The organism is Hymenobacter coccineus, assembly GCF_001816125.1.
GTDB lineage: Bacteria > Bacteroidota > Bacteroidia > Cytophagales > Hymenobacteraceae > Hymenobacter > Hymenobacter coccineus.
In genome coordinates, this window is the sequence record NZ_MDZA01000459.1 from 1 (window position 1) to 57,671 (window position 57,671).

At 63.8% G+C, this 57,671-nt stretch carries 42 protein-coding genes, 4 pseudogenes and 2 riboswitches (1 of these 48 running past the window's edge); of the genes and pseudogenes, 19 read left to right on the forward strand and 27 right to left on the reverse strand.

Annotation, left to right across the window (positions count from 1 at the left end):
* Positions 1-367: 367 nt before the first annotated feature.
* The 8 genes and pseudogenes from BEN49_RS24890 (at position 368) to moeB (ending at position 8,260) form a co-directional block, all read left to right on the forward strand.
* Positions 368-1,309, forward strand: coding sequence for an acetamidase/formamidase family protein (locus BEN49_RS24890; protein WP_070747766.1), 942 nt, complete (start codon positions 368-370; stop codon positions 1,307-1,309).
* Between the two features lie 146 nt (positions 1,310-1,455).
* A riboswitch (TPP riboswitch) is annotated at positions 1,456-1,552 on the forward strand.
* A gap of 80 nt (positions 1,553-1,632) precedes the next feature.
* Positions 1,633-1,836: a sulfur carrier protein ThiS gene (thiS, locus tag BEN49_RS24895; RefSeq protein WP_070747769.1), complete on the forward strand. Its 204-nt coding sequence runs from the start codon at positions 1,633-1,635 to the stop codon at positions 1,834-1,836.
* A gap of 33 nt (positions 1,837-1,869) precedes the next feature.
* Entirely contained in the window at positions 1,870-3,747 is a 1,878-nt protein-coding gene (thiC, locus tag BEN49_RS24900) for a phosphomethylpyrimidine synthase ThiC (protein ID WP_070747772.1), read from the forward strand.
* Positions 3,748-3,862: 115 nt separating this feature from the next.
* Positions 3,863-4,618, forward strand: a complete 756-nt coding sequence (locus tag BEN49_RS24905) for a hydroxymethylpyrimidine/phosphomethylpyrimidine kinase (RefSeq protein ID WP_070747775.1) — start codon at positions 3,863-3,865, stop codon at positions 4,616-4,618.
* A 6-nt stretch (positions 4,619-4,624) separates the two neighbouring features.
* On the forward strand, positions 4,625-5,257 hold the full coding sequence (locus BEN49_RS24910) for a thiamine phosphate synthase (RefSeq protein ID WP_083326471.1): 633 nt from the start codon (positions 4,625-4,627) through the stop codon (positions 5,255-5,257).
* Positions 5,254-6,026: pseudogene (locus BEN49_RS24915) on the forward strand (thiazole synthase). Before BEN49_RS24910 ends, BEN49_RS24915 begins: the two are co-directional and overlap by 4 nt.
* Positions 6,027-6,038: 12 nt before the next feature.
* Entirely contained in the window at positions 6,039-7,160 is a 1,122-nt protein-coding gene (gene thiH / locus BEN49_RS24920) for a 2-iminoacetate synthase ThiH (RefSeq protein ID WP_070747778.1), read from the forward strand.
* Entirely contained in the window at positions 7,157-8,260 is a 1,104-nt protein-coding gene (gene moeB, locus BEN49_RS24925; protein ID WP_070747781.1) for a molybdopterin-synthase adenylyltransferase MoeB, read from the forward strand. Before thiH ends, moeB begins: the two co-directional genes overlap by 4 nt.
* Here the strand turns inward: moeB and BEN49_RS24930 are convergent.
* The 7 genes and pseudogenes from BEN49_RS24930 to BEN49_RS29985 all read right to left on the reverse strand — a co-directional run.
* Positions 8,234-8,854, reverse strand: a complete 621-nt coding sequence (locus tag BEN49_RS24930; protein ID WP_070747784.1) for a thiamine phosphate synthase — start codon at positions 8,852-8,854, stop codon at positions 8,234-8,236. The genes moeB and BEN49_RS24930 overlap by 27 nt on opposite strands.
* A gap of 10 nt (positions 8,855-8,864) precedes the next feature.
* Entirely contained in the window at positions 8,865-11,408 is a 2,544-nt protein-coding gene (locus BEN49_RS24935; protein ID WP_070747787.1) for a DUF5686 and carboxypeptidase-like regulatory domain-containing protein, read from the reverse strand.
* A 143-nt stretch (positions 11,409-11,551) separates the two neighbouring features.
* Positions 11,552-12,799, reverse strand: a complete 1,248-nt coding sequence (locus BEN49_RS24940) for a WcaI family glycosyltransferase (RefSeq protein WP_070747790.1) — start codon at positions 12,797-12,799, stop codon at positions 11,552-11,554.
* A 40-nt stretch (positions 12,800-12,839) separates the two neighbouring features.
* On the reverse strand, positions 12,840-13,391 hold the full coding sequence (locus BEN49_RS24945) for a WcaF family extracellular polysaccharide biosynthesis acetyltransferase (RefSeq protein ID WP_070747793.1): 552 nt from the start codon (positions 13,389-13,391) through the stop codon (positions 12,840-12,842).
* 30 nt (positions 13,392-13,421) lie between these two features.
* On the reverse strand, positions 13,422-13,892 hold the full coding sequence (locus BEN49_RS24950) for a VanZ family protein (protein ID WP_125917242.1): 471 nt from the start codon (positions 13,890-13,892) through the stop codon (positions 13,422-13,424).
* Positions 13,893-13,937: 45 nt separating this feature from the next.
* Positions 13,938-14,279 carry a glycosyltransferase gene (locus tag BEN49_RS29980; protein ID WP_239692104.1) on the reverse strand — a complete coding sequence of 114 codons (342 nt, stop codon included), beginning with the start codon at positions 14,277-14,279 and terminating at the stop codon, positions 13,938-13,940.
* 370 nt (positions 14,280-14,649) lie between these two features.
* Positions 14,650-15,099: pseudogene (locus BEN49_RS29985) on the reverse strand (glycosyltransferase); the annotation flags it as partial.
* A 935-nt stretch (positions 15,100-16,034) separates the two neighbouring features.
* On the opposite strand from BEN49_RS29985, the pseudogene BEN49_RS31245 reads away from it, so the two are divergent.
* A pseudogene (locus BEN49_RS31245) lies at positions 16,035-16,871 on the forward strand (transposase family protein).
* Positions 16,872-17,125: 254 nt separating this feature from the next.
* Here the strand turns inward: BEN49_RS31245 and BEN49_RS24965 are convergent.
* The 3 genes from BEN49_RS24965 to BEN49_RS31115 form a co-directional block, all read right to left on the reverse strand.
* Positions 17,126-17,800 (reverse strand): exopolysaccharide biosynthesis polyprenyl glycosylphosphotransferase, encoded by a 675-nt coding sequence (locus BEN49_RS24965; RefSeq protein WP_083326473.1) that lies wholly within the window; start codon positions 17,798-17,800, stop codon positions 17,126-17,128.
* A 1,381-nt stretch (positions 17,801-19,181) separates the two neighbouring features.
* The gene (locus BEN49_RS24970; RefSeq protein WP_070747804.1) at positions 19,182-19,472 is read right to left on the reverse strand and encodes a hypothetical protein; all 291 of its coding nucleotides are present in this window, start codon (positions 19,470-19,472) and stop codon (positions 19,182-19,184) included.
* 206 nt (positions 19,473-19,678) lie between these two features.
* Positions 19,679-19,879, reverse strand: a complete 201-nt coding sequence (locus BEN49_RS31115; protein ID WP_083326474.1) for a transposase — start codon at positions 19,877-19,879, stop codon at positions 19,679-19,681.
* A 1,203-nt stretch (positions 19,880-21,082) separates the two neighbouring features.
* Between BEN49_RS31115 and BEN49_RS24975 the strand changes: the two genes are divergently transcribed.
* A complete protein-coding gene (locus BEN49_RS24975; RefSeq protein WP_070747807.1) occupies positions 21,083-24,400 on the forward strand; it encodes an Ig-like domain-containing protein in 3,318 nt (1,105 codons plus the stop codon).
* A gap of 143 nt (positions 24,401-24,543) precedes the next feature.
* Here the strand turns inward: BEN49_RS24975 and BEN49_RS24980 are convergent, their stop codons facing one another.
* The 12 genes from BEN49_RS24980 to BEN49_RS25030 form a co-directional block, all read right to left on the reverse strand.
* Positions 24,544-25,878 carry a family 1 glycosylhydrolase gene (locus BEN49_RS24980; protein WP_070747810.1) on the reverse strand — a complete coding sequence of 445 codons (1,335 nt, stop codon included), beginning with the start codon at positions 25,876-25,878 and terminating at the stop codon, positions 24,544-24,546.
* Between the two features lie 95 nt (positions 25,879-25,973).
* Entirely contained in the window at positions 25,974-27,665 is a 1,692-nt protein-coding gene (locus BEN49_RS24985) for a GMC family oxidoreductase (RefSeq protein ID WP_083326475.1), read from the reverse strand.
* A gap of 95 nt (positions 27,666-27,760) precedes the next feature.
* Positions 27,761-28,366 (reverse strand): gluconate 2-dehydrogenase subunit 3 family protein, encoded by a 606-nt coding sequence (locus BEN49_RS24990; RefSeq protein ID WP_070747813.1) that lies wholly within the window; start codon positions 28,364-28,366, stop codon positions 27,761-27,763.
* Between the two features lie 190 nt (positions 28,367-28,556).
* Positions 28,557-28,703 carry an MFS transporter small subunit gene (locus tag BEN49_RS27400; RefSeq protein WP_125917243.1) on the reverse strand — a complete coding sequence of 49 codons (147 nt, stop codon included), beginning with the start codon at positions 28,701-28,703 and terminating at the stop codon, positions 28,557-28,559.
* A gap of 34 nt (positions 28,704-28,737) precedes the next feature.
* Positions 28,738-30,147 (reverse strand): L-lactate MFS transporter, encoded by a 1,410-nt coding sequence (locus BEN49_RS24995; RefSeq protein WP_083326476.1) that lies wholly within the window; start codon positions 30,145-30,147, stop codon positions 28,738-28,740.
* A gap of 215 nt (positions 30,148-30,362) precedes the next feature.
* On the reverse strand, positions 30,363-31,208 hold the full coding sequence (locus tag BEN49_RS25000; RefSeq protein WP_070747888.1) for an SDR family oxidoreductase: 846 nt from the start codon (positions 31,206-31,208) through the stop codon (positions 30,363-30,365).
* A gap of 183 nt (positions 31,209-31,391) precedes the next feature.
* Positions 31,392-32,174 carry an MIP/aquaporin family protein gene (locus tag BEN49_RS25005; protein ID WP_125917245.1) on the reverse strand — a complete coding sequence of 261 codons (783 nt, stop codon included), beginning with the start codon at positions 32,172-32,174 and terminating at the stop codon, positions 31,392-31,394.
* Positions 32,175-32,232: 58 nt separating this feature from the next.
* Positions 32,233-32,796, reverse strand: coding sequence for a hypothetical protein (locus tag BEN49_RS25010; protein ID WP_070747820.1), 564 nt, complete (start codon positions 32,794-32,796; stop codon positions 32,233-32,235).
* A gap of 87 nt (positions 32,797-32,883) precedes the next feature.
* Positions 32,884-33,357, reverse strand: coding sequence for a tetratricopeptide repeat protein (locus tag BEN49_RS25015; protein ID WP_070747823.1), 474 nt, complete (start codon positions 33,355-33,357; stop codon positions 32,884-32,886).
* Between the two features lie 143 nt (positions 33,358-33,500).
* Positions 33,501-34,457: a methylenetetrahydrofolate reductase [NAD(P)H] gene (gene metF / locus BEN49_RS25020; protein WP_070747826.1), complete on the reverse strand. Its 957-nt coding sequence runs from the start codon at positions 34,455-34,457 to the stop codon at positions 33,501-33,503.
* Between the two features lie 172 nt (positions 34,458-34,629).
* On the reverse strand, positions 34,630-38,241 hold the full coding sequence (metH, locus tag BEN49_RS25025) for a methionine synthase (protein WP_070747891.1): 3,612 nt from the start codon (positions 38,239-38,241) through the stop codon (positions 34,630-34,632).
* Between the two features lie 193 nt (positions 38,242-38,434).
* Positions 38,435-38,543, reverse strand: a riboswitch (SAM riboswitch).
* 184 nt (positions 38,544-38,727) lie between these two features.
* Positions 38,728-39,936 (reverse strand): molybdopterin molybdotransferase MoeA, encoded by a 1,209-nt coding sequence (locus BEN49_RS25030; RefSeq protein WP_070747829.1) that lies wholly within the window; start codon positions 39,934-39,936, stop codon positions 38,728-38,730.
* A gap of 190 nt (positions 39,937-40,126) precedes the next feature.
* Between BEN49_RS25030 and moaC the strand changes: the two genes are divergently transcribed.
* Together moaC and BEN49_RS29055 are read left to right on the forward strand one after the other, a co-directional pair.
* Complete coding sequence (moaC, locus tag BEN49_RS25035) at positions 40,127-40,618, forward strand: cyclic pyranopterin monophosphate synthase MoaC (protein WP_070747832.1); 492 nt, start codon at positions 40,127-40,129, stop codon at positions 40,616-40,618.
* 5 nt (positions 40,619-40,623) lie between these two features.
* Positions 40,624-41,817: an NTP transferase domain-containing protein gene (locus BEN49_RS29055; protein ID WP_204376202.1), complete on the forward strand. Its 1,194-nt coding sequence runs from the start codon at positions 40,624-40,626 to the stop codon at positions 41,815-41,817.
* Between the two features lie 74 nt (positions 41,818-41,891).
* On the opposite strand, the gene BEN49_RS25045 is transcribed toward BEN49_RS29055, so the two are convergent.
* Positions 41,892-42,314, reverse strand: a complete 423-nt coding sequence (locus BEN49_RS25045) for a molybdenum cofactor biosynthesis protein MoaE (protein ID WP_070747836.1) — start codon at positions 42,312-42,314, stop codon at positions 41,892-41,894.
* A 94-nt stretch (positions 42,315-42,408) separates the two neighbouring features.
* The gene (locus tag BEN49_RS25050; RefSeq protein ID WP_070747839.1) at positions 42,409-42,651 is read right to left on the reverse strand and encodes a MoaD/ThiS family protein; all 243 of its coding nucleotides are present in this window, start codon (positions 42,649-42,651) and stop codon (positions 42,409-42,411) included.
* A 136-nt stretch (positions 42,652-42,787) separates the two neighbouring features.
* Between BEN49_RS25050 and moaA the strand changes: the two genes are divergently transcribed.
* Entirely contained in the window at positions 42,788-43,828 is a 1,041-nt protein-coding gene (moaA, locus tag BEN49_RS25055; RefSeq protein ID WP_070747842.1) for a GTP 3',8-cyclase MoaA, read from the forward strand.
* A gap of 157 nt (positions 43,829-43,985) precedes the next feature.
* On the opposite strand, the gene BEN49_RS25060 is transcribed toward moaA, so the two are convergent.
* Positions 43,986-44,369 (reverse strand): DUF3037 domain-containing protein, encoded by a 384-nt coding sequence (locus BEN49_RS25060; RefSeq protein ID WP_070747845.1) that lies wholly within the window; start codon positions 44,367-44,369, stop codon positions 43,986-43,988.
* Positions 44,347-45,141, reverse strand: coding sequence for a HipA family kinase (locus BEN49_RS25065; protein WP_070747848.1), 795 nt, complete (start codon positions 45,139-45,141; stop codon positions 44,347-44,349). Before BEN49_RS25065 ends, BEN49_RS25060 begins: the two co-directional genes overlap by 23 nt.
* A 342-nt stretch (positions 45,142-45,483) precedes the next feature.
* On the opposite strand from BEN49_RS25065, the gene BEN49_RS25070 reads away from it, so the two are divergent.
* Together BEN49_RS25070 and BEN49_RS25075 are read left to right on the forward strand one after the other, a co-directional pair.
* Positions 45,484-46,662, forward strand: a complete 1,179-nt coding sequence (locus tag BEN49_RS25070) for an MFS transporter (protein ID WP_083326480.1) — start codon at positions 45,484-45,486, stop codon at positions 46,660-46,662.
* Between the two features lie 174 nt (positions 46,663-46,836).
* Positions 46,837-52,575 (forward strand): FG-GAP-like repeat-containing protein, encoded by a 5,739-nt coding sequence (locus BEN49_RS25075; RefSeq protein WP_070747854.1) that lies wholly within the window; start codon positions 46,837-46,839, stop codon positions 52,573-52,575.
* Between the two features lie 215 nt (positions 52,576-52,790).
* Here BEN49_RS25075 and BEN49_RS25080 read toward each other — a convergent pair whose 3' ends face one another.
* A complete protein-coding gene (locus tag BEN49_RS25080; RefSeq protein WP_070747857.1) occupies positions 52,791-54,065 on the reverse strand; it encodes a tetratricopeptide repeat protein in 1,275 nt (424 codons plus the stop codon).
* A 236-nt stretch (positions 54,066-54,301) separates the two neighbouring features.
* On the opposite strand from BEN49_RS25080, the gene BEN49_RS25085 reads away from it, so the two are divergent.
* From BEN49_RS25085 to BEN49_RS25100, 4 genes and pseudogenes are all read left to right on the forward strand, one after another.
* Positions 54,302-55,876, forward strand: coding sequence for an MDR family MFS transporter (locus BEN49_RS25085; RefSeq protein WP_239692105.1), 1,575 nt, complete (start codon positions 54,302-54,304; stop codon positions 55,874-55,876).
* A gap of 337 nt (positions 55,877-56,213) precedes the next feature.
* Positions 56,214-56,905, forward strand: a pseudogene (gene fdhD / locus BEN49_RS25090) (formate dehydrogenase accessory sulfurtransferase FdhD).
* 189 nt (positions 56,906-57,094) lie between these two features.
* Complete coding sequence (locus tag BEN49_RS25095; protein WP_070747864.1) at positions 57,095-57,433, forward strand: DUF7009 family protein; 339 nt, start codon at positions 57,095-57,097, stop codon at positions 57,431-57,433.
* A 51-nt stretch (positions 57,434-57,484) separates the two neighbouring features.
* On the forward strand, positions 57,485-57,671 hold the 5' portion of the coding sequence (locus BEN49_RS25100) for an FdhF/YdeP family oxidoreductase (protein ID WP_070747867.1). It continues 2,375 nt past the right edge of the window; the window shows 187 of its 2,562 coding nt (coding positions 1-187); its start codon is at positions 57,485-57,487; its stop codon lies off the right edge, out of view.

Consider the following 57,671-nt stretch of genomic DNA (forward strand, 5'->3'; position numbering starts at 1 on the left):
ACGCCGCGGCGCAGGGGCAGGCGGGCTGGGCCGGGCTGCTGGCGCTCACCAACGTGGGCTACAACCTCTACCCGATGTGGCTCCAGCAATACATTCGGGCGCGGCTGGCCGCGAGCGCGCCGCGGCGGGGGCCCCGGTAGGAGCTGCTAATTTCGAAAAGCGTTGGAAAGCACCTGATGAAATGATGTTGATCATCAGAAGAATTTCCGCTGCAGATACCACTCAACTGAATCAGTGAGTTGAGAAAAGCTTCCGCTGCGTACTTTCCAGCCATGAAAACACTTTTCCTCGGATTACTGCTAACGGCCGGCCTGCTGGGGCCCCGGCGGCGCGAGCCCAGCGTGGTGGCGACAAGTTCCAGCACGAATTGCAAATCACGCCGGCTACGGCCGCTTGGGGCTACTACGACGCGGCCGCGCCGCCGGTGCTGCGCATCAAGTCGGGCGATGCCGTGCGGGTGCATACGCTCATCACCTCCACCCCGGCGCGGCTGGAAGGGGCAGGCGTGGCCCTGGCGCAGGTCGAGCAGTCGCTGCGCGACATCACCACGCAAGTAACCAATAAGGGGCCCGGGGGGCACATCCTCACGGGGCCCATTTTTGTGGAAGGCGCTGAGCCCGGCGACGTGCTGGAGGTGCGCATCCAGCGCATCAACCTGGCCATTCCGTACGCCTACAACGCGTTTGGGGCCAAGAGCGGCTTCATCCCGGAGGATTTCCCGTATTCGAAAATGAAGATAATTCCGCTTGATGCGAAGCAGGGCGTGGCCCACTTCGCGCCGGGCATCGACGTGCCGCTGCGGCCGTTTTTTGGCAGCATGGGCGTGGCGCCGCCGGTGGCCGCGGGCCGCATCAACAGCGCGCCGCCCGGCATTCACGGCGGCAACCTCGACAACCGGGAGTTGGTGGCGGGCACCACGCTGTACCTGCCGGTGCACGTGCCCGGGGCCCTGTTTTTCGTGGGCGACGGCCACGCTGGCCAAGGCAACGGCGAGGTCGACATCACGGCCCTGGAAACCTCGCTCACTGGCACGCTCCAGTTCATTGTGCGCAAAGACCTGCACCTCAAGCTGCCCCGTGCCGAAACGCCCACCGCCTACATCAGCATGGGCTTGAACGAGGACCTGACGCTGGCCGCCAAAGACGCGGTGCGCGAGATGATTGACTTCCTGGTGGCCACCCGCGGCCTGAGCCGCGACGACGCCTACATGCTGGTGAGCGTGGCCGGTGACCTCGACGTGACGCAGGTGGTGGACGGCACCCGCGGGGCCCACGTGGTGCTGCCCAAAAGCATTTTTGGGAAGAAATAGGGGCTCCGGGCCGGTGCGGTACCGCGTTGCCTCCCCCACGTTCGGAACGCTGGGAGGGCAGTGCCGCCGCCGGTGGGGTGTAGTTGGATAAGTGAAAAGTGCAGCAGCTTCACCGGCCGTTTACTTGCTGGTGCGTATGTTTGAGGCGTAAACTTTAGGGGTGCCCCGCCACGCGGGGCTGAGACAATACCCTTGGAACCTGATGCGGATAATGCCGCCGAAGGGAAAAGTACTGGTCCGCACGCGGCCGCCTCATGGGCGCGCCGTGGCCGGCACCCACTATTGTTTGCGGCTTGCATTGTCCCAACTAATCAACTAGTTGCATGGTCTGCTACGTAAACAATTTGCCCCACGAAGCCGCCGAGCAGCAGCCGCTGCAGGAGCTGCTGGCGGCCCTGGGGCTGGCCCAGCCGCGCGGCCTCGCCGTGGCCCTGAACGATGCCGTGGTGCCCCGCGCCGAGTGGGCCACCCGCGCCGTGCAGCCCCACGACCGCCTTACCATCATCCGCGCCACCCAAGGGGGCTAGGCGGGTGCCGGCTCCTTCCTTCCCATTTTTCTGATGAAGCAAAAAGACCAGGCCCCCCAGCAGACGCTGGTGGCGCGCCAGCCCCTCACGGGCTCGCGCAAGATTTACGTGCCGGGGAAAATTCACCCCAGCATCCGGGTGGCGATGCGCGAAATCGCGCTGGCCGACACCGAGCGCCAGTTCGATTTCGGCTTCCCGTCGGAGCACAACGCGCCCGTGACGGTGTACGACACCAGCGGGCCCTACACCGACCCGAACGTCGAAATTGACCTGAAAAAAGGCTTGCCCCGCCTGCGCGAAAGCTGGATTCTGGACCGTGGCGACGTGGAGCAACTAGCCGGCACTACCTCCGACTACGGCCAGCAGCGCGCCGCCGATAACCGCCTGGACCACTTGCGCTTCGAGCACATCGCGGCCCCGCTGCGCGCTAAGGCCGGGGCCAACGTGAGCCAGATGCACTACGCCAAGCAGGGCCTCATCACGCCCGAGATGGAGTACATCGCCATCCGCGAAAACCAGCGGTTTGACGAGCTGCCGGCTGATGACCCGCTGCGGGTGCAGCACCGCGGCCACAGCTTCGGGGCCAACACGCCGGAGGGCCACATTACGGCCGAGTTTGTGCGCCAGGAAGTGGCTGCCGGGCGGGCCGTAATCCCCAGCAACATCAACCACCCGGAGAGCGAGCCGATGATCATCGGGCGCAACTTCCTAGTGAAAATCAACACCAATATCGGCAACTCGGCCGTTACCTCCTCCATTGAGGAAGAAGTAGATAAGGCCGTGTGGAGCTGCCGCTGGGGCGGCGACACGCTGATGGACCTGAGCACGGGCAAGAACATCCACGAAACCCGGGAGTGGATCATCCGCAACTGCCCGGTGCCGGTAGGTACCGTCCCCATTTACCAGGCCCTGGAGAAGGTGAACGGCAAGGCCGAGGACCTCACCTGGGAGCTGTTCCGCGACACGCTCATCGAGCAGGCCGAGCAGGGCGTGGACTACTTCACGATTCACGCGGGCGTGCTGCTGCGCTACGTGCCGATGACGGCCAAGCGCGTGACGGGCATCGTGTCGCGCGGGGGCTCCATCATGGCCAAGTGGTGTCTGGCGCACCATCAGGAAAGCTTTCTGTACACGCACTTCGAGGAAATCTGCGAGATCATGAAGGCCTACGACGTGGCCTTTTCGCTGGGCGACGGCCTGCGCCCCGGCTCCATTGCCGACGCCAACGACGAGGCGCAATTCGCGGAGCTGGAAACGCTGGGCGAGCTCACCAAAATTGCCTGGGCGCACGACGTGCAGGTGATGATTGAGGGCCCCGGCCACGTGCCCATGCACCTTATCAAAGAGAACATGGACAAGCAGTTGCGCGAGTGCCACGAGGCACCGTTCTACACCCTGGGGCCCCTAACCACGGACATTGCCCCGGGCTACGACCACATCACGTCGGCCATCGGCGCGGCCATGATTGGCTGGTTTGGCACGGCCATGCTTTGCTACGTGACGCCCAAGGAGCACCTGGGCCTGCCCAACAAGCAGGACGTGAAGGACGGCGTAATTGCTTACAAGATTGCCGCCCACGCCGCCGACCTCGCCAAGGGCCACCCGGGGGCCCAGTACCGCGACAACGCCCTGAGCAAAGCCCGCTTCGAGTTCCGCTGGGAAGACCAGTTCAACCTGAGCCTCGACCCCGACACGGCCCGCGAATACCACGACGAAACCCTGCCCGCCGAAGGCGCCAAAGTCGCGCACTTCTGCTCGATGTGCGGCCCCCACTTCTGCTCGATGAAAATCACCCAGGAAGTGCGCGACTACGCTGCCAAGCAAGACCTCACGGCCAGCGAAGTGCTGGCGAAAGGGCTGGTGGAGAAGTCGCGAGAGTTCGTGGCGAAAGGCAGCGAGCTATACCTGTAACCATCTGTCATGCTGAGCGTGCGAAGCATCTTATCACCGCTGAACGACTTATTCTAGCCTGATAAGATGCTTCGCACGCTCAGCATGACAGACGAGAGCCAAAGCGTTAAGTCTTATGCCTACCCTTCGCCCCTACGCCCTCACCATTGCCGGTTTCGACCCCAGTGCCGGCGCCGGCGTGCTGGCCGACGTGAAAACGCTGGAAGCCAGCGGCGTGTACGGGCTAGCCGCCTGCACCGCCCTCACGGTGCAAACCGACGTGGCGTTTGAGCGGGTGAATTGGGTGCCGCTGGTCGACATCCAGGCGCAAGTGCAGCCGCTGCTGGCGCGGTTTGAGGTCGGCTTCGTAAAGGTTGGCCTCATAGAAAGCCTGCCGCTGCTGCTGGAATTGTTGCAGTGGCTGAGGGCCCAAAATCCGCTGATTCAAGTCGTTTGGGACCCGGTGCTGAAGGCTACGGCAGGCTACGAGTTTCACCCACAACCCGATTCGCAGCTGCTAAAAGCCATTTGCCAGAACCTGGCGCTCATCACCCCCAACCGGCCCGAGGCCCTGCGCCTGTACCCCGCCGCCACGGCCGAAGCGGCCGCCGAAACGCTGGCTGCCCAGTGTCCGGTGCTGCTGAAGGGCGGGCACGCCGCCGGGGCCCTGGCCACCGACGTACTGCTGGCCGCCGGCCAACAGCACGTGTTTGGGGCCCCACGCCTGCCGCACGGCGCCAAGCACGGCAGCGGCTGCGTGCTGTCAGCGGCCGTGCTTGCCCGGCTGGCGCTGGGCGACGACCTGGCCGAAGCCTGTTGGGCCGGCAAGACCTACACCACCGCCTTCCTGGCCAGTACCGAAACGCTGCTGGGCTACCATTCGCTAAGTTAACAAGGTATGGAAATCAGCTATTTGCACTACATCACGACCAACGCGGAAGCGGCCGAGCTGGCTTGCCAGGGCGGAGTGCGCTGGGTGCAGCTGCGCATGAAGAATACGCCCGATGCCGAGTGGAAAGCCCGGGCGCTGGCCACTCAAGCCGTGTGCCGCCGCCACGGCGCCACGTTCATCGTCAACGACAACCCGCGGCTGGCCCAGGAAATCGGGGCCGACGGCGTGCACCTGGGCAAGCAGGACATGCCGCCCGCCGAGGCCCGGGCCCTGCTGGGGCCCCGGTTCATCATCGGCGGCACCGCCAACATGTTTGCGGATATCGAGCGGCTGGTGGCGGCCGGCGTCGATTACGTTGGGTTGGGGCCCTTCCGCTTCACCACCACCAAGGAAAAGCTGAGCCCAATTTTGGGCCTGGCGGGCTACGCCGATGTCCTGGCGCGGTGCCGGGCGGCTGGCTTCACGGTGCCGGTAATCGGCATTGGTGGCATTGCGCTGGCCGATGTGGGGGCCCTGCGGGCGACTGGCCTGCACGGGGTGGCCGTGTCGAGCGCCATCGGCGGGGCGGCCGCTCCGGCCGCGACGGCGGCGCTTTTTGTAGAAGAATTGACCAAGCCTTTGGCAGTAGAAACAGCATGAAAACCCAACCCCTCGTTATTGCTGGCCGCACGTTCGCATCGCGGCTCTTCACGGGCACCGGCAAGTTCAGTTCGTCGGCGCTGATGGAAGAGGCCCTGCTGGCTTCCGGCTCGGAGCTGGTGACGGTGGCCCTAAAGCGCGTGAACGTGGCCGATGCCGACGACGACATCCTGCGCCACCTTGGCCACCCGCAGTTCAGCCTGCTGCCCAACACTTCGGGCGTACGCACTGCCAAGGAAGCCGTGTTTGCCGCCCAGCTGGCGCGCGAGGCCCTGGAAACGAACTGGCTCAAGCTCGAAATTCATCCCGACCCCAAGTACCTGCTGCCCGACCCCGTCGAAACCCTGCGCGCCGCCGAGGAGCTGGTGAAGCTGGGCTTCGTGGTGCTGCCCTACGTGCACGCCGACCCGGTGCTGTGCAAGCGTCTGGAGGAAGCGGGCGTGGCCGCCGTGATGCCGCTGGGGGCCCCCATCGGCTCCAACAAAGGCTTGCTGACCCGAGAATTCTTAGAAATCATCATCGGCCAAAGCCGCGTGCCGGTGGTGGTGGACGCCGGCCTGGGGGCCCCTCGCACGCCGCCGCCGCCCTCGAAATGGGCGCCGACGCGGTGCTGGTGAACACGGCCATTGCCGTGGCCGGGCAACCCGTGGCCATGGCGCAGGCCTTCCGGCTGGCCGTGGAAGCCGGGCGCCTGGCCTACGAAGCGCGGCTCGCGGCGCCGGCGGCCCAGGCTGTGGCCAGTTCGCCGCTCACCGCATTTTTAGATTAAAGCCCCGCAACCATGAGCTTCCGCCCCATTTTTGAATCCCATCCGTGGGACGATGTGAAGGCCAGCATCTACGCCAAAACCGGGGCCGACGTGGAGCGGGCCCTGGCCGCGCCGCGCCGCACGCTGGACGATTTCAGGGCCCTGATTTCGCCCGCGGCGGCGCCTTATCTGGAGCAGATGGCGCAGCTCAGCCAGCAGCGCACGCGCCAGCGGTTCGGCCACACCGTGCAGCTATACGTGCCGCTGTACCTGAGCAACGAGTGCCAGAACATCTGCACGTACTGCGGCTTTAGCCTGGACAATAAAATAGCTCGGCGTACCCTCAGCAGCGTGGAAATGCTGGCCGAAGCCGCCGTGCTCAAGGGCTGGGGCTACGAGCACGTGCTGCTGGTGACCGGCGAAGCCAACCAGACGGTGGGCGTCGATTACCTCGAAAAAGCGCTGCGCACGCTGCGCCCGCACTTCGCCCATTTATCTATGGAAGTGCAGCCGCTGGACCAGGAGGACTACGAGCGGCTCATTCCCGAAGGGCTGAACACGGTGCTGGTGTACCAGGAAACCTACCACCAGGACGACTACAAAAAGCACCACCCAAAGGGCAAAAAATCGAACTTCCATTACCGACTCGACACGCCCGACCGGCTGGGGCGGGCCGGTATCCACAAGATGGGGTTGGGCGTATTGATTGGGCTGGAAGACTGGCGCACCGACTGCTTCTACGCTGCACTGCACCTTGATTACCTGGAGCGTACGTATTGGCAAACCAAGTACAGCCTGTCGTTTCCGCGGCTGCGGCCGGCCGAAGGCATGCTGCAACCCAAGGTGGAAATGAGCGACCGGGAATTGGTGCAGCTCATCTGCGCCTACCGGCTGCTGAGCGACGAAGTGGAGCTCTCGCTTTCGACGCGCGAAAACCCAACCTTCCGCGACCATGTTGTGCAGCTAGGCATCACCAGCCTCAGTGCCGGCTCCAAAACCAACCCCGGCGGCTACGCCGTGGCCCCGGAGTCGCTGGAGCAGTTCGAGATTTCCGACGAGCGCAGCCCGGCCGCCATTGCGGCCATGCTGCGCCGCCAGGGCCTCGAACCCGTCTGGAAAGACTGGGATGCCACCCTCACCGCCCTCGCCCGATGACCTCTTCTGCCCCCACCGAAACGCTCTCCGCCGCCGAAACCCACCGCTACAGCCGCCACCTGCTGCTGCCCGAAATCGGCACGGCCGGCCAGCTCAAGCTAAAGGCTGCCAAGGTGTTGGTGGTGGGCTGCGGGGGTCTGGGCTGCCCGGTGCTGCAATACCTGGCCGCCGCCGGCGTGGGCACCCTGGGCCTGCTTGACTTCGACACCGTGGACGAGAGCAACCTCCAGCGCCAGGTGCTGTACGCCACCGCCGACGTGGGCCAGCCCAAGGCCCTGGCCGCCGCCGCCCGCCTGGGGGCCCAAAACCCGTTCATCCACTTGGTGCCGCACCAGTTTGCCCTCACCACCGCCAACGCGCTGGACCTGCTGGCCGGCTACGACTTGGTGGTGGACTGCTCGGATAATTTCGCCACCCGCTACCTCGTGAATGACGCCTGCGTGGTGCTGGGCAAGCCGCTGGTGTACGGGGCCATCTTCAAGTTTGACGGCCAGGTGTCGGTGTTCAACCACCAACAGGGGCCCACCTACCGCTGCCTCTACCCCGAACCACCGGCCCCCGGCGAGGCCCCCAGCTGTGCCGAAATAGGGGTGCTGGGCGTGCTGCCCGGCTTGGTAGGTACCTTGCAGGCCACCGAAGTGCTAAAGCTATTGACCGGCGTGGGCGAAGTGCTCAGCGGCCGGCTGCTGGTGATTGACGCCCTCGGGATGCGCTTCCAAACGCTACGCTTCCGCGCCGTGCCGGCCGAGCAGCAGCGCACGACGCTGGAAACTGACTACGCCGCCTTCTGTGGGGAGGCCCCGCCCACCGCGCCGCCCGCGCCCGAAATCAGCGCCGCCGAGCTGCGCGCCTGGCAGGCCAGCGGCCGGCCCCTGCAACTGCTCGACGTGCGCGAGCCCCACGAGCACGCCCAGCGCCACATCGGCGGCCGGCTGGTGCCGTTGGGCCAACTCGCCGGGGCCCTGGCCGAGCTGCCCGCCGACATGCCCACCGTGGTGCACTGCGCCAGCGGGGTGCGTAGCCAGCGCGCCGCCCGGCTGCTGCTGGAACACGGCTTCCACGAAGTGTATTCGCTACGCAATGGCCTGGCCGATTGCTGATTGTAGTATCCGAAAGGCAGCTACCGGGTCGGAATCTTGCCACACCGCGCCCAACACAGCCACGCCGGCAAAACCCATGTCGCGCACGGCGCTGAGGTTGGTTGCTTCGACGCCGCCCAAGGCCATTACCTGTGGCCGGTAGCTGCGCCGGGCCGCCCAGCGGGCCAGGGCCCCCGGTAAGGTGTCCAAGTCAAACGCCGCCCCGTAGCCGGGCTTGCTGAAGCTGGCGAAGACGGGGCTCAGGAATACGTAGTCGTAACGGCGGCGGTGCCGGGCTACCTCGGCCAGGCTGTGGAACGACGTGGACAACGTGAAGCCGCTGCCCGGCCGCCAGGGTGGGGGCCCCGCCGCCCGCCGCCCGGCCGTAAGGTGGGCCCCGCGCAAGCCGTAGCGCGGCACCAGCTCGTGGTGGCTGTGCAGCACGAGCTGGGAATGAAATGCTTGCGGAATGGCCTCGATGTAAGCCGCTAGCTCCTGGGCGGGGGCCCCCGGCTTGCGCAAGTGCAGCGTGGCTAGGCCCGCCGCCAGCAGGGCCCCCGCCACGCGGGGCTCGGCGGCCGCGATAGAAGGCGGCGTGATGACGAACAACTGCACAGCCGGTGGCTCAGAGGCGGAACTGGGCTCCCACGCGGATGCCGAAGTTGCGGGGCGCGGGCTCGCCGGGAACCGTACCCAGGGCGTCGCGGTAAGTGACGCGGTGAATGAAATCGATGCGCACGAACTTAAAAATGTTCTCGATGCCGTAGCCCACCTCCACGTAGGGCAGCCGGCCTAGGGTGGGCGGGGTTTGGGGCTGGCCCTGGGCGTCGAGCGGCTGCCGCTGGTTCACGGCGCTGAGGCCGCCGTACAGGGCGTTGGCAGTGGCCACCAGGCGCCAGTTCAGGCTCCGGATGCCGGGGATGGCGTTGAGGAAAATGCCTTCGAAGTGGTGGTCGAGCCGCAAGGACACCGAGCGGTCGGTGACGAACTCGAAGTAGTTCATTAGGTTGAAGGCGTTGGCGTTGTAGAACGGCGTTTGGTTGCCGAGCGGAATCTTGAGGAACAGCGCCGGCAGGCGGTCGGGGGTGTAGCTGCCCTCGAGGCGGTAGTTGAGGCGGCCCAAGTGCCCCGCCGACACGCTGTGGTTCACGAGCAGGTTGAACTTCTGGTACGCGTTGCCGCCGGTGCCGGCAAACAGGTCGCGGGCCCCCATTGTGTAGCGAAACGTGAACACCGGCCACCGCTTGAGGCCGATGGCGCGGCGGTGGTTTTCCGACTGCACCAGGTTCTCGTCGGGTGCGTAGCGCGACTCAAACACGATTTCCGAGAGCGTGATGTCGGGCACCACCCGGTCGTCGCGTCGCAGCACGAAGTCGTTGAGCAGCTTAATGTTCTGCTCGCGCACCGTCACCGTTTGGGTGAAGCCGTGAAACAAGTCGCGCTGCACCGACCCCGAAAACAGGTCGCGCAAAACGGGCTTGCCCTCGCTGAACCGGCCCCAGCGCGAGGCCGCCACAAACAGGTTGTTGTCGGGCAAAAAGTCGTTGTCGAGCAGGGCGGCCTGCTCCACGTCGTGCCGAAACTCGCCGCTTAACACCGTCCAGTGGCGGCGCTCGGCGATGTAGGCGCTCTTCAGGCCGTACTTCACCCGGCCGTCGCGCGTGCCGTAAGCCACGTAGGCCTGCGTCACGGTGTTGCGGCTGATGGCCGGCGTGGTGCGGAAGCCCAGCCGGAAGCGGTTGCCTTCGTAGTCGTTGTGGGCGTAGGTGTTGATGATGGGGCCCAGCTCGAAGTTACCCACGCGCTTGTAGCCGTTCACCACCAAGTCGATGAGGTCCAGGGTGCTGCGCACCGACGGCAGCTCGCGGGCCGAATCGAGCACGGCAAAGGTTTGCCGCTCGCTCAGGTTCAGTGTATCGGGCCGGTGCTGGTCGAAGTAGCCATCACCGGCCTTGGCCTGCCCGCTGATGAGGCCCAGGCCCGCGCGCCCTTCGGTCGGCTCCATGATGGTGGACACAATGGGCACGTCGTAAAAATTGCCCTCGTGCAGCTGGTTGCGCACCACATTACTGGCCACCGTGGTGAAGCGCACGCGCATGGCGGCCTGCTTGTCGTAGGGCCGCAGGCCCACCACCAGCTTGGTGCGGGCGGGCAGCCCGGGCCCGTCGGCGGGCGGCGTCAACTCCTGAAAAATGCGCAAGTCGCTCACGAAGTTGATGTTGGCGTCCTTGTTGGCCGTCAGGTCCACGCGCCGCAGGGCATAGCCGGTTTTGGTAACCCAGATGGTGCCTTGAAAGGCCAGGTCGTGGCTGCGCTTGGGGCTTACCGCCAGCTTGTAGCACTCGTCCTGCCCCACCAGCACCGAGTCTACCAACTCGTAGTTGTACGTAACGCGGCCGCCCTCGGCAATGGGCGAGATAAAGTCCTTGCCCAGAATATTTTGCCAGTTCGGATAGAAGTCAAAGTTCTGAAAGTTTGAGCCCAGCATCTGCGACAGGATGGAGCCCTCGCGGGGCCCCGCGCCGCGCATCTGCTTGTGCTGGATGTCCTCGCGGCGGCGCAGGGGCCCGTAGCGCTGGTACACGCGCGAGCCCACCTCGGAGGCAAACAGCGGCAGGGGCGCATCAGGGTCGGAGGCGGCGGCGGCGCCCTGGCGCACGGCCAGCGCCCGAATGTCGCGCACCACCTTGCGCTTGGCCAGCGCGGGCGGCAAGTCGGTCAGGCTCACCTCAATGCGGTTGTAGGCGTCGTACTCGGCGGCGCTCAAGGCCCCGCGCTCGTTTTGGGGCTTGTGCTTCTGCACCTCGCGCAGGATGCGGAAGGCCGGGTTCTCGCCGGGCCGCACCACCACTTCGGTCAGGGCCACGCCGCCGCCTTTTTTCAGGCGCAGCAGCACAGCCTGCTCGGCCTCGTCGGTGAGCTTGCGCCGGGCCGTGAGGAAACCCAGGGCCGAAGCCGCCAACGAATCGGCGGGGCTGTCCAGTACCAGTTTAAACTTGCCGTCCACATCGGCCGTGGCCCCGATGCTCGTGCGCGGCACAAACACGGACGCAAACGGCACGGGTTCGCCCGTGGCGGCCTCCACCACCTGCCCACGCAATATAATTCGCTGGGCCGCCGCTGGCAGCGCCAGCAGGCACCCCAGCAGCAGCGAAGCTAAAAACTTCATAGAAAGGACAGTTGGCCCCAGCGAAGTGTGCCGGCGGGTACGCAAGTTACGCAAAGTCCCTGCCGGCCCAAGTGGTTCCGCCGCCGCCCGAATATATTTTTCCGGGCCCCGGCCCGGGGCCCCCAGCAGTGCGCCGCCCGGCCCTAGCTGGCCTGGAGCTGGCCGGCAAAATCGGCCATCACGCCATCGATGGACAGGTGCTCCTCGGCGTAGCGGCGGGCATTGCGGGCGGTGGCGGTGTGGTCGTGGGCAAAGGCGTCGGCCAAGCCGGCGTTCAGGGCGGCCTGGTTTTCGGCTTCTACCAGAATGCCCATCTCGTGCTGCTGCACCAGCGCGTGCATGCCCGAGCCGGGGTTGGAGGTAATGAGCGCCACGCCGCCCACGGCCAGCACCGTGGTCAGCTTGGAGGGCATCACCAAATCGCCGGCGTTGGCCTTTTGGATGACCAAGTGCACATCGGCGATGTTGAGGAAATCGTTGAATTTCTCGAACGGCTGCAACGGCAGGAACACCACGTTGGGCACGGCCAGTTCCTGGGCCAGGGCCATCAGCTTTTCCTTGTAGGGCCCCGAGCCGCAGATGACGAACTTCACGCGGGGCTGGTCGCGGAAGGCCACGGCGGCGTGCAAAATGGCCTCCAGGCCCTGCTTTTCGCCAATGGCGCCCGAGTACAAAGCGATGCAATCGGTGGGCTCGAAGCCGAATTCGGTCTTCAGCCGGCCGCGGTCGGCCACGGGGTAAAACTTGGCTGTGTCGGTCCAGTTCGGGAACATGGCCACGGGCCGCGTCGTCTTTTCCTGGATTTTGGCCACCATGCCCTCGCCCACGCTGGTCACCAGGTCGCTGCGGCTAAAAATGAAGCGCTCCAGGCCAAACAGCAAGCCGATGGCCTTTTTCGACTTGATCATACCCAGGTCGCGGGCCGCCTCAATTTGCAGGTCCTGAATGTGGTAGGCCAGCCGCCCGCCGCGAATGGTTTTGTAGAGCACGCCCAGCAGCCCGAACTGAAACGACGGCGCCACGGCCACCACGTAATCGAACCGGGGCCCCACCGCCAGCCGCAGCACCTGAAAAAAAGCGGAGAGCGAAAACGAAAAGTCAAGCAGCATGCGCTTGAGGCCGGTGGGCTTGGCCGGCACGTACATCGGGCAGCGGTACACCGTCACGGCGGCGCCGGGGCCCAGTTGCTCGGTTTCTTTCTGGTACCAGAAGCGGCGCTTGCGGTAGGGGGCCTGCACCGCCCAATACGGGTAGTACGGGTAGGCCGTCACCACGGTGCAGTCGTAGCCGTTCCGGGCCAGCCAGGCCATCATCTCGCCGCTGTACTTGCCGATGCCCGTGGGCTCGGGGGCGTAGTTATAGCCAATCAACAGCACACGTTTCCTCGTCATAATATTAACTATCGCTCACAAATAGAAAGGCAAAATTACCTCAGGCCGGCTGCATCCGCCGCTCGCGCACAAAAACGGCGGGGTTGCCGGCGTAGATGCCCCAGGCCTCCAGCGGCTTGGTGGCCACCGAGCCCACCGTGAGGATGGCGTGCGCGCCGCACACCACGCCGGGGCACACCACCGATTGGGCCCCCACCCACACGCCGTCCTCCAGCCGGATTTCCCCCAGCCGGTACGGGAAGCTGGGCACCGTGTAGTCGTGGTTGCCGGTGAGCAGCAGGGCCCCCTGCGACACGCTCACGTGGCTGCCGATGGCCACGTCGGCCAGGTTATCGATCCACACCGACTCGCCCAGCCAGCAGTGGTCGCCGATGGTGAGCCGCCAGGGGTTTTTGATGCGCACCTTGGGCTTGATGACCAGCCCCACGCCCACCCGGGCCCCAAACAGGCGCAACAGCCAGGTTTTGAAGCCGTAGGGCCACGGAAAGGCACTGGCAAACACGTAGTAGTTCACGAAGTACCACACCAGCACCTTGAGCCGGGGCCCCGCGCGGTAGTCGCCCGGGTCAAATTTGGAAAGGTCAGTTGTCATATTAATAAATTGCCAAGGCAAGTCCGGACGCTATTTCTGCAACAGCAGGCGGTAAATTTTGCGAAATAATACTTCCCAGAGAATAATGCCCACCAGGGCCCCCGTGCTGTTCAGAATAACGTCGTCGATGTCGGGAATCCCAATCTCCAGCACGTACTGCGCGCACTCGATGAGCACGCTCGCCCCCACGCCAATGGCCAGCAGCCAGCGCCACCGCCGAAAGCCCGTGGCAGCGGCTACCAGGGGCCCCAGGGGTACAAACAGGGCAATGTTGCCAAAAATATTGCTCCAGTAATTCCACTGGCCGATTTGCGAAACATACCGGTAGTCGCGCATGGTGTTTGCCAGCGGCATCAAGTTCACCAAATGCGGCGACCATACGATGTTTTGGCGGCGGCGTGCGAAGAACACGATGTACACGGCGGCGCTGATGTAAATGACCAGGGCCAGCCAGGTGAGCAATTTAATTAGGGGCCTGGTGGTGCGCGAAGTGGCTTGCATGAAAACGGGTTGGTGCAGTGAAATGAGCAGCAAAATGGCGCTGCTCTAAGCCTGCAATGCAGCCAATAACCGGTCGGTGGCGGGGCCAACGGCAAAATAACGCTCGAAGCTGGCGCGGGCCCGCTGGCTCATGGCCTCCTGCTCTTCGGGCGGCAGCTGCGCCCAGCGCGCCAGCAGGCTGCGGGTCCCAGCGGGCGTGTCGTCTGCTACAAACCCGGCCCCCGCGGCCTCAATTTCACGCCAGATATTAATCTGGTTGGAAATAAGCACGGGTTTGCCGCAGGCCAAGGCTTCCACCACGGCAATGCCGAAGTTTTCCTGGTGGCTGGGCAGCACGAAGGCCGCCGCTCCGTAAAACGCGCCCCACTTGGCCGCGCCGGTCAGCATGCCCGGAAACGCCACCGCGCCGCCGGGGCCCCGCGGCCAGGCTGCGCACGGCCTGGCCGTAGGCGGTGTCGAGGCCGGGGCCCGCCACTACGAGCGGCGGCCCGCCGGGGCCCGCCGCGCCTTCCACGTAGGCATTCACGAGCAAGTCAATCCCCTTTTTCTCATGTATACGACTGATAAACAGCAGATAAGGTTGTTCAGCCGCGGCCGGCAAGGCTTCGGCTAGGGCAGTGCGCATGGCGGGAGCAAAGGCCGGCGGCTCTTCCACTCCCAGGCCCACCACCAGCTCGCGCTGGGGCCGGTAGGGCCGGAACGGCTCGCGGGCCAGCCGGCATTCTTCCTCGCACGTAAAAAGCACGCCCGTGGCCTCGTTAATTACGGCGCCCTCCAATAGCTTCCAGTACAGCCAGTTGCGCGCGGCCTTGAGCCGTCGCCCCGGGGCCCGTTGGAAGTACGGGTCGAGCATGCCATGCGGCATCACATACAAACGCGTCTTGCTATTGCCCCGGCGGAGCCAGGCTTTGCAGGCCGCGTAGCTGGTGGATAGCCACAAACCATGCACAATGATGGCGTCAAACCGGCTGATGTTGGCGTCCAGCCAAGGCATAAGGCGCGGGCTGTAGGCCCAGGGCCCCTTCCCCGGCCCCAGCGCGTGCAGGGTAAAGGACGCTGCGGCTACGTAGGCCGCTGCGGGGTCATCAAGGCTCGCTACTTCGCTGTGTACCCCGCGGCTGTCCAAGCCCACAATCATGGTGCGTACAGCCTGGCACACCCCGCCCGCTTGCGGGTCCATGCTGGCGGTAACGTGTAATATATTCATGAGTAATAAAATAGGGCAGGTTTAGGTCAAATCATGAATAATGATGCCCAAATAATAGTATTAATTAAATGCGTTTGCCTCTCAAATCTATTAATTAAAATAGTAATTATTTAAAGCAAATAATTAGGCAGCAATGCCTTTCCAAGTCTCAAAATGGCTTCGCAAAAAGCCATTCAAGTAAGAAGCTAGGAAGGCCGGTTGAGCAAAAAAGCTGTTTGGAAAGACAAAATAACGCCATATCGGGCACAAACGAAGCGCATGGCCTGGGCCCCCACACAACTCGCCCCCGGCAGAGCCTCCCGCGGTGTGCAACCAAAACAGGCCATCCCGGGGCATTCCAAGGGGTTCTTGGGCCTGTTCAATGTCAGTTAGCGTTTTAGAATTAATCGCTAAAATGAGGCATCAAAATGTGACTACTGCTGCAATTGAGCCAAAAGTGAACGGTAGAGAATAAAAAATCAGGCTTCGCATCTTTTTAACTCCCCGAATTAATTTAAATAATCTCTGTTCAACGGGCACCAGGCCCCTGGCGCTGCATCGCTACCCGTTGGAGGAGGAGCTTCCCTAGCCACCGGTTGCCGGCGCAACAGGCGGCTTGTCAACATCAACAGCAGCAGAATTGCAGATCGCAGCGCGGCCCTTTTTTAAGACCTAGGTGCCGGCTGCGGCAGGGCCCCCATCCACCGCAAAGGCACAGGGGTAACCCGTGTTAGTGATTAGAGCGAGGCATTCCGGCCACTGGGCGCGGCGTGTGTCGGTGGCCTGCGTGGTGTACTGTACCCGAATGAAGTGCTCGGCCCGGCTCGGCAAAGTGCGCGCCATTGATGCATCGCGGGTAGCAAACCCAAGTTGCGGACTACAGCGGGCATGAAAAAGTCTGTTCGGCAAGAACAGGCTATGTTTGAAGTATTCGGCCCCTTCAACTCCTGCCACCCATGCGTCAACAGACCATTGCAATGTACTGCTTCCTCGATGGTTTGCTTACCCTGACCCGCCCAAGGTGGGCGCGTCCGGCCGACCCGTGCTGCCGGCTGAGCGACGCGCAGGTGCTGACCACAGCGCTGGTAGCCGCCCGCTTTTTCGGCGGTAACCTGGTGGTAGCCAAGCACTACATGGAGCAACACTGGGGCCAGAACCGGCTGGATAAGAGCGGCTTTACCCGTCGCTTGCATGCGCTTACCGACACGCTCCTTTCCCTTTTCGCCACCTTCGGCGCCTTGCTCAAGGACGTGCACCTGGAAGCCCGCTACGTGCTCGACTCCTTTCCCGGTGGCCGCCTGTCATAACACGCGTATCCCGCGCTGCAAGCTGCTGACCGGCAAGGCCTACCATGGCCGCTGCGCCCGTAAGCGCAGCGGGTTGTACGGCCGGAAGGCCCAGGTCGTGGCCACCAGTGACGGGACGCCCGTCGAGTTTCCCCCCCCATGCCGGAGCGAAGTCGGAGCAAACCGGTCAGCGTGGCCTGCCGCTGGACCTCCCCCCGGGCAGTGTGCGCTATACGGATGCCGGCGACACGGACTACGTGGCGGAAGACTTGTTTAACGAGGCCAGCGGTGGCCAGCAGCAAACGGCCCGCCGCAAAAACAGTAAACGACCGCATCAGCCAACGCAAGTCTTTTTGCTTCAGTATTTCCGCAAAGGCATTGAAACGTGCTTTAGTCAGCTCAGGGGCCCGTTTTCCCAAGCGGATTCATGCCGTAACGGCCGCGGGGGTTGCCCTGAAAATCGCCCTCTTCATTTTTGCCCACACTTTACACCAAGCCGGCTTATAGCCCGCAACTTGGGTTTGCTAGATAAAACGAGGCGCTGGCCTCGCCCCAGCCGTCGCGTTGCCGGGGTGAGGCCAGCGCCAACTGGGGCGAGGCCTTGCATTAGATACGCTGCGGCCTTCCGTGAGCCTCTGTGATAGGCAATTGCAACCGCAACCAGTGTTTATAAAAGTATTGCTCCGTGCCCTGCACAGCAGCTGTATACACTAACTCTTGCTTCTGCTCAACAGACGCAGGATAAAGAGCAGTGCAGTGTATTAGAAAGCGTTGTCGTGGCCCTTAACAGCTTGCAAAACGGTCATTACCACAATTTTCAAATCGAGCAAAAGTGACCAGTTTTTGATGTACCAGATATCTACTTTTACCCGTTTGGCCATCGCAATTACTTCCTTTGTTTCCCCGCGGAAACCACGCACCTGTGCCAAGCCCGTGATGCCCGGTGTGACAGTGTGGCGTTGCATGAAGTTGTTGACTACCTGTGCGTACTCTTCCGTGTGCTTGAGCATGTGAGGCCGGGGCCCCACGATAGACATTTCGCCCAGCAAAACATTCAGGAATTGAGGCAGTTCATCAATGTTCGTTTTGCGAATGATGGCTCCCACGCGGGTAATGCGGGCATCGCCCCGGCTGGCTTGCTTCTGGTTTGCCTCGGCATTCACGTGCATGCTCCTGAACTTGAAGCAGTAGAAAGGCTTGTTGTCCTTGCCGGTGCGCAGCTGCTTGAAGAACACGGGCCCTTTCGACTCCATCCGGATGATTAGCGCCACCAAAGGAATGAGCCAGCTAAGCAACAGCAATGCTACTAGTGAGGCAAATAAGATATCGAATACTCTTTTAGCCGAGAAGGGACTCGCCTGTTGGAAGGTGCTGCGTTGCACATTCTGGGCTCCAGCAGCATAATCATTTGCGGTAATTGGAAAATTGTATTCCATGGGTTAATTTATTTGTGTAAACCTATGATTGTTAAATTGTTGTCTATAGCTATTGGTCGGAAGCGTATTTGTAAATAGTGCGTGTGCTTAAAAAAGCGGTAGGTAGTGTTTGTCGAATTGCCATGTGAAGCCGTGCTACAAGTTTGGCTGTAACTTCTTATGTTATTATATTTTTCTTATTCAAACTATGATTAATGCAATTGTTCTTCTGCGCCGAGACATATCCGATGCCTTAGCGCCTATAACAAATATAGTGTATGCTAGTCTTATGCCAAGTAAATAATGTATTATCCCTGTTTGTTGATAAAATGGTTGTTAGAATAGCCATACTGAAAATAGGACTTCAGTAGGTAGGGATAGACAACGGACGAGCTGTGCCTGCACTTGATTTCGATGGATATGAAGGATTGGAGCAGATTGCTAAAATTGATAAATAACTGATTACAAAATATATAGATTGAATCATCGGTTCGGGTATTGCTTCATGCTAACGATTGCGATAATCGTTAGCATGTTTTTATCAATGAATGATTTTGGCAAGGAATATTTGCTGTTATCCAATGCATGTTGTCCAAATCCAGGATTTGATAAATAAGACATTTTAATTTTTACTTTATAAAGTGATACATCATAATCTGGTAATTTTACAGAACTAATACGATTTATCATATCACTTTAGAAAGGAGGCCCGATTTGGGCTTCTTCTATCCGGTGCTGTGCTGTTGTTGCGGAGCATGAATTAATCCAGCTTTTTACGAATCGTTAGCCGTTCATAAATCAGAATTATTACTAATTATAATTATTGCAAAACCAGAAATGTAAGCTAGCACGCATGCATATACACATACCTGTAGAGATGGTAAATGCTAGGCTTTGTCGCTAACATCAGGGTCAAAAGCGGCACTAATACAGTCTGGTTGCTATCTGTGCTGTTTTTGGCCAAGGTGCATTAGTCACCATGCTTGCGAACACACAATGCTGCGCGCATATCTGGTAGCAACCAGGTTGGGAGGGAGGTATTTCCGTTTGCACCAGCGGTTCCTGCTGTGTATTGTAGTGTTAGCCGCCCCAATCTGAGTAACCGGGATCTGCTCCGCACGGCCGCGCTATCTCGCAATTGAATGATGCGCCCCGTGAGAGTGCTGCTTACCCCCTGGCTGGACGGTTTACTGGTTTTGAGAGCACAGCTGGTGCTTTCTAAAACGCCACGAACTAAGAAGCTACGCACTAAGAGGGAGTAGGATAAATTAATTGCTGTGTTTAGGCGGCGGCCCATTGGCCAGTCGTCGGAGCATCAGGTGACAAAAACAGGCTTTTATAACTGCTCCACTCGCACGCGGATTGGTTTCATCGTCGCGGCCCGCCACGCGGCGGTACGTACTCAGCCAGCCGCAGGGGCGTTCCACGGCCCAGCGCCGGGGCAGTACCGGGGCAGCACCGCGGATCCCTTGGCGCCGGCCGGGGCCCGGATGCCCTCCACGCGCAGGCCCAGCGCGGCGGCAGCCGTGGCCGCCAGCGGTCCCCGGTAGCGGGCGTCGGCCCAACGCAGCTGCAACTGCGGGGCGCTGGCCCTGGCCGCGGCCAGCACCGGGGCCGCGCCCACAGGGTTTTGCACGCCAGCTGCCTGCACGAGCACGGCGAGCGGCAGGCCTTGGGCATCAACGGGAATCAACGGCGCTAGGGCGCTAGGGCGCTTACGGACAGCTACTTGCTTGCCGGCGTCGCAGCCGTGACAGCCCCCCGTTTACCGCCTGTGCGCACGGACTGCGAGTCGATGGCACCCGCCCTCGGTTCGGCCTCCCGGGTGAGTCGGCGCAGCTGCTGACGCCGCCCCGTGAGCAGGTGGTCCCAGGTGCCGTCCGCGCGCCAGGCCGCGAATTATTTGCAGACCGTGCGCCAGGGGGCTACACGGGGCAGCAGATGCCAGGCGCTGCCGGCCCGCAACTGGCAGAAAACAGCGTTGAGTAACGCCCGTTTACTAAGCAGTGGGGGCCGACCTGGACCGCTAGTGCGCACACAAGGCTCAACCAGTTGCCATTGGGCATCCGTTAAATCGGTCGCACAAGCAGCGCGAAACATAGACCAGATTTACACAACGCTTTTATTTCCCTACTCCCTCTAAGAAGCTACGCACTAAGAAACTACGTGCTCTTTTGATGTGCTCCTGTTGTGCTCATAACTATTTGTATGTCTGGTTTAATGCGCCGTGCTTGCGCTAACCGCGCCGCTACTCGCTCAGCATGGATTGAAGGTGCAAGCAACTGGTTAGGCAGGTCAGATAATGGTTGAATAACTGCCGCCCACCGGACAGGTTTTTTGCTGCCGTGATAAGGGAGGAAATGCGCGCTCTGGCTCCGCTTTCGCCTAGCCACCTGGGCATGAATTAAGATTTTTTTTAGAACACTCAGTCAGGATTTGCGCTGAAACAGATGCTCCGTGCTTTGGCCGCCCTGAGTATCCAGTTTTGACAGTAGCCTAGATGCCTAATATGAATGAGAAATACCAAAATTATTATTTAAAAATTTCAAGATTATTGGCTTTAAACTATGTTTTTTCTCATAAAAAATTGTTTGAGTATATGTGGAATCGTATATTCGTTCTGCGAAATACCCCTTGTCGAATCTGAAAGTAGTCGAGCTGATATAAGCTCGAGATTAGTTTTAAATTTTGGCAATAGGATAATTATAGGAGGTGGATTTTTGGCGATGTAGACCACTGTTAATCACTAAGCCAAATAGCATCGATATCAAGAAAACGCTACTTACTAATTCCTGAAAAATTGATAAGGGCGAAATATATATTTATTCTCATACAAATGCAGGAATTAAAAGGGCGCTTATAACTGCTGCCATAGTACTGTAATGGCAGATGCTGCGGGCGGGAGTATTTAAAACAAGAGGGACAGCCGCAATCTCAATGGCTGAATAATTGTATGACTTATCTATGTAAAGTCTTGTTTTTCAAGATGTTGCATCAATCTATTGCGGGAAGGTGGTATCAGTGCATTTTACGGCATGCTTGGCCAAGCACAGATTGAAAAATTTGGGGCATTTGCTTAATAGGGAAGAAGGAAATAATTGAAGAATACAGATTGAAGAATACAGAGAGAAATAAACTACATAGAACGCTATCTGCGTAAAATAATATGAAATACAAGCTTTACCGGAGTAATGAGTGGTTTTGGAAGGTCGTATTTGCGAGCTTCTTTTTTGGGATGAACCTGCCAGTTGATGCACTGGCGCAGGGCGCGCCGGTTTATCGGCTCAACGCCGGGGCCCCCAGGTGACGAATTCCATTGGGACTTTTGCGGCGGACAAATCCTTTGCCGGGGGCACGCCTAATACGGGGAACGGGGCCATCGCCGGCACGGCCAACGGGGCGATGTACCAGAGCGAGCGGGCGGGCGGGTCGTTCGGCTACGCTTTGCCGGTGAGCAACGGCAAGTACACGGTGGTGCTGCACTTCGCCGAGACGTACTGGACGGCGGCGGGGCAGCGGGTGTTCGACGTGGCGGCGGAGGGCACCAAGGTGCTCACGCGCTACGACATTGTGAAGAAGGTGGGGCCCCTGACGGCGACGAGCGAGTCGTTCGCCGTGACGGTTTCGGACAACGTGCTGAACCTGGACTTCTCGGCCCTGTTCAGCGCCGGGGGCGTGGACCAGGCCAAGGTGTCGGCCATTGAGGTGCTGCCCGGCACGGCCTGCCCGGGCACGGCGGCACCCACGGTTGCAGGGCCCCTTGCGTATTGCACCGGCGCCACCGCCCCGGCACTTAGTGCCAGCGTAACGGTGGCTGCGGGAGCCACGCTGGTTCTCTATAACGCGGCCACTGGCGGCACGGCATTGGCGGCTAATTTCGCTCCGCCCACCACGGCCGTGGGCAGCATAACCTACTACGCGGCCCAGGTAGCTGGCGGCTGCGAAAGTGCCCGGGTGGCCATTGTAGTCAACGTAACGAACGGGCCTGCGGTGCCCAGCGTGACGAGCCCCCTGGCCTATTGCCTGGGTACGCCGGCTGCCTTGTTAAGCACCAGCGTGACGCTGGCCACCGGGGCCACGCTGCGCCTCTACGCCAGCGCCACGAGCACGGAGGCGCTGGCTGATTTCCGGCCCGCGACCACTACCATCGGCAGCACGACGTACTACGCGGCGCAGCTGCTCAATGGCTGCGAAAGCGGCCGGGCCCCTATTGCCGTCAACGTGACTGATGGGCCGGCCGCACCCGTAACGGTGAGCTCCGTGGGGTACTGCATCGGCGACCAAGCCGCCCTGCTGAGCAAGGGCGTGACCCTGGCCCCTGGGGCCACGCTGCGGCTGTATGCCGCCGCCACCGGCGGGGCCATACTGGCTGATTTTATTCCGACCACTACGGCGGCGGGAACTACTACCTACTATGCCACGCAAGTAGTGGGAACGTGCGAGAGCGCCCGCACTGCCCTTACCGTGGCCGTGAGCAGTGGCCCGGCCACGCCCGGCGTGGTGAGCCCGCTCACGTATTGCCAGGGCGCCGCCGCCGGCCTGCTCAGCGCCAGTGTGGCCCTGGCTCCTGGCAGTGCCATTCGCGTGTATGCCGCTGCCAGCGGCGGCACGGCCCTGGCCGACTTCAGCCCTTCGACGACTGCCTTGGGCAGCACTACTTACTATGTGGCGCAGGTAACGGGCAGCTGCGAGAGCGGCCGGGCCCCCATTATGGTCACTGTTGTAGAAGGCACGGCGCGGCCAGTTGTTGCTACGCCAGTAGCCTATTGCGTGGGCACGGCCTCGGCACTGCTGAGTGCGAGCGTGACGCTAGCTGACGGCGCGGCGCTACGCCTCTACGCCAGCGCCACGAGCACCGTGGCCCTGTCGGACTTCCGTCCTTCGACCACTACCATCGGCAGCACGACGTACTACGCGGCGCAACTGCTGAACGGCTGTGAGAGCGGCCGGGCCCCTATTGCCGTCAACGTGACCGATGGGCCGGCCGCACCCGTTGTGCGGAGCCCAGTGGCCTACTGCATAGGGACCCAATCAGCCCTGCTGAGCGCCAACGTGACGCTGGCCGATGGCGCCACGTTGCGCCTGTACGCCAGCGCCACGAGCACGGCAGCTTTGGCTGACTTTGCGCCTTCGACGACGAGCATTGGCAGCACGACATACTACGCGGCGCAACTGCTGAACGGCTGTGAGAGCGGCCGGGCCTCCATCGTGGTCAATGTGACGAACGGACCGGCGGTGCCCGCCGTGGTGGGTTCGCTTACCTACTGCCAGGGCACGGCGGCGGCGCTGCTCAGCAGCGGTGTTACGCTGATCGATGGGGCCACGCTGCGCCTCTACGCCAGCGCCACGAGCACGGAGGCGCTAGCTGATTTCCGGCCCGCGACCACTACCATCGGCAGCACGACGTACTACGCGGCGCAACTGCTCAACGGCTGCGAGAGCGGCCGGGCCCCCATCGTGGTCAACGTGATGTCGGAGCTCAAGGCCCCGGCCCTGGTGCCACCGCCCGGCATCAACCCCACCAGCATTGCAGCCTGGGGCGACTCGTTTACCGAAGCCAACTACAGCCTGTACCCGCAATTGCTGGCCCAGCTCACGGGAGGGACAGTATATAAAGGTGGCATTGGCGGCCAGACGTCGGTGCAGATAAAGGACCGGCTGGTGGCTGCCCCCGAAATGTACAAATGGCCGGTCATCATTTGGGCCGGACGTAACGACTCGAACGCACCCGCCCAGGTCAAGGCCAGCATTGCTACCATGGTGGCCACGATTGGCCACAACAACTACCTGATTATTAGCATCTGCAACGGTGCCGGCGAAGGCATCGGAACCTACGGGTATGGGCTGGTGAAGCCGTTGAACGACGACCTGGCGGCCATTTACGGCAACCATTACCTGGATGTGCGCGCCTTCCTGGTGGACCACTACGACCCGACCCAGCCTCAGGACGTTGCCGACCACGCCGCCGACGTGCCGCCCACTTCCCTGCGCCAAGATTTCTTGCACCCCAACCGCGCCGGTAGTACGCTAATTGCCAACTACATCTACGCCAATCTGAACCAGCTGATGGCCGCCAACTACTGCCAGAGCGCCACGGCCCGGCCCCTGAGCAGCGGCGTAGCCCTGGCCACGGGGGCCAGCCTGCGCGTGTACAGCAGCCCCACCGCCACCACGGCCACCCCCGACTTCGTGCCCTCAACGGCTACGTCGGGCAACACCACTTACTACGTATCGCAGGCTATGAGTGGCTGCGAAAGCCCGCGCACTCCCCTCACGGTGAGCGTGGTCAATTGCAGTGGCGACGTGGCCACGAGAGTGGCCAACAGCCAGAAGGCACTGGCGCAGCCAGCCCCGGCCGCCCAGCCGCAGTTCGAGGTGTACCCCAATCCTTTTGCGGACGTGGCCAACGTCGATTTCGCGCTGGCTACCACACAGTCGTATACCCTCGAGCTGTACGATGCCAAGGGAATGCTGATTCAGCATATTGCCGCGGGCACGGCCGAGGCCGGTACCAAGTACCACTACCAGGTGAGTGGCCGCGACCTGGCAGAAGGTATCTACCTGGTGCGGCTGGTGGCCGGCAAGAACAGCAAAATATTCAAGCTCACCATGGCCAGGTAAGCTCCTGTTATATTGCTTAAAAAGTAAGGGCCCCGCCCGCCAACTGGCGGACGGGGCCCTTACTTTTTAAGGTGCAAAGCGACTTTTGCTACCGACCGGCGGCGGCCAGCCCAGGGCCCCTGGGGGCTCCCAGGGCCCTACACCTACACCTCCACCTTGAGCGTGGCGGGCCGCTCGGTCACTTCGAACAGCTCGCCGTGGGGCACGATGGTGATTTGGCCGTACTCCTGGAGAAGCATTTTGTAGGCATCGGCCACGGGGCGGGGCTTGCGGTCGAGGTCGAACAGGCCGCAGGCGTTCACGGTGCCGGTTTTGGTGGCCATGCCCTTATCCCAGTCGATCTGGTCGATGAGCGAGTACCACGTGAAGCCCAGTACCGGTACCCCTTCCTTGCGCATGCGCAGGATGTTGACCCACTGCTTCCAAAGCCACGTGGGGCCCTCGTTGGCATCGAACACGTTGGTTTCGGTGTGCATCACCGGCTTCTTGTAGCGCAGGTAGTAGTCGCGGGTGATGTTGTACCAGCCCAGCACGTCCATGCTGACGACCGTTTCGCCGTTGGGCAGCATGATTTTCTCATTGCGGCCGTAGTAGTCGTTGCCCATGATCTGGTACCCGGGGGGCTCGCCGGCCATAAACCAGTCGTACTCGCGGCGGGTCAGGCCATTGTCGTACAAGTAGTTCAGTACCTCGCCCTCGGGGTGGTGGGCGTACAGCAAATCGAGCGAGGTGAAGCGCAGCAGGTTTTCCAGCTGCACGGCCGGCGTGTGCTCAGCCCGCAATTCGTGCGTGAATTCGGCCGACTCGCTCTGCACAATTATGCAGTCGGAGCGGTGCTTGGCAATCTGTTGGTTGCCCATGATGCTGGCTGCCACGCAGTGCTTCAGGGCCGTCACGAAGGCCTTGTCCGACTTCAGCTGCTCGTTCCAGATGCCGTCCTTGGCGCTCATTTTAGCCGTCACGTAAATCTCGTTTACGGGCGTGTAGTAGCGCACCCACGGGTAGCGCTTGGCCACCTGCTCGCAGTAATCGGCGAAGTGCACCACCAGCTCGGGATTCTGGAAATTACCCAGCCAATCGGGCAAGCCGAAGTGCATCAGATCCAGGATGGGCGTGATTTCCAGGCGCTGCATCTCGGCCATGGCCAAGTCGGCAAACTCCCAGTCGTACTTGCCAGGGCCCTGCTGGATTTGGTAGTACGGCAATCCGTAACGCAATACCTTGAGGCCCATCTCCTTCACCAGGCCAAGGTCCTCCTTGTAGCGGTTGTAGTGGTCGCACTCGGCCAGCATGTCGCGGCGGGTTTTGCCGTTGTCGATGGTCGGGTAGCTGCACTCAATGCCGGTGGCAAACATGAAGTTGTTGGGCAAGCCCGTGGGCAGGCCGTTGCCGTTGTGGCCCCGGGCCCCGCCGAACTGGTCGCCCTCGTAGTCGCCGCTGCCATATCGGCCTTTTATCTCGGTGAGAAAGGATTTCATCAGATTTAATTGTCAGTTGCTCGTTGTCAGTTGGTTGGTTCGTTGAATAGCTCAGCTGTGCCTAACAACCAACAACGGGCAACCAACAACTAAAATCAGGCATCGCGCCGCTGCTCGCGCTCCAGGAACTTATCGGCGGTGCGCAGGCTCAGGGCCATGATGGTCAGGGCCGGGTTCACGCTCAGGGCGCTTGGGAACGTGGAGTTGTCGGAGATGTAGAGGTTGGGCACGTCGAAAGCGCGGCCGTCGCGGTCTACCACGGCGTCGTCGCCGCTCAGGCCCATGCGGGCCGTGCCGATGACGTGCGCGTAGCGCCCGAACGACCAGATATCGGTGGCCCCGGCGGCTTCCCAGATGTTGCGCATGATGCGCTCGGCGTGGGCGTTCATGCGGTGCTCGTTTTCCTGGGCTGTGAAGTGCAGGCGCGGCTTGGGCAGCTGGCGGGCGTCTAGCTCGTCGCTGAGCTCCAGGTAGTTGCTGGCGTGGGGCATGCAATCACCTAATATGTTGATGCCGGCAATGTGGTTGAAGTTGCGCATGTAGTCGCGCAGGGGCTGGCCCCACAGCTTGCGGCCCCGGGCCACCTGGCCCGAAAACGTAACGGGCATCACGCCGATGCTTTGCAGCAGGTAGCCGCCGGCAAAGTCGGCGTCCTGGGGCCGGTGGGTATCCTGCGAGATGAGGCCCCCGGGAATGCCTTTATTGGGGCGCACTTCATCAGCAAACGTGCCCCAGACCTGCACGCCGGGATGGGCCATCAGGTTGCGGCCCACCTGGCCGCTGGTGAGGGCCAGCTCGTTCATGAGCAGCAGGCGCGGGGTTTCGACCGAGCCGCCGCAGAGGAACAGGTTGCGGCAGGGCTGGCGGTGCTGCTGGCCGTTCTGGGTGTACACCACGGCCGTTATGAGGCCCTGGGCGTTGCGCTCAATCTCGGTCACGAAGCTGTTGGGCCGAATGTCGGCCCCGTACTTCACCGCCAGCGGAATGAACGTCACGTCCATGCTGGCCTTGGCGCCGTTCGAGCAGCCGGCCTGGCAAAAGCCGCGGTTGGTGCAGGCCTCGCGCCAGCCCACGCCCTCCTGGTAGTAGCGGGCCGACAGCGCCGCGTTGGGAGCCGGCGAGGTGCGAATACCGATTTTTTCGGCTCCGCGCACCATCAGTTGAGCGGCGCTATTGAGCGGCAGCGGGGCCAGGGCGTAGCCCTTGGGGCGGCTGGGGCCCCAGGGGTAGGGCGTGGGGCCCGATACGCCCAGAAACTGCTCTACCTCTTCGTAATAAGGGGCGAGGTCGTCGTAGGTCAGGGGCCAGTCGGCGCCCTTGTCGAAGTCGCGCTTGATGTGCAGGTCGTCGGGTAGGGGGCGGGGCGTGTAGGCCGTGTAGTGCAGCGTGGAGCCGCCCACGCCGGTGCCCGAGTTGTTCTTGCCCATGGCCAGCGGGTCGCCGCCGGCCGAAAGGCGCTCGTCGTTCCAAAACAGGAAGTCCTGGGCCCGCTCGTCGGTGGCAAAATCCTTCTCGGGGTTGTGCCAGGGGCCGGCTTCCAGGGCCACCACCTTCATGCCGGCCTGGGCGAGGCGGGCCAGTAATGGGGCCCCCCCGGCCCCGAGGCCAATAACCACGCAATCCACTTCCTCGAGCGGCGCGGTGGTGGGCTGGGCTTTCTCCTGCGGAATTTCCAAAGCGGGTGCGGTGGCGGGCGCATCGGCCATCAGCTCGCGCAACAGCGGGTCCTGAATTTCCGGCTGCACCGGGTTCAGCACGCCTTCTTCTAATACTTCTTCGTCGGGCATCGGGGGAATGAGTAAATGGGTGAATGGGGAAGTGACGCAAACGGCAGGGAAGAACTAAAGCGGGATTACCCCGAATCAGTCCGTCGCTCATTCACTCATTCGCCCATTGGTACTTCGCGGTCTTCCTTTTCGTTGAGGCCAATTTTCGTCCAGGCGGGCAGGTCGGCCATGCCCACGTAGCCAATTTCTTCCTGGGCCAGCGGGTGGGCGTAATAAATTTCGGTCAGCTCGGCCAGCATCTCCTCGAAGAAGCGGCTGGCATCCAGCGTCTGCCAGGTGGCACCGGGCGGGGTGCCATCGGCCACGGCCTGCATCACGCGCTGCTGCTGCTCGGCGCCGAGGGTGGGAAAGTCCTGCTGAAACAGGGCCTGCGCCGTTTCCTGGATGGCGCCCAGGCCCAGGCGGTACGTTTCGCGGTCGGGGGGCAGGGCATCGTAGCGCCAGCCGTCGGAGCGGCCTTCCAGCAGGCGCTCATCCACGGACGGGGCCAGGGGGATGGGGCGCTCGGGGCGGTCGGGCTGCGGAAACAGGCAGGCGGCCACGGCTTCCAGCAAAGCGAAGGCTTCGGGTGCCAAGAACTGCGGGGTGTAGTCGGCGGGCGCGTCGAGGCGCTGCTGCAAAGCGGCGCGGGTGGCGTCGGACACGTGCGCGGTAGGCAGCAGGGCGCGCACCGTGCCGGCCGGGTAGTGGGGGGTAGACATCAGGGGGTGGGGAGAGCGGGCGGTGAAACGGCAGGAACCAATAAGCTCAACGGCAGACGACCGCTGCTGGTTTCTGAAAGTCTTCAGAATTGACATTAAACCGCCGGGGCCCCAATCGGTTGGCGCCGGGGCCCAAAAAAAGCAGCCGGCGCGGGCCGGCTGCTTTTGGCGACGAAAAAAACGGGGGCGTTTATTTAAACAGCGCCAGCGCCTTGAGGAAAGTTTGCGAAACGCCCCAGGCGAGGGGCAGGCCCACGAAGAGCCAGGCCAGTACGGCCGAGCCGCCGTTAGAATCTTCGGCGGCGGCCGGCGCGTTGGAATTGGAGTTTGGGTTCATAATAGCTAACGATTTGTAAGTGAGGAATTGCCGCCTAGTGGCCGCCGGCTTCGACGGTGACGGGGCCCTTTTCTTGGTACTTTTCGTTGACGGCGGTAATGGCCAAGTCGGCCAGCAGGCCCACTACCAGCAGGCCCGCCATGGTGTAAAACACGTTCTGGTAGGCCGCCGCGCCGGTCAGGCCCTGCTCCTTGGCACGGTCGTGCAGCTGGTGCACAATCAGGGGCCCCAGCACGCCGGCCGTGCTCCAGGCCGTGAGCAAGCGGCCGTGGATGGCCCCCACTTGGTACTTGCCGAACAGGTCGGACAAGAACGCCGGGGCCGTGGCAAAGCCGCCGCCGTACATGCTCACAATCACGCAAGCCGCAATTACATAGAAGGTTAGCTGGAGGTTGCGCCCCAGCGTGGGCACCAGGGCGTAGAGCAGAATGCCGAGGCCAAAGTAAATGGCGTAGGTGGTTTTGCGGCCCAGCTTATCGGAGGCCGACGACCAGAAGAAGCGCCCAAGCAGGTTGAACAGGCTGAGCAGCCCCACGAAGCCCGCGGCGGCGGCGGCCGTTACGCCCAGCCCCGCGCCCATGGCCTTGTCCGAAAACGTGTCCTGGATGAGCGGCGAGGCCGTTTCGAGCAGGCCAATGCCGGCCGTTACGTTGGTGAGCAGCACCACCCACAGCAGCCAGAACTGCGGCGTTTTGATGGCATTATCGGCCGATACGTTGCCGGTGGTGATAAGGGCGCTGTGTTCCTCGTTGGGCACGTAGCCGGCGGGCTTCCAGTCGTCGGCGGGCACCCGGATGGTCCAGACGCCGAACTGCATGAACAGGAAGTAGATGATGCCCAGGGTGATGAAGGTGGGCGCCACGCCCTGCGGGGCCGAGCCTTTGAAGTACGTCATCAGCGCCACCGAGAGGGGCGAGGCAATCATGGCACCGCCGCCGAAGCCCATGATGGCCATGCCCGTGGCTACGCCCTTGCGGTCGGGGAACCACTTGATGAGCGTGCTCACCGGCGAGATGTAGCCAATGCCCAGCCCGATGCCGCCCACGAAGCCGTAGCCGAAATACACCAGCCAGATGTTGTGCATGCTGATGCCCAGCGACGCAATGAGGAAACCGCCGCCGAAGCAGAGCGCGGCGGCCAGCATGGCCTTGCGGGGCCCCACACGCTCCAGCCACTTGCCAAATAAGGCGGCCGACAAGCCCAGCAGCACAATGGCGATGGAAAACGTGATACCGATTTGAGTGGGCGTCCAGTCCAGGGCGTCGGGCTTGGCCGGGTCGCCGCTGATGAGCGAGCCCAGGGGCTTGTTGAACACGCTGAAGGCGTAGGCCTGCCCAATGGCCAGGTGAATGGCCAGGGCCGCCGGGGGCACCAGCCAGCGGTTGTAGCCGGGGCCCGCAATGGTGCGGCTCCGGTCGAGGAATGAGGTCGAAGTATCGGCCATGAAGGAGGGGAAGAGAGGGTGGGAAAAAGAATAGTCCGGCCAAACGGGGCCCGGAGGCTCAACAGTTCGCAGGAAGAAAGGTAGGTGGGTTTCCGGGCTTTTGGCCTTTGGCAGCCAGGAAATTTGCTAATTAACTATAGCTGCGCGGGGCGCCAACGAAAAGCCGGGCCGCCCGCCCCGCGGGGCAAGCGGCCCGGCCCGGGGCCCCGGGGGCCCTACTCGTCGCTGCTGAGCTTGCCGCCCGTAACGTGCACGAGGCTGCCGGTCATGAAGGAACCGTCTTCCGAGGCCAGCAGCACGTAGGCCGGGGCCAACTCGTCGGGCTGGCCGGGGCGCTTAAGGGCCACTTCGTGGCCGAACTTTTCAATCTCGTCCAGCGGCATGGTGCCGGGAATGTTGGGCGTCCAGACCGGGCCGGGCACCACGGCGTTTACCCGGATGCCGCGCTCGCCCAGGTACAGAGCCAGCGACTTGGTGAGGGCGTGGATGCCAGCCTTCGAGGAGGCGTAATCCACTAGCAACGGAATGCCCACGATGCCCACGATGCTGCCCGTGTTCACAATGGCGTCGCCCTGGGTGAGGTGCGGAATGGCAGCCTGCGCCATCCAGATGTAGCCTAAGATATTGGTATCGAACGTGCGGCGGATTTGCTCTTCCGGGATGTCCTCAAACTTTTCCTGCGCCTGCTGGTAGGCGGCGTTGTTCACCAGCACGTTCAGCCGGCCGAACTCCTGCAAAGTGCGGCGCACGGCCTGCTTGCACTGCTCGGGGTCGCGCACGTCGAGCTGCAGCACCAGGCAGCGGCGCTTTTCGGCTTCCACCATGGCCTTGGTCTGGTTGGCATCCTCCAGGTTTTCGTTGAACACGATGGTCACATGGGCCCCTTCCTTGGCAAAGGCCACGGCCACGGCCCGGCCAATGCCCGAATCGGCCCCGGTGATGAGGGCAATTTTGTCCTGGAGCTTGCCGGCGGCGCGGTAGGCACGCAGGTCCGACTGCGGCTGCATCTTCATGTCGGCCTGCTTGCCGGGGTAGGGAATCTTTTCGGCCACGGCCTTCATGTCCTGGGCCGTGGGGCGCTCGGGGGCTTTGGAAGGGGCGGGCTTTTTGGGCTTAGGGGCGTCGGTGGGGCCCTTGGGAACGGTGGCGGTGGGTTTCTTGGAAGGCATGGCGCAAATGAAGAGTGGGCCTTGGCTGTACGCAAGAATGCCCCTGATGGCTACGCCGGGGCCCCTGCCGGGGCCCTAAGCCGTAGCGTCGGGGTACAGGGGCGGGCGCTCGGGTAGGGCCTTGCGGGCCCGGTAGCGGCCGAAGAGCACGGCCGCGGCCCACATGGCCAGCAGGGGCCCCACGAAATACACCCACAGCCCCGGGGCCAGCTGCGCGGCCGCCGCCGTGCCCGTGGAGCGGGCCGGGTTCAGGCTCATGCCCGATACGGGCGACTCGAACACGATGAAAACGGCCAGCATCAGCCCCGACAGGGCCCCCGCCCAGGTCTTGAATTGCGCCGAGTGCAGCGCCCGCAGCAGCACCAGCATGAACACCGCCGAAATGCCGATTTCGGCGAGCAGCGCCCACAGCCAGCCGTAGTCGCCCTCCATGGGCCGGGTGGTGTTGTAGTGAATGGCGGGGTAGCCAAACCACGGCTCCAACAGGTTGAACATGAGGAAGCCCGCCCCCAAGGCCCCCGCAAACTGAAACGCCACGTACCACACCGCATCGGCGGTGCGGATGTGGCCGAGCTGCCAGAAGCCAAGCGTCACGGCCGGGTTGAAGTGGGCCCCCGAGCGCTTGCCCCAGGGCGAGTAGGCCATGGCCATAATCAGCGCCGCGATGACCAAGGCCAGCCCCACGCGCTGCACCATTTCGCTGGGCCCCAGCGTGCGGGCCACTGCCGAATCGGGGTGGTGAAACACGACGGCCGTGGCGCTCGATATAATCAGAAAAGCGGCGGGTCCCGCGGCTTCTACTAGGTAATGGGGCCAGTGGCGGCGCAACGCCGGAAGCAGTTTAGAAGCAAAACTCATGGGCAAAGCGCGTTGGTAGAGGTTCTATCAACACCAAAAAGCCCGCGGGGGTTGAAAATCAGCGGCGAGCGGCGGCCGCGGGGTCGCGGGTGGCGGCGCGCAGCTCGGTGGCGGTGTGGCCGGCTTGCAGGGCCACAAATTCGGCCTGCCAGGCGCGTACGCGCAGCTCGTCGCGGGCGGGCAAATCAAGGCGCACGCGGGCCAGGGCGGCGTTCACGTCGGCGTACACGGCGCGGGCGTAGTCCCAGTCGCGGGCGGTCCAGGCCTGGCGGCGGGCCCGCGTTTGCCGGAGCAGCTGCTGGTAGGGCCCCCCGATGGTGGCCGGCATCATGGCGTCGAGGTGCCCGGCGTAGGGCCCCAGCAGGTTGGCGGCGAAGATTTTTTTGCGGGCCGGGCTAAGGGGCTCGGCGCGGCGGGCGCGGTTGGCGGCGTCGTACTGGGCCGTTTGGCGGCCCACGCGGGCCAGCACCTTGCCGCCCTTGCGGGCCAGCGTATCCAGCTTGCGCGACTGCTCGCGCACCGCCGTCTGGCGCTCGCGCGGGGTCGAGTCGCAGGCCGTCAGCAGGCCGGCCAGGGCCCCCAGCGCCAGCGCATGGGTCGAGAGCGAAAAGAACGTTTTCATATTCGAAATGTAGGTTTTTAGTTGCTAGTTATCAGTTGCTAGCAACGGACAACGGACAACTGACAAAGAGCGAAGAACAATTAGCAATTAAAAGCCGCCGTCTTCCAGTTGCTCGCGCAGGGCCAGCTGCTGCTCGCGCAGGCCGGGCAGGTGCGGGCACAGCGCCTCCAGCTGCTTGAGGGTGCGTAGGGCCCGGCGCGGGTCGGCCAGCTGCCGCAAGATGGCCGCCTGGCCCCACAGGGCCCCAAAGTGCCGGGGCTCGCGGCGCAGGGTTTCGGCAATGTCGGCGAGCGAGGCGCGGTAGTCGCCGCGCTGGTAGTAGGCGGTGGCGCGCTTATTCCAGCCCTCGGCCAAGTGCGGGGCGGCAGCAATCAGCGCGTCAAACACGCCAATGGCACGGGTGAAATCGGCGGCTTGCAGGGCCCGCATGCCGTCCTCCAGCTGCTTGTCGAGGGCGTCGTCGCCGGTCGTCAGCCACACCTGCCAGATGCCGTTTTGCAGGGCCTCAATCTCGGCCGGCGCCGTAGCGGTGCGGAGCTGGGCAAAGAGGTCGTTTAACATTTATCAATTAACATTTAACAAGCTGGTGGCACCCGGCCGGCAAGGGCGGGACGCGCCGAAATTAGCGAGGCAAGTACGTGCAGCGAACAGCTTCGCCCAAGATAGTACGGATGTTAAATGTTAATTGATAACTGTTAAATGACTCAAAACAGCTCCTTGGCCACTTTGCGGATGCTCTCGGCCTTGCCCATCGAGTAGTAGTGCAGGCAGGGCACGCCGTGGGCCATCAGCTCGCGGCTTTGGTTGAGGCACCACTCGATGCCCACGGCGCGGGCGGCCTCGTTGTCGCGGCACTGGCTCACGGCCTCCACCAGGGCCTCGGGCAGGTTGAGGAAGAAGGTGCGCGGCAGCATGGTGAGCTGCGCCTTCGTCGTTAAGGGCTTGAGGCCGGGGATGATGGGCACGGTGATGCCCGCCTCGCGGCAGCGGCGCTCGTAGTCGAAAAACTGCTCGTTGTCGAAAAACATCTGCGTCACGATGTAGTCGGCCCCGCGGTCCACCTTGTGCTTGAGGTAGCGGATGTCGGCCCCGGAGTTGGGGGCCTCAAAGTGCTTTTCGGGGTAGCCGGCCGTGCCGATGCAGAAGTCGGTGGCCCAGGTATCGTCCTGGGCCTCGTCCAGGTACTCGCCCTTGTTGAGGTCGGCCAGCTGGCCGATGAGGTCGCAGGCGTAAGCGTGGCCGTCGGGCTCGGGCTTGAACACGCCGTCCGACTTGATGGGGTCGCCGCGCAGGGCCAGCACCGAGTCGATGCCCAGGAAGTGCAAGTCAATCAGCGCGTTCTCCGTTTCTTCCTTCGTGAAGCCGCCGCAGATGAGGTGCGGCACGGTGTCCACGTCGAAGCGGTTTTTGATGGCCGCGCAGATGCCCACCGTGCCCGGCCGGCGGCGCACGGTTTTCTTCTCCAGCAAGCCGTTGGGGTGCTGACGGTACACGTACTCCTCGCGGTGGTAGGTCACGTCGATGAACGGCGGTTTGAATTCCATCAGCGGCTCGATGTTGGAGAACAGCGTGCGGATGTTTTCGCCCTTTTTGGGCGGCAGCACTTCGAAGGAAAACAGCGTTTTGCCGTTGGCCTGGGCCAAGTGGTCGGTAACTTTCATGGGAAGGGGTGAGCGGGGCGGGCTGCCGGCTTTTTCGCCGGCTGTCCGCTAATCGTAGAAGAAAATTTGGGGCCCCAGCTGCTAACTGTTGCGGCCTTTGGGTGCGCCTTGGGGTCCTGGGGGTTACCGGGCAGCCGGCGAAAAAGCCGGAAGCCCGGGCCGGGCGGCGGTGCTACTTTGGCTCGTAGTTCAGGTTCGGCATCAGCCAGCGCTCCAGCTCGGGCAGGGCCATGCCCTTGCGCTGGGCCATGTCCACTACTTGGTCGCGACCTATTTTGCCGAGGCCGAAGTAGCGCGAGTCGGGGTGGGCGTAGTACATGCCACTGACGGCCGCTGTGGGATACATGGCCAGGTTCTCGGTGAGGGTGATGCCGGTTTGCCGCTCGGCATCAAGCAGTTCGAAGAGGGTGATTTTCTCGGTGTGGTCGGGGCAGCCGGGGTAGCCGGGGGCCGGGCGCACGCCCTGGTACTTCTCCTGGATGAGGTCGTCGCCGGTCAGCTTCTCGTCGGCCGCATAGCCCCAAAACTCCTCGCGCACGCGCTGGTGCAAGCGCTCGGCGAAGGCCTCGGCCAGGCGGTCGGCTAGGGCCTTCACCATGATGCTGGAGTAGTCGTCGTGGTCTTTCTCGAAGGCCTCCACCAGCTTCTCGATGCCGATGCCGGTCGTCACGGCAAAGCCGCCCATGTAATCGGCGCGGCCACTGTCTTTAGGCGCCAGGAAGTCGGAAAAGGCGATGTTGGGCACGCCGGGGCCCTTCTCGCCCTGCTGGCGCAGGGTGAAGAACTCGGCCACGGGGGCCCCGCGCTCGTCGTCGGCGTACAGCTCGATGGTGTCGTGGCCCACCGTGTTGGCCGGCCAGAAGCCCACCACGGCGCGGGCCGTGAGCAGCTTCTCGTCCACAATCTTCTTCAGCATGGCCTGCGCATCCTCAAACAGCTTGGTGGCCGCCTCGCCCAGGTTCTCGTCGGTGAGGATGCGCGGGTAACGCCCCTTCAGTTCCCAGGTGTGGAAGAAGGGTGTCCAGTCGATGTATTGCGCCAGCTCGGCCAGGTCGTAGTTGTCGAACGCCTTGGTACCCAAAAACGTGGGCTTGGTAATGGGGGCCCCGGCCCAATCGATTTTCACGCCGTTGGCGCGCGCGGTCTCGATGGTCTGGTAGTTTTTGTCGCGCTGGCGGCCGGCGTAGTCGGTGCGCAGGGCGGCGTAGTCGTCGGCCACGGTTTGGGCGTAGGCCGTTTCGCCCGAGCCCAGCAGGCCCGCAGCCACGCCCACGCTGCGCGAGGCGTCGTTGACGTGCACCACGGGCCCGTCGTAGGCCGGCGCAATTTTTACGGCCGTGTGCAGGCGCGACGTGGTAGCGCCGCCGATGAGCAGCGGCACCTTCAGGCCGCGCTTTTTCATGGCCTGGGCCACGTACACCATCTCATCCAGCGAGGGCGTAATGAGGCCCGAAAGGCCGATGATATCGGCGCCCTGCGCCACGGCCTCGTCCAGAATCCGCTCCAGCGGCACCATCACGCCCAGGTCCACGATGTCGAAGTTGTTGCAGGCCAGCACCACGCCCACGATGTTCTTGCCAATATCGTGCACGTCACCCTTCACCGTAGCCAGCAAGATCTTACCAGCCGTTTGGCGGTCGCCGCTCTGCTTATCGGCCAGCAGGTAGGGCTCCAAATACGCCACCGCTTTCTTCATCACGCGGGCCGATTTCACCACCTGGGGCAGGAACATTTTGCCGGCCCCGAACAGGTCGCCCACCACGTTCATGCCGCTCATCAGGGGCCCCTCAATCACGTCGAGCGGCCGGGCTACTTGCTGGCGCACCTCTTCGGTGTCCTGGTCGATGAACTCGGTGATGCCTTTGATGAGGGCGTGTTGCAGGCGCTCTTGCACCGGCAGGGCGCGCCAGGCGTCGGCCACCACCTCGGTTTTGTCCTTCTTCTTAACGGTTTCGGCGAAGTCCACCAGCCGCTCGGTGGCGTCGGCGCGGCGGTTCAGCAGCACGTCTTCCACCAGCTCCATCAGGTCCTTGGGCACGTCGTCGTACACGGCCAGCTGGCTGGGGTTCACAATGCCCATGTCGAGCCCGGCGCGGATGGCGTGCAGCAAAAACGACGAGTGAATGGCCTCGCGCACCACGTCGTTGCCCCGGAACGAGAACGAGATGTTGCTCACGCCGCCGCTCGTTAGGGCCCCCGGCAGGGTGGCCTTAATCCAGCGCACGGCCTCGATGAAGTCGAGCGCGTAGGTGCGGTGCTCCTCCATGCCCGTGCCCACGATGAGGATGTTGGCATCGAAGATGATGTCCTCGGCCGGGAAGCCGATGTCCATCAGCAGGTCGTAGCTGCGCTGGCAGATGATTTTGCGGCGCTCCAGCGTGTCGGCTTGGCCGTCTTCGTCGAAGGCCATCACCACCATGGCCGCGCCGTACTGGCGCACGGTGCGGGCGCGCTGCAAAAACACTTCCTCGCCCTCTTTCAGCGAAATCGAGTTCACAATGCTCTTGCCCTGCACGCACTTCAGGCCGGCTTCGAGCACGCTCCACTTCGAGGAGTCGATCATCAGCGGCACCCGCGAAATGTCGGGCTCCGAAGCGATTAGGTTCAGGAATGTGGTCATGGCCTGCTCCGAATCGAGCATGCCCTCGTCCATGTTCACGTCGATGACCTGGGCCCCGCCCTCCACTTGGGCGCGGGCCACGGCCAGCGCCTCCTCGTAGGCCCCCGTGCGGATGAGGCGGGCGAAGGCGCGCGAGCCGGTCACGTTGCACCGCTCGCCCACGTTCACAAACAGGCTGTTGTGCGTGATGCCGAACGGCTCCAGGCCGCTCAGGCGGGTGGCCGGGGCCACTTCGGGCAGCGGGCGCGGCTTGTACTGCCGGGCCAGGCGGCTCAGCTCGGCAATGTGCTGGGGCGTGGTGCCGCAGCAGCCGCCCACCACCGTCACGATGCCTTCCTTGAGGTAGTCCTCCACCAGGGCCGCGAATTCCTGCGCCGACTCATCGTAGCCACCGAAAGCGTTGGGCAAGCCCGCGTTGGGGTAGGCCGAAATGTGCACGTCGGAAATGCGGCTCAGCTCCTCCACGTACTGCTTGAGCTGGTTGGCCCCGAGGGCGCAGTTCAGGCCCACGCTCAGCAGCGGCAGGTGACGGATGGAGTTCCAAAACGCCTCCACTGTTTGGCCCGACAGCGTGCGGCCCGAGGCGTCGGTGATGGTGCCCGAAATCATAATCGGCACCTGGCGCCCGCCGTCGTCGAAAAACTTCTGCACCGCATAAAGGGCAGCCTTGGCGTTCAGCGTATCGAAAATCGTTTCGATGAGCAGCGTGTCCACGCCGCCGTCCACCAGCCCGCGCACCTGCTCCAGGTAAGCCGTAGCCAACTCGTCGAAGGTCACGGCGCGGAAACCGGGGCGGTTCACGTCGGGCGAGAGCGAGGCGGTGCGGTTGGTGGGCCCCACGGCCCCGGCCACGAAGCGCGGCTTGTCGGGCGTCGAGTATTCGTCGGCCGCGTCGCGGGCCAGGCGCGCCGATTCGTAATTCAGCTCGTACACCACGTGCTCCAAGCCGTAGTCGGCCTGGGCGATGGTGGTGCCCGAAAACGTATTGGTTTCCACCATGTCGGCCCCGGCGGCGAAGTACTCGGCGTGAATGCCGCGAATAATGTCGGGCCGCGTCAGGCTCAGCAAGTCGTTGTTGCCGCGCAGGGGCTTGGGGTGGTCGGCAAAGCGGGGGCCCCGGAAGTCCTCCTCCGTGAGTGGGTGGCGCTGAATCATGGTGCCCATGGCCCCGTCCAGAATCAGCAGGCGCTGACGAAGAATCTCTGGCAGTGGGCTGGTGCTGGGGGCGTCGGCCACAGTAATTTCAGGGGCAGCAAGGGTAGGGGAGGAAGCGAAACCGGACATTCTTAACCAGATAAAAGCGGCGAATAAGCGCGCCTATCCAGAAAGAACCCGCTCCTGGTGGGAGCGGTTCCGGCTGTCATCTTCTTCAGCCAAACGCATTGGCAGAACGGGAGTTGGCACCTACTCAAAGCAGGTTGCCAAGACGTCACAGGGCCCAGTCCCTCGGTCTTTCTGGATAGCAGCTACTGCGAAGATACGCACGGGAAGGAAGTAATGGCCGGGCCGGGCTGCCGGCTTTTCGCCGGCTGCCCGGTAATCCCCAGGGCCCCCAGGCGTACCCGAATAACCGCAACACGACCGTAACGATTACCGGGCAGCGCGAAAGCCGGCAGCCGGCCCGACTGCTTTCCCTAGGGCCCCCCGCCGCTACAGCGGCCAAGCCGGCCACACGGTGCCAGGAGCAAATTCCGTCAGCTCCGCCGGCAGCTCCAGAAACGCATCGGCCCCGAGCAGGCCGGCCAAGTCGCCTGAGCCGCCCACGACCACTGGCGTGGCGCGGCGCACGCCCTGCGCATCCACGGCAATTTGCACGGGCAGCAGGTGCGTCAGCGCGGGTCGGAATTGCGCCGCGGCCGTGAGCGCAGCTGGGGTGGGCTCTGGGGCCCCGGCGGCCGGCTGTTGGAGGGCTAGCAGCCACGGACGCGCGTAGCGGGCGGCCGTCAGCAGCGTCGACACTGGGTTGCCGGGCAGGCCGAATACCACGGGGCCCCCGTCGGCCCGGGCCCCAAACCACATGGGCTTGCCGGGGCGCTGGTTCACTTCGTGGAAAATTTCCACCACGCCCAACTCGCGCAGCAGCCCGGGCAGGTGGTCGGCGCGGCCCTTGCTCACGGCCCCGCTCAGCACCACGGCGTCGAAGCCGGCGGCGAGGATATTCGTGAGGCCCTGGCGCAGCGTGGGCAGGTCGTCGGGGAGGTGAAACAGGTGCACATCAGCCCCGGCGGGGGCCAGCAGGGCCTGCACGGCGTAGGCGTTGGAGCGCCGAATCTGGTGAGGCAGGGGCGTGGCGGCCACGTCCACCAGCTCGTCGCCGGTGCTCACCACCGCCACCCGGGCCAGGCGCGTCACGCGCACTTCGGCAGCGCCCACAGTGGCGGCCACGGCCAGCGCGGCAGGCGTGAGGCGAGTGCCTGCGGGCAGCAACAGGTCGCCGCGGCGGCGGTCGGTGGCTTGGGTGTGGATGTTCACGCCGGGCCGGGCGGCCGGTGGAATATTGATGGTAGCCTGCTGGTTATCAATGGTGATATCCTCGTAGCGCACCACCGCGTCGGCCCCGGGGGGCAGCACGGCGCCGGTCATCACCTCCACGGCCACGCCCGGGCCAGGCAGCGGTAGCGCGGGGGCCCCGGCAAACTGCGCGTGCGCGATGGGAAACACCGTTTGGCCGCCGGCCCAGGCGGCGTAGGCCACGGCAATGCCGTCCATTGCCACCCGGTCGAAGGGCGGGAAGTCGCGGTCGGCGGCCAGGTCTTCGGCCAGGAGGCGGCCGGCGGCTTCGGGCAGGGGCAGGGTTTCGGAGGGCAGCGGGTGGGCGGTGGCCAGCACGCGGGCGTAGGCTTCGGCAACGGAAATCATAGCTAGTTGTCTGTTGTTTGTTGTCGGTTGTTAGGCGACCAGCACGCAGGATGTGCTTGGCCCGCAAAGGTGGCCTGGTCGCACCTTTGCGGCCACCAACTGCCGAAGCAACGGGCGGAACGTATACGGTTCCACTGGCTCCCCGCCACTCTTGCCCTAACAACTGACAATAAATAACTGACAACTAGCTATGCTGTCTGATAAATTCACCCACGTCAACGCTGCCAACCAGCCCACGATGGTCGACGTGGGCCAGAAAGCGCCCACCCGTCGCCTGGCCCGCGCCCACTGCCGCGTGGTGCTGGGCGCCGAGCTGCTGGGCCGCGTGCGGGCCGGCGAGCTGCCCAGCCACAAGGGCCCCGTCATTCACACGGCCATCCTGGCGGGCATCATGGGGGCCAAAAAGACGGCCGACCTCATTCCGCTCTGCCACCCGCTGGGCCTGGATGATTGCCAAATCACCATCGAGCCCGACGGCCCCGATGCCCTGCGCGTAGTGTGCACGGCCGTCGTCACGGGCCGCACCGGCGTCGAAATGGAGGCCCTGACCGGCGCCAGCGTGGCCGCCCTCACCATCTACGACATGTGCAAGGCTTTCTCGCACGACATCACCATCACGGGCGTGCAGCTGATTGAAAAAACCGGCGGCAAGCGCGACTTTTTGCGGCCCGAAAAATCGTAATCCTCATGGAAAACCAACCTGATAACGCCCCGAAACGTGCCAAGCACGCCGCCCTGGCCCGGCCCGACGTGGGCGAATTTGGCCGCCACGAGCTGGCCATCCTGGGGGCCCCGTGCAGCGACATCCAGGCCTTGGTGGCGCGGCTGCTGCCCCACCTGGCCCCGGCCCTGCGCGTGGCCTACGTCGATGCCGACCACGCCGCCGACGACGCCGCCCTGGGGGCCCCCGCGCCCACTAAGCTGGTGCCAGCCGTTGGTGAAAGTGGCCTGTCGGCTGAGCTGGTAGATAAAATCACGTACCGCCAACTGAATACCGTCCGCGCCCTTGACAAATTCTCGCAGCCCGAACTGCTGGCCCACGAAAGCGTGGTGCTAGTGAACGGCAACCACTTCCGCGCCCGCCAGCAAGTCGTCATCGTCGACCCGCGCAAGCCGCTGGATAAGAAGCTCGACCGCCTCACCGACGTGCGCCTCGTGCTGCTGGCTGCCGGCCAAACCGAGCTGCCGCCAGTGCTGCTGGCGCACCTGGCGGGGGGGCCACTGCCGCCCGTGCTGCCCCTGGCCGATGCGGCCGGCATCGCTGTGTTCATCCAAAAATGGTACGCCGCCGCCGTGCCCATGCTGCGCGGCCTGGTGCTGGCTGGCGGCCGCAGCGAGCGGATGCGCACCGACAAAGGGGCCCTGCGCTACCACGGCGCCGCCGACCAGCGCCAGCACACCGCCGCGCTGCTGGGCGAGTTTTGCGCCGATGTGCGCGTGTCCGTCCGCCCCGACCAGGCCGATGAACTGCCCGCCGGCCTCGTGCCGCTGCCCGATACCTTCGCCGGCCTGGGGCCACTGGGCGGCCTGCTAAGCGCCTTCCGCGCCGACCCCAACGCCGCCTGGTTGGTGCTGGCCTGCGACCTGCCGCTGCTCACCCGCACCACGCTGGAGTTTCTGGTGAATAACCGCCAGCCCGGCCGCTTTGCCACCGCCCTGCAAAGCCCCTGGAACGACTTCCCCGAGCCGCTCGTCACCATCTGGGAACCCAGGGCCTACGGCGAGTTGCTGCGCTTCCTCAGCCTCGGCTACTCGTGCCCGCGCAAGGCCCTCATCAACTCCGATACCGCCGTGCTGGCCCCACCAGTACCCGATGAATTGCGCAACGTGAACACCCCTGAGGAGCGCGCCGAAGTGGAAACAGTGCTGAGGGGAAATTAAGAAGAGTACCTAAAAAAGGCTGTGCAGAGCGTAGCTCCAGCACGGCCTTTTTTTAGGTCCAAATCAACGGGGCCCTACGGATGCGCCGCCACCCACTCGGTGCCGTCCTCGTATTCCTCGCGCTTCCAGATGGTTACGACCTGCTTGAGCGTATCGATGATGAACTGGCAGGCGGCGAAGCTCTCAGCCCGGTGGGGCGTGGCCACGGCCACTACCACGGCCACGTCGCCGAGGTTCAGGGTGCCTTTGCGGTGCACCACGGCTACTTCTTGCAGCATGGGCCACTTTTCGTAAGCTTGGGCTACCACGTGGCCCAGCTGCGTGAGGGCCATGCTGTCGTACGACTCGTAGTGCAGGCGGCGCACCCGGCGGCCCCCGCTCTGGTTGCGCACCGTGCCGATGAAAGAATTGACGGCCCCCGCGGCGTCGGTTTGCACGGCGGCCAGGGCCGCGGCCACGTCGATGGGTTGGTCGGTAATGGAAAGGTGGGGCGTCATTTTTTAGTTGTCAGTTAACAGTGGGTAGTTAACGGGTTGGATAAAAACGATTCAATCACTGTTAACTGCTCACTGTTAACTGATAACTGAAACACTACCCGCCAGCCACGGGCGGAATCAGTGCGATTTCGTCGTTGGGGCCCAGGGCTTGGTCGGCGGGGGCGTACTCGTTATTCACAGCTACGGCGCAGCTGCGTAGCTGGCCCAAGGCCGGGTAGTGGGCCCGCATGTGGTCGAGCAGGGCCCCCACGGTGGCGGGGGCGGGGGTGGGCATCTCCAGCGTGGGCTGGCCCACGATGTCGCGGGTGATGCCGAAGAGAGCGATTTTCAGGGCCATAATTTTTGGTAAATTTACCCCAGGTGGAAACGCCCGCCGGGGCCATTGGTGTTACGCCCCTGAACACCGGCGGCCGATTAGAGGTTTAGCTGAACCCGCCCGCTTTACGTACGACCGGGCAAAACTGGGACTGAATATGCTGACTTCTGCGCTTTTGCCGGCCACCGCCACGCCGGCCACTACTCTTATCGACCAGCACGGCCGGCCGCTGGAGTACGTGCGCCTGGCCGTAACGGACCGCTGTAACCTGCGTTGCTTCTACTGCATGCCCGAGCAAGGCATCCAGTACATGCCCAAGCACGAGCTACTTAGCTACGAGGAAATGCTGCGCTTGGTGGGCCTGTTGGCCGGCCTGGGCGTGCGCAAAGTGCGCCTCACTGGTGGCGAGCCCTTTGTGCGGCGCGACTTGGTGCCTTTCATGGAGCGCCTGGCCGCTCTACCGGGCATCGACGACCTCAGCCTGACCACCAACGGCGTGCTGACCGCCCCCCATGTGCCGGCCCTGGCCCGCATGGGCGTCAAAGCTGTGAACCTGAGCCTGGATACGCTCGACCGGCAACGGTTTTTTGAGATTACCCGGCGCGACGAGTTGCCGCGGGTGATGGAAACCTTCCACGCGCTGCTGGAAGCCGGAATTCAGGTGAAAATCAACGCTGTGGTGATGGACGGGCGCAACATTGAGGACCTCGTGCCGCTGGCCGACCTCAGCCGCGACCTGCCCGTGGACGTGCGCTTCATCGAGGAAATGCCCTTCAACGGCGGCAGCCACGTGGCCACGCCGGCCTCGCTGCCCTGGCACCACGGCCGCATCCGCCAGCACCTGGAGGCCCATTTTGGGGCCCTCACGCCGGTAGCTACGGGCGCCGGCGCCACGGCGTCGGAGTACCGCATTGCTGGGCACCGGGGCACGGTGGGCATCATTGCAGCGTACTCGCGCACCTTCTGCGGCACCTGCAACCGCCTGCGCCTCACGGCCGAAGGCGGCATCAAAACCTGCCTCTACGACCAGGGCGTGCTTGATGTACGGGCCCTGCTGCGTGGCGGCGCCACGGATGCCGACGTGGTGGGGGCCCTGGCCAACGCCTTCCGCTACCGCGCCGCCAACGGTTTCGAAGCTGAAAGCCAGCGCCCGCTGCACCAGCTCAACTTCGAGAGCATGGCCACCATCGGCGGCTAGGACGTCCGGGCTGCCGGCTTTTGCCGGCTGCCCGGTAATCGCTGCACCGTTGCAGAACCTTTGAGGGCGCTTTTTATCGTTCGTACTGACGCAACGATTAGCGGGCAGCCGGCGAAAATCCAGCAGCCCACCCCGGCCTCATTCGGGCAGTGGGGCCCTACTCCACCAGTTGCGCGTGCAGCTGGGCCAGGGTTTCGGCGGCGTTGGCGCACAGGCCGGGGTGCACAGGCGAGGTTTGCACCACGGTGCTGCGGGTGGCGGTGAGCCAGCGAAACCGCTCGGCAATGGCGAGCTGGCCAATAGGGCCCCCGGTGGCGCGCCCCTGGCAAATGCGCTCGAAAGCGTGCAGGCGCGCCGCCAGTTCCTCCAGATCCAGAGCGGCCGAGAAGGCGCGCAAGCGGGCTTCGGGCAGCGCAAACCTAGTTTGTAAGAAGCCCTGGGCCCGGCAGTACACAACCACGCCCACGTTGAGAAATTCCTCCCGCTCCACGCGCGGCACGACGCGCAGCACGGCGTACTCAAATAAGTCCTTGGCGGGCATCGTCGGCTTCCTGAACAAAGGTGGGGGAGGCCGCCAGGCGGCTTTCGAGGAAGCGCACATAGCCGGCGCGCTGGGCTGCGGGCGGGGCGTCGTCCGTTAGCCACTCATCGGGCACCAGGGCCACCACGGCCCGGATTACCTCGGGCGTGAGGCGGACGTGGCCTTCGGCGTCGGCCGCGGCCAGCTCGGTGGCTTGGGGCAGCAGCACGTGGGTTTTGATTTGGGGGAAGGGGCGCTGGCCGCCGGGGCGCTCGGCCCAGTCGGGGCTGGTGTGGTGCACGTAGAGGGCCGCGCCGTGGTCAATTAGCCACAACTCCTTGTGCCAGAGCAGCAAGTTGGTGTTGCGCACGGTGCGGTCCACGTTCAGCGTCAGGCAATCGAGCCACACCACCAGCGAGGCCAGCTGGGGCCCCACGGGAGCCAGCAGGGGGTCGTAGGTGCTGGCTCCCGACAGGAAGTGCAGGGCCAGGTTGCGGCCGGTGCTGGCCCGCAGCAGGTCCTGGATTTCCTCGTCGGGCTCGGTGCGGCCGAAGGCTTCGTCGAGTTGGCAAAACACCAGCTCCGGCATCCGCAGGCCCAGGGTCCGGGCCAGCTCGCCCACAATCAGCTCGGCCACCAGCGCCTTCAAGCCCTGCCCCGCGCCCCGGAATTTCAGTACGTACAAAAAACCGTCGTCGGCTTCCACCAGCGCGGGCAGCGAGCCGCCCTCGCGCAGCGGCGTCACGTAGCGCGTCACGTGCACGGTGCGGAGTTCTAAAGGAAGGTTGGGCATAAACGCAAAGGGAAAACGGGGCTGCAAAGGACGCACAGATTGCCAGTTTTTGCGGGGTGCCGCGCTGCTTGGGGCCCCGGGTATCGGCGGTAGCTTGGGGGCCCCAGGCGGCGGCTGTGCCAAGTGGCCGGAGCGGCTGGGCCGGGCGCTGACCGCCACCTTAACTTGCGTCGCCGGAGCTCCAGCGGATGGCTTACAGCAGGCGCTTGCCCAAAAAACAATGGTTTGCGCTCGGCGGAAGCATAACCCTGGCGGTTATTTGAAGTTAGATGAGATTGGTTTTTAATGTACCTAGGGCCCGGTAGGGCCCCGGGCACCAGCGGCAGACAGTGTATGATAGCCTTGGATTCTTCGGTTTTAGCGGCGGCGGCGGGGTCGCGCAAAAAGCACCGGGCAGCGGTGGGGGCCCTGTTTTTTCTACTGGGGCTATGCTTCGCCACCTGGGCGTCGCGCATCCCCAGCATTCAGCAGCGCATGGGCGTGAGCGACGGGCAGCTGGGGCTGGTGCTGTTTGCCATTCCGGCGGGGCAGCTGCTGAGCCTACCGCTGGCGGGGTGGCTGGTGGCCAAGCGCGGCAGCCGGCAAGTGGTGCTGGCGGGCGTGCTGATTTACGCCGGGGCCCTGGTGGCGCTGGGCTGGGCCGCCAACCTCTACCACCTGGTGCCGCTGCTGATGCTGTTCGGGGTGGGTAGCAACCTGACCAATATTGCGGTTAATACTCAGGCCGTCAACGTGGAACGGCTCTACACCAACCCCATCATGGCTTCGTTCCACGGGCTTTGGAGCCTGGCAGGGTTTGCCGGCGCGGCCATCGGCACGGTGATGATCGGGGCCGGGGTGCTGCCGGGCTACCACTTCCTGCTCATCGCGCTGCTCATTGCCGCTGGCCTGGCCGCCAGCGCCAGCAGCGTGGTGCGCCACGACAGCGGCGTGGACCCCAACCAGCCGGCTTTCGTGCGGCCCGACGGACACCTGCTGGGCCTGGGGGCTATTGCCTTTTGCGCCCTCATTTGCGAAGGCGCCATGTTCGACTGGAGCGGCGTGTACTTCAAAAAGGTGCTGCTCGTGGACCGCAACTGGGTGGGCGCGGGCTACACGGCCTTCATGAGCACCATGGCCCTGGGCCGCTTCGGGGCCGATGGGCTGGCGGCGCGGCTGGGGGCCCGGCGCGTCATCCAAGGCAGCGGGCTGCTCACGGCCACGGGGCTGGCGCTGGCGGTGGCGTTTCCGGTGCTGCCGGTGGCGTTGCTGGGCTTCTTGCTGGTGGGCTTCGGCACGTCGTCGGTGGTGCCGTTGGTGTATAGCGCGGCGGGGCGCTCCACCACCATGTCGGCGGGCATGGCGCTGGCGGCGGTGTCCACCATCGGGTTCGTGGGCTTTTTGCTGGGGCCCCCGGTCATTGGCCTCATCGCCGGGGCCACCAGCCTGCGCGTGTCGCTGGCCCTCATTGCCGTGATGGGCCTGTGCGTGTCGGCCGTGGCCAGCCGGGTGATGAAGGCGGAAGCGCGGGTGGGCGCGTGAGGCGACAAACAACTAGCAGCCAATTAGCTGAACTGTATAATTCAGGCGCTATTAATCTTCCATTTTTTATATAAAAATAGCTAGATTAACTTTATGTTTTAGAAGAAGTGGAGGATATTCGTAGGCTGCTACGGCCGGACTGGCCGTAGCAGTACCCATCCTTTCCCTTACTTTATGAGACTAAATTCTACTGTTTTCGGCCGGCGGCTGGCCGCCGGCGCGGGCTACGCTGCGGCCCTGGGGGCCCTGCTAGTGGGCCCCGCCCAGGCGCAGGGGCCCGTCGCCACGGGCCTTACGCCGGCCCGCAACGCCGCGGCGGCCCCGCGCACCACGGCCGTCGCCGTCACCTTCAACCAAGCGCTGGCCAATAACGCCGCCACGCTGGGGGCCCTAAAAGTATTCAGCGCGCAGGCCGGCGGCAAAAAAGCCGGCACGGCCACCGTGAGCGGCAACACGCTCCGGTTCCAGCCCACCACGGCCTTCAAAGCCGGTGAAACGGTGCTGGCCACCGCCACGGCGGGGGTTCAAAGCAGCAACGGGGCCCCGGCCAGGCCGCAGGTGTTTCAGTTCACCACCGCCACTACCCCCACTACGGGCATTTTTGGCGGCGGCCCGGAATCCACCACGGGCAACGCGGAGGGCATCGCCGTGGGCGACCTCGACGGCGATGGCGACCTCGACCTGGTAGGTGGCAGCCAGGAAAGCAACGTGGGCGTCTTCCTCAACAACGGCAGCGGAACCTTTGCTGCCGGGCAGCAACTGGCCCTGGAACGCGGGGCCGTGGTGCTGGCCCTGGGCGACCTGGACAGCGACGGCGACCTCGACTTGGTATCCATCAGCCTCTACGCCTCCGTCAGGGGGGTGAGCGTGCGTCTCAACGATGGCCGGGGCGTTTTTAGCAGCAGCGCCCAGAACATCGTTGTAGGTAACAATCCTGTTGCCGTGGCTTTGGGCGACGTGGACGGCGACGGCGACCTCGATTTGGCGGTGGCGAGCACTGGCAGCAGCAGCACTTTCCAAAGCACGCAGTTCATTGGCATTCAGCTGAACAACGGCGGGGGTGCTTTCAGCCAGGGCCCCATTGTGCCCGTTCAGGCAGACCCGAAGGACGTGGCCTTGGGCGACGTGGATAACGACGGCGACCTGGATTTGGTCAGCGTTGGCCAATTCCCGTACGCGTATAGCAGCACGATGAGCACCCGCCTCAACGACGGCCAAGGGAACTTTGGGGGCGGCTTCGAAAAGGACTTGCCCAACGGAGCCAACAGAATACTACTTGGCAACCTCGATGGCGACAGCGACCTTGATGCCGTAGTGACCGAACCCAGCTACCAAGGGCTAACCGTTCAGCTGAATAACGGCAGCGGTGATTTCGCGACAACGGACCAGAGTTCAATGACGGCCAGCTCGGCTTACCCGGCCAACGGGTTTGCGCTGGGCGACATTGATGGCAATGGTGTTTTGGACCTAGTAGGGGCCAGTTTTAGCGGGGTAAACGTACGCCGGGGCTACGGCTCGGGCTTTTACCCCTTGGGCCGCGATTTGAGTGATGGCCAATCGGTGGATGCCGGCGCGGTGAGCAGCGTGGCCCTGGGCGATGTGGACGGCGACGGCGACCTGGATATTCTGGCCCTGACCTTCGGCAAAGTGAAAGTGCGCCTGAACCAGGCGCCCACCACGCCCCCCCTGCTCGTTACCAGCCTCGTGCCGGCCCGCAACGCCGTGGCCGCCCCGCGCAACACCGCCGTGTCCATAGCCTTCGACCAAAGTATCGCCAATACCGCGTCTAGCCGGGGGGCCCTGCGGGTGTTCAGCGCGCAAGCTGGTGGGCGAAAGGCCGGCGTGGTCAACACTTATGATAACGATAATCAGATCACGTTCATACCTGCTAAGGGGTTTAAAGCCGGCGAAACGGTGCTGGTAACCCTGACGGCGGGGGCACAAAGCAGCGTCGGGGCCTTCGTCAAGCCCCAGGTGTTTCAGTTTACCACCGCCACCCGCCCAACCAACGGCCTCTTCGGCGGCGGCCAGCAGTCGCCGGTAAGCAGCGACGTCAACGGCATGGCGACCGGCGACCTAAACGGCGACGGTACCCTGGACCTGGTGACGACCAATGCCCGCGGTGGCACCGCCAGCGTGCGCTTCGGCGACGGCCGCGGCGGGTTTGCCGGCGGCCAAGAGCTGCCGCTGGGGGCCGGGCCCCAGAGTGTGGTGCTGGCCGATGTGAACGGAGACGGCGCCCTCGACATCGTGGCGGTCAACGCGGGTATTGGCAGCGCCGCGGTGAGCATCCGCTACAACGACGGCCGCGGTGGTTTTCGCGGCGATAACGGCCAGAACTTGGTGGTTAGAAGCTCGCCCACGGGCGTAGCGTTGGGCGACCTCGACGGCGACGGCGACTTAGACTTGGTGGCCAGTTACTTCGACAATGGCAAGGGGGGTATAGAGGTCCGCTTCAACAATGGGGCTGGCACCTTTGGCGGCGGGACGTCGATTAACCTGCCTGTTGGGGTGTTCAGCCTGGCCCTGGGCGACTTCGATGGCGACGGTGACCTTGATCTGGTGAACGCTGACCCCACGGGCCTGAGCGTGCGCCTCAACAACGGCGCGGGCGCGTTTGGCACAGGGCAGGAAGTGCCGACGGTGGCCGGCCCCAGCAAAGTATTAATAGGCGACGTGGACGGCGACGGCGACCTCGACCTGCTGGCGGTGGAGTACCCCTACGCCGTGGGCGTGCGGCTGAACGACGGCAAGGGTAGCTTCAGCGTAGGCCAGGAAATTCAGGTAGCCGTAAGCTACGGCGATGCCCTGGCCCTAGGTGACGTGGACGGCGACGGCGACCTCGACTTGGTGACGGGCAACAACAACGGCTCCCCTAAAGCGGCGGTGCTCCTTAATAACGGGGCCGGCACCTTTGCCCCGGGCCCCGCCGCAGACACGGGCAACGGCGGCAACACCAGCCTGGTGCTGGGCGACGTGGACAACGACGGCGACCTCGACATCCTGGCTGGGGGCCTCAGCAATGGGATAGTGAGCGTCCGCCTGAACCAGCCCCCTCCCGTCCTCATCCCGCCCACCCTGGCCAGCGCCTCGCCGGCGACGGGCATAGCGGGCAGCAACGAGGTCATTACCCTCACGGGCACCAACTTCACGGCCGCGGCCAAGGTCATGTTCAATGGCACGGCGGCCACCGGCGTGGTGGTGGTATCGGCCACTGAGCTGCGCGTGACGGTGCCCGCCGGGGCCACGAGCGGCCCGGTGGTGGTCACCACCGCCGACGGGCCCAGCAACGGCCTGGCGTTCACGGTGCGGCCCGCGGGCTTTCCCCTGCTCGGCATTGCCAGCGTAGCCCCCACGCCCAACGCCAACGGGGCCCCCACGGCTACGGCGGTGGCCGTCACGTTTGCCCAGGCCCCGGCCAGAGGCTCCGGCATCGAGCAGGCGTTGCAGGTGTTCAGCCAGCAGGCGGGCGGGCGCAAAGCCGGCACGAGCCGGCTGAGCGGCAGCACTCTCACGTTCCAGCCCGCGGCGGCCTTTAAGGCTGGCGAAACGGTGCTGGCCACCGCCGTGGGTAGCCCTTCGCGGGTGTTCCAGTTCACGACGGCCACCGCGCCGACGAGCGGCATTTTCGGAGGCGGCTCCGAGGTGCCCACCGGCACCACGCTGAACGACCTGGTGACTGGCGACGTGGACGGCGACGGCGACCTGGACATTATCACCGCCAACGGCGGCAACGGCGACTTGAGTATCCGCCTGAACAAGGGCGACGGCACCTACACCAACGGCCAAAACTCGATTTCTTCGGGTGGCGTCCTTACCCGCCTCGCCTTGGGCGATGTGGACGGCGACGGTGATATAGATATACTCGTAACCAGCTACTTGCGAAAATCTGTTTCAACGAGCCAAGTGCTGGAATACTTTAACGACGGACGGGGTAATTTTACCTTTCAGGGCAATGTTTCGCTGGGGTCTGGTGTCGACCGGCTGGTGCTGGGTGATGTGGATGGCGACGGTGACCTCGACTTGTTGGCCCCCAGCATATCTGTGGATGGGAACTTTCTTCGCCTGGAAGTGAATGTGCGGCTCAACGACGGCCGCGGCAAGTTCAGCGGCAACCAGAACCTGGCCCTGGGCGCTTCGGAGCTGGCCCTGGGCGACGCGGACGGCGACGGCGACCTGGACCTGTTCACGAGCCAGTCCGATGGCCTGAGCCTGAGCCTGAACAACGGGCAAGGCATTTTCGGCGCCAGCCGGCCGCTGAATTTGGGCGCTACCACTGGCCGCATCTTGCTGGGTGACCTGAACGGCGACGGCCGCCTCGACGTAGCGAGCGGCGCTACGAGCATTGGCCTTGGCAACGGCACGGGCAACTTCGCCAGCGCCCCGGCGGCGGGGCTGGCCGCCACGGCCCTGGGTGATGTGGACGGCGACGGCGACCTAGACCTTGTGGGCCCCAGCGCAACGGGCTCAACCGTGAGCGTGCGGCTCAACAACGGCCAGGGTGGCTTCGGGGGCAGCCAGGAAGTGGCGGTGACCGGTGCCGCATCGGTGGTGGTGCTGGGCGACGTGGACAGCGACGGCGACTTGGATATCCTCGCCGGCAGTGCGGCGCGTCCTTTCGATAACAGCACCGTGAGCGTGCGCCTCAACCAGAAGCAAGCCCCCGTGCCGGCCACCTTCCGCCTGAACGCCGGCGGTGGGGCCCTGACGACCTCGCGCGGCGCCTTTGCCGCCGACCAGTATTTCGACGCGGCCAACAGCGCCGCCTTCACTTCCCCGGCCGCCATTGCCGGCACGCCTGACCCGGCCCTATACCAGACCGAGCGGTTTAGCACCCACGGCGTGCTCAGCTACGCCTTGCCCGTGGCCAACGGCAAGTACAACGTGGTGCTGCACTTCGCGGAAATCTACTGGACCAAGCCCGGCCAGCGTGTGTTCGACATCAACCTAGAAGGGGCGAAAGTGAAAAGCCTGTACGACATCGTGCAGAAAGTAGGGCCCCTAACGGCCACGACCGAAACCTTCGCCGTGACCGTGACCGATGGCGTGCTGAACCTGGACCTCACCGTGCCCTACCTGAGCGGCGGCATGGACCAGGCCAAGCTCTCGGCCCTGGAAGTGCTGCCAGCCAGCACCGACTACCGCGTGAACGCGGGCGCCGGGGCCCTGGCCACCTCGCGCGGCGCCTTTGCCGCCGACCAGTCCTTCTCGGCCGCCAGTGCCACGGCCACCACGGCGGCCGCCATTGCCGGCACGCCTGACCCGGCCCTGTACCAGACCGAGCGATACAGCACCAACGGCGTGCTCAGCTACGCCCTGCCCGTGGCCAACGGCAAGTACAACGTGGTGCTGCACTTCGCGGAAATCTACTGGACCAAGCCCGGCCAGCGCGTGTTCGATGCGGCTTTGGAGGGCACCAAGGTGCTCGACCACTACGACATCGTGCAGAAAGTAGGGCCCCTGACGGCCACGACCGAAACCTTCGCTGTGACCGTGACCGACGGCGTGCTGAACCTCGACCTGAGCGTGCCCTACCTGAGCGGCGGCATGGACCAGGCCAAGCTCTCGGCCCTGGAAGTGCTGAGCGCCAGCGGCAGCGCCGCCGTGGCCCAGGCCGCCGCCCGGCCCGGCGCGGCCAAGAAAACGAACTTCGCAGGCTCCTTGAGCGCCTACCCCAATCCGGCGCCCGAGGGCAACTTCACACTGGCCTACACGGCCGCCCAGGCCCAGACGGCAACGCTGGTGCTGAGCGACGCGCTGGGCCGCATTGTGCAGCAGCGGGCGGTGACCTTGGCCGAGGGCCCCAACCAGGTGCCAGTGCAGGCCCCGGGCTTACCCGTGGGCATTTACCAGCTAACGTTGCGCTTGGCCAACGGCCAGCACCCGAGCCAGCGCGTGGCCATCGTTCATTAACGAAGAGCGTGGTTGCGTGGGCGAGGTCGGCGCGTCAGGAAATAACAGATTCCCTGACAGCCGAACCCGCCCACGTGTAAGTTCAGCCACTAAAAAGCCCGACTCTATCGAGAGTCGGGGCCTTTTTAGTGGCTGAACTTACACGTGGGCGGGCGGGGCAGTTAGCTGCCTTCGACGCGTTAAGTTATCAGCTGTCCGGGCGGGAAAGTGCTAATCTATTCCTTGTGGCTTCTGAGCCAAGAAGTTGCTTCCTTGTAGGAAGGGGCCATGCGGTCGCCGGCTAATACCACCATTTGGTAGTAGCGCTTGGTGCCGCGCAGGTCGTCATCGGCCTCGGCCAGCTTGCCCAGGTTGAAGGCCGCGCCCTGGTAGTAGCCGCCGCTGGTGTTGGAGAGGGTTTCGGAGAACACGATGCAGCGCTGGTAGTAGTCGCGGGCCTCGGCGAGCTTGTGGTAGCGGTACTGCATCAGGAAGCCCAGGAAGTAGGTGGCGTAGCGGCCCGAGTAGCCCTCGTAGCCGGGCATGCCCTCGTTGAGCTTGCGCAGGATGGACTTGCTGGCTTGCTCGCAGCCCGCCCAGTCGCCCTCGCGGAAGCAGAGCATGGCGTAGTTCCGCTCGAAGTAGCTGTTGTCGGGGTATTCGGCCACGAGCTTGCGGGCCACGTTCAGGGCCGCGTTTTCCTCGTGCTCCCGCTCGCTGCCCAAGATGCGCATGAGGAAAAACCGCGCCTCGGTGGCCGTGTAGAAGCCGTTTTTGCCCACCATGCGCAGCTGCTCGATGCCGAGGTCGTGGTTGCCTTTCGGGAAGAAAAGCAGCACCGGCCGTAGCCACGGGTATTCGTCGGAAATCCAGCCGGAGTAATAGTTGAACAGGCCCTGGCCGAACAGGAATTCGGGGCTCAAATCGTTGGCCTCCTTGCTCTTGTCCATGTACTCGAGCGAACGTTTCACGCCCACCGTGGCCTTGCGCCAGTCGTGGCGCTCGGCGTGCAGGCGGGCATCGAAGGCGTAGGCGGCCGAGAGGAAAAAGCAGGCCTCGTAGTTGTGCTTGTCGGCGTCGTACAGCGCTTTGGCCTTGGTGGTGGCCGTGTCCATGTAGGCAAAAAAGGTGCGGTCGTACTGCTTGGTGCCCAGGTTGGTGGGCAATATTTTCCACCAGGTGCTAAGGCCCATCAGGAAGTAGGCCATGGGGTGCTCGGGGTAGCGGCGGCGCAGCGACCGGAACTGCCGGTCGGCCCGGTCGAACTTGAAGTTGTAGAGGTTGTGCACGGCCCCGTTCAGCTCCTGCTGCACTTCCTGGTTCAGCAGCAGCCAGCCCTTGGTATCGACGGCCTCGGGAGCCACTTCCACGTCGGCCAGTTCCACTTCCTTAATGCCGCCCAAGTACCGCGCTGTGTCGGCGACCTGGGCTGCGGCCGAAAAAACCGGTAGCAGCAGTGCCAACACCAGCAGGGCCCGGCAGCCGCGTGCTAAGAATTGGACAATATCCATAAAATAAGTGTATAAAGAATTATTAAAGCTATTATAACCTTTTAAGCCCCTAAAAGTAGGTTTTTTGATTGATTATTACCGCATGGTGAGGGGTTGTAAAGGGCTGGTTTTCTTGAAAATATTCTAAAAACATTTCACTCGCCTACCTGCCGGGGCCCCAAACCCCGCCGCGGTGGCAACCGCCCGGCCCGCCAGCCAGTACACAGGCGCACTTCCGCTCCGTTCCTTCCCTTGTTTTGACCGATACCTTATCCCACCGCCAGAAGATGCTCACCTTCGGCGGCATCCTGCTGGCCATGTTCCTGGGGGCCCTCGACCAGACCATCGTGTCCACGGCCTTGCCGCGCATCGTGGCCGATTTGCACGGGCTCGACCGCTTTACGTGGGTGGCCACGGCCTACCTGGTGGCCAGCACGGCGCTGGTGCCCATCTATGGCAAGTTGGCCGATATGTACTCGCGCCGCGCCATTGAGGTGGTGGCCGTCAGCGTATTCCTGGTGGGTTCGGGGCTGTGCGGCCTGGCGGGCGAGTTTGGCACCCTGCCGCTGCTGGGCGACGGTATGACGCAGCTCATCGTGTTCCGGGCCGTGCAGGGGCTGGGCGGTGCGGGGCTGTTCGCCATGGCCTTTATCATCATTGCCGACCTATTTCCGCCCGCCGAGCGGGGGCGCTACCAAGGCTACACGGGGGCCGTGTTCGGCACGTCGTCGGTGCTGGGGCCCCTGTTGGGCGGCTTCCTGACGGACCAGGGCACCAACCTGATTCCGGGCGTGGCGGGCTGGCGGCTGGTGTTCTACGTGAACCTGCCGCTGGGCCTGGTGGCGCTGTGGTTCATTATTAGCCAGATGCCGCCGCTGCGGCCCCGCACCGAGCCTAAGCCGTTCGATTTTGTGTCGGCGCTGCTGCTGGTGGCGGGGCTGGGGCCCCTGGTGGTGGCCTTGCAGCTCAACCGGGCGCAGTACAGCTGGACGGCCCCCCTCACGCTGGGCCTGCTGGGCTGGGCCGTGGGGGCCCTAGCGCTGTTCGTGGTGCGCAGCCTGCGCCACGAAAACCCCATTCTCAACTTCAGCCTGTTCAAAAACAAGGTGTTCAGCACGGCCAACGCGGCGCTTTTTCTAATGGGCGGGGCGTTCCTAGGCGTCATCATTTTCGAGCCCTTGTTCATGGTAAACGTGCTGGGCGAATCGGCCACCCGGGCCGGCGTCAGCCTCATTCCGCTGTCGCTGGGCGTGGTCACGGGTTCGCTGCTGGCGGGCCAGATGGTGTCGCGCTTTGGCCATTATAAGCGCTGGATGCTCGGGGGCCTCGTGCTGCTGCTGGTGGGCTTGTCGCTGCTGGCCACCATGCCGCCCACCGTGCAGTACCATCAGGTGCTCATCTACTTAGCGGTGTGCGGCCTCGGCCTGGGGCCCACCATGCCCCTCTACACCCTAGCCGTGCAAAACGCCACCGACCCCCGGCTCGTGGGCCAGGCCACCTCGGCTAGCCAGTTCTTCCGGCAGATTGGCGGGGCCCTGGCAGCCTCGGCGCTGGGGGCAGTGCTCAGCTTCACGCTGGCCCACGAACTGCCCGCGGCTGCCACCGGGAGCAGCGCCCGCCTGCCCGTGGCCACCGAGGGCCCCGCACCGGTAGCGGCCACCGGCGCGGGCGGGCCCAGCCCGGCCACGCGCGCGGCCTTCTCGAAGGCCATCGGGCGGGTTTACTTCTTCAACATCTTCCTAGTCGTGGGCGGGCTCATCACCACGCTGTTCGTGCCCGAGCTGCCGCTGCGCAAAACCAACGACGGGCCCCCGGTGGGCGGCGGGGAGTAGGGGCCCCTGCGCAACGCCGGGCTCCTGGAAGGGGCCCAATGATTCGGCCGGGCCCCGCTTCAGCTGGCAGCGGCGGGCCGCCGCTGGATTAGGGGCCCCGGGCAGCGGCCAAAACACCGGCTCGCTTCGGCGGTTTCATCCCTATACCCCTCCCCACATGGAACCCGCCATCCTTTTGCCCGCCGCCAGTTACGAATTCGCCACCGTGCAAAAGGTGCGCGGTGAGGGCCCCGCCGAGGAAGCCTCCGACCAGCTGGCCGCCGAGGAGCCGCTGGAAATCCGGCTGGGCTACGCCGTGGCGGGCGGCGGGCGGGCGCACCGCACGCTGTCCGTAACGATGCGCACACCGGGGCAGGACGAGGAGCTGGCCGCCGGCTTTTTGCTGACGGAGGGCATCATCCAGGGCAAGGCCGACTTGCTGGGCGTGCGCCCCTGCCCCGACGTGCAGAAGCCCGAGGAGGCCGGCAATGTGGTGCGCGCCGAGCTGGCCGCCCATGTATCCGTTGATTTCCAGGGCTTGGAGCGGCACTTTTACACCAGCTCCAGCTGCGGCGTCTGCGGCAAAACCAGCATCGACGCCATCCAAACCACCTCCTGCCCGGTGCTGCCCGCCCAGGGGCCCCACCTGGCCTACGCCACCGTGCACCAATTGCCCGCACGCCTGCGCGCCGCCCAGGCCGGCTTTGAGCAAACCGGCGGGCAGCACGCGGCGGCCCTGTTTTCGCCCGATGGCGAGCTGCTGCTGCTGCGCGAAGACGTGGGCCGCCACAACGCCCTCGACAAGCTCATCGGTGCCGCGCTGCTGCAAGATTGGTTACCACTGCACAATCACGTGCTGTTGGTGAGCGGCCGCGCCAGCTTCGAGCTGGTGCAAAAAGCTGCCGCTGCCGGCCTCGGCATTCTGGCCGCCGTGGGGCCCCCAGCAGCTTGGCGGTGCAGGCCGCCGAGCGGTTCGGCATGACGGTGCTGGGCTTTGTGCGCAACGAGCGGTTCAACATTTACGCGCACCCGTGGCGGGTAGGCGGCTAATGCCTAACATTCATCAATTAACATTTAACAATCAAAAAGCAGGAATCAACAAACCACCAGGGGCCCCGTACTACTTATGAGGGCCCCGCATTATTAGGGGCCCGCACAACCTATTAAGGCCAATGCCCTGCCGATGCACCGAGGCCAGGCCGCCTGGTTGTTGAGTGATAAATGTTAATTGTTAATGATATGAAGCTCCGCATCGAAGACGACACCCTCCGCCTGCGCTTGTCCGACGCTGAGGTGCAGGAGTTTGCGGCCACGGGCCGGGTAGCGGCAGCGGTGCACTTTGGGGCCACCGCCGACCAGCGGCTGACCTACGCGCTGGAGCGCACGGTGCCGGCCGACGGTCCCGGCAGTGTCGTGCGGGTGCGCTACGCCCCCGGGGCCCTCACGGTGCTGGTGCCCGAGGCCCTGGCCGACGCCTGGACCGGTACCGACCAGAACGGCTTTTCGGAGCGCGTGGCCTTGGCCGACGCCCGGCAGCTGCGTATCTTGGTCGAGAAAGATTTGGACTGCCGCCACTAACCTCGGCAGTTTGTAAATATATCGTTCCCACGCTTTTAGCTTATCCCACCCATGGAAGAGTCTCCCACCAACGACCCTAGCAAAGCCGGCAAAGCCGAGCAGCAAGGCGCCGAAGACAATACGCCCAAGAGCGGTGAACGCTCGGAACAGGGCGAAGCGCCCGCCCCCGACCATTACCGCCCCGATCCCCAGATGGAACGCGACCAAACTCACATTCCGGCTCCCGACAATACGGGCG

Bases quoted from the DNA above. Each gene is read 5' to 3' on its own strand.
- thiH (WP_070747778.1), top strand. From the start codon at position 6,039: ATGAGCTTCCGCCCCATTTTTGAATCCCATCCGTGGGACGATGTGAAG.
- BEN49_RS25075 (WP_070747854.1), top strand. From the start codon at position 46,837: ATGAGACTAAATTCTACTGTTTTCGGCCGGCGGCTGGCCGCCGGCGCG.
- BEN49_RS25060 (WP_070747845.1), bottom strand. From the start codon at position 44,369: ATGCCCGCCAAGGACTTATTTGAGTACGCCGTGCTGCGCGTCGTGCCG.
- BEN49_RS25010 (WP_070747820.1), bottom strand. From the start codon at position 32,796: ATGAAAACGTTCTTTTCGCTCTCGACCCATGCGCTGGCGCTGGGGGCC.
- BEN49_RS24990 (WP_070747813.1), bottom strand. From the start codon at position 28,366: ATGTCTACCCCCCACTACCCGGCCGGCACGGTGCGCGCCCTGCTGCCT.
- BEN49_RS25065 (WP_070747848.1), bottom strand. From the start codon at position 45,141: ATGCCCAACCTTCCTTTAGAACTCCGCACCGTGCACGTGACGCGCTAC.
- BEN49_RS24985 (WP_083326475.1), bottom strand. From the start codon at position 27,665: ATGCCCGACGAAGAAGTATTAGAAGAAGGCGTGCTGAACCCGGTGCAG.
- BEN49_RS25080 (WP_070747857.1), bottom strand. From the start codon at position 54,065: ATGGATATTGTCCAATTCTTAGCACGCGGCTGCCGGGCCCTGCTGGTG.
- BEN49_RS24965 (WP_083326473.1), bottom strand. From the start codon at position 17,800: ATGGAATACAATTTTCCAATTACCGCAAATGATTATGCTGCTGGAGCC.
- BEN49_RS29055 (WP_204376202.1), top strand. From the start codon at position 40,624: ATGGAAAACCAACCTGATAACGCCCCGAAACGTGCCAAGCACGCCGCC.
- moeB (WP_070747781.1), top strand. From the start codon at position 7,157: ATGACCTCTTCTGCCCCCACCGAAACGCTCTCCGCCGCCGAAACCCAC.
- BEN49_RS25045 (WP_070747836.1), bottom strand. From the start codon at position 42,314: ATGACGCCCCACCTTTCCATTACCGACCAACCCATCGACGTGGCCGCG.
- BEN49_RS31115 (WP_083326474.1), bottom strand. From the start codon at position 19,879: ATGTTTCGCGCTGCTTGTGCGACCGATTTAACGGATGCCCAATGGCAA.
- thiS (WP_070747769.1), top strand. From the start codon at position 1,633: ATGGTCTGCTACGTAAACAATTTGCCCCACGAAGCCGCCGAGCAGCAG.
- BEN49_RS24940 (WP_070747790.1), bottom strand. From the start codon at position 12,799: ATGACGAGGAAACGTGTGCTGTTGATTGGCTATAACTACGCCCCCGAG.
- BEN49_RS25015 (WP_070747823.1), bottom strand. From the start codon at position 33,357: ATGTTAAACGACCTCTTTGCCCAGCTCCGCACCGCTACGGCGCCGGCC.
- BEN49_RS24995 (WP_083326476.1), bottom strand. From the start codon at position 30,147: ATGGCCGATACTTCGACCTCATTCCTCGACCGGAGCCGCACCATTGCG.
- BEN49_RS24935 (WP_070747787.1), bottom strand. From the start codon at position 11,408: ATGAAGTTTTTAGCTTCGCTGCTGCTGGGGTGCCTGCTGGCGCTGCCA.
- moaC (WP_070747832.1), top strand. From the start codon at position 40,127: ATGCTGTCTGATAAATTCACCCACGTCAACGCTGCCAACCAGCCCACG.
- BEN49_RS25050 (WP_070747839.1), bottom strand. From the start codon at position 42,651: ATGGCCCTGAAAATCGCTCTCTTCGGCATCACCCGCGACATCGTGGGC.
- metH (WP_070747891.1), bottom strand. From the start codon at position 38,241: ATGGGCACCATGATTCAGCGCCACCCACTCACGGAGGAGGACTTCCGG.
- BEN49_RS25095 (WP_070747864.1), top strand. From the start codon at position 57,095: ATGAAGCTCCGCATCGAAGACGACACCCTCCGCCTGCGCTTGTCCGAC.
- BEN49_RS25030 (WP_070747829.1), bottom strand. From the start codon at position 39,936: ATGATTTCCGTTGCCGAAGCCTACGCCCGCGTGCTGGCCACCGCCCAC.
- BEN49_RS24905 (WP_070747775.1), top strand. From the start codon at position 3,863: ATGCCTACCCTTCGCCCCTACGCCCTCACCATTGCCGGTTTCGACCCC.
- metF (WP_070747826.1), bottom strand. From the start codon at position 34,457: ATGAAAGTTACCGACCACTTGGCCCAGGCCAACGGCAAAACGCTGTTT.
- thiC (WP_070747772.1), top strand. From the start codon at position 1,870: ATGAAGCAAAAAGACCAGGCCCCCCAGCAGACGCTGGTGGCGCGCCAG.
- BEN49_RS24950 (WP_125917242.1), bottom strand. From the start codon at position 13,892: ATGCAAGCCACTTCGCGCACCACCAGGCCCCTAATTAAATTGCTCACC.
- BEN49_RS24980 (WP_070747810.1), bottom strand. From the start codon at position 25,878: ATGAAATCCTTTCTCACCGAGATAAAAGGCCGATATGGCAGCGGCGAC.
- BEN49_RS27400 (WP_125917243.1), bottom strand. From the start codon at position 28,703: ATGAACCCAAACTCCAATTCCAACGCGCCGGCCGCCGCCGAAGATTCT.
- BEN49_RS25005 (WP_125917245.1), bottom strand. From the start codon at position 32,174: ATGAGTTTTGCTTCTAAACTGCTTCCGGCGTTGCGCCGCCACTGGCCC.
- BEN49_RS24945 (WP_070747793.1), bottom strand. From the start codon at position 13,391: ATGACAACTGACCTTTCCAAATTTGACCCGGGCGACTACCGCGCGGGG.
- BEN49_RS24910 (WP_083326471.1), top strand. From the start codon at position 4,625: ATGGAAATCAGCTATTTGCACTACATCACGACCAACGCGGAAGCGGCC.
- BEN49_RS25000 (WP_070747888.1), bottom strand. From the start codon at position 31,208: ATGAAGGCCGTGGCCGAAAAGATTCCCTACCCCGGCAAGCAGGCCGAC.
- moaA (WP_070747842.1), top strand. From the start codon at position 42,788: ATGCTGACTTCTGCGCTTTTGCCGGCCACCGCCACGCCGGCCACTACT.
- BEN49_RS29980 (WP_239692104.1), bottom strand. From the start codon at position 14,279: ATGCTGACCGGCGCGGCCAAGTGGGGCGCGTTTTACGGAGCGGCGGCC.